Annotated in this window: 58 protein-coding genes (1 of these 58 cut by a window edge); 28 read left to right on the forward strand and 30 right to left on the reverse strand. The window is 69.9% G+C overall.

What is annotated here, in order from left to right:
- Nucleotides 1–849 (forward strand): IS3 family transposase (locus B0E53_RS03315; RefSeq protein ID WP_107074594.1); only part of this gene is annotated, 849 nt, incomplete at its 5' end.
- Nucleotides 850–921: 72 nt separating this feature from the next.
- Here the strand turns inward: B0E53_RS03315 and B0E53_RS03320 are convergent.
- Both B0E53_RS03320 and B0E53_RS03325 read right to left on the reverse strand, forming a co-directional pair.
- Nucleotides 922–1,887: a CU044_5270 family protein gene (locus tag B0E53_RS03320; protein ID WP_107074595.1), complete on the reverse strand. Its 966-nt coding sequence runs from the start codon at nt 1,885–1,887 to the stop codon at nt 922–924.
- Nucleotides 1,888–1,905: 18 nt separating this feature from the next.
- Nucleotides 1,906–2,475, reverse strand: a complete 570-nt coding sequence (locus B0E53_RS03325; RefSeq protein ID WP_107074596.1) for a sigma-70 family RNA polymerase sigma factor — start codon at nt 2,473–2,475, stop codon at nt 1,906–1,908.
- Nucleotides 2,476–2,632: 157 nt separating this feature from the next.
- On the opposite strand from B0E53_RS03325, the gene B0E53_RS03330 reads away from it, so the two are divergent.
- Nucleotides 2,633–2,848, forward strand: a complete 216-nt coding sequence (locus tag B0E53_RS03330; RefSeq protein WP_146167573.1) for a hypothetical protein — start codon at nt 2,633–2,635, stop codon at nt 2,846–2,848.
- A gap of 246 nt (nt 2,849–3,094) precedes the next feature.
- Here the strand turns inward: B0E53_RS03330 and B0E53_RS03335 are convergent, their stop codons facing one another.
- A complete protein-coding gene (locus B0E53_RS03335) occupies nt 3,095–4,024 on the reverse strand; it encodes an oxidoreductase (RefSeq protein ID WP_210405897.1) in 930 nt (309 codons plus the stop codon).
- A 125-nt stretch (nt 4,025–4,149) separates the two neighbouring features.
- Here B0E53_RS03335 and B0E53_RS03340 point away from each other — a divergent pair, with 125 nt between their 5' ends.
- Nucleotides 4,150–4,779 carry a TetR/AcrR family transcriptional regulator gene (locus B0E53_RS03340; protein ID WP_210405898.1) on the forward strand — a complete coding sequence of 210 codons (630 nt, stop codon included), beginning with the start codon at nt 4,150–4,152 and terminating at the stop codon, nt 4,777–4,779.
- A gap of 192 nt (nt 4,780–4,971) precedes the next feature.
- On the opposite strand, the gene B0E53_RS03345 is transcribed toward B0E53_RS03340, so the two are convergent.
- On the reverse strand, nt 4,972–5,871 hold the full coding sequence (locus B0E53_RS03345; protein WP_107074599.1) for a helix-turn-helix transcriptional regulator: 900 nt from the start codon (nt 5,869–5,871) through the stop codon (nt 4,972–4,974).
- A 136-nt stretch (nt 5,872–6,007) separates the two neighbouring features.
- On the opposite strand from B0E53_RS03345, the gene B0E53_RS03350 reads away from it, so the two are divergent.
- Together B0E53_RS03350 and B0E53_RS03355 are read left to right on the forward strand one after the other, a co-directional pair.
- Nucleotides 6,008–7,294 carry an MFS transporter gene (locus B0E53_RS03350; protein WP_107074600.1) on the forward strand — a complete coding sequence of 429 codons (1,287 nt, stop codon included), beginning with the start codon at nt 6,008–6,010 and terminating at the stop codon, nt 7,292–7,294.
- 35 nt (nt 7,295–7,329) lie between these two features.
- Nucleotides 7,330–8,373 (forward strand): zinc-dependent alcohol dehydrogenase family protein, encoded by a 1,044-nt coding sequence (locus B0E53_RS03355; RefSeq protein WP_107074601.1) that lies wholly within the window; start codon nt 7,330–7,332, stop codon nt 8,371–8,373.
- Nucleotides 8,374–8,655: 282 nt separating this feature from the next.
- Here the strand turns inward: B0E53_RS03355 and B0E53_RS03360 are convergent, their stop codons facing one another.
- From B0E53_RS03360 to B0E53_RS03380, 5 genes are all read right to left on the reverse strand, one after another.
- Complete coding sequence (locus B0E53_RS03360; RefSeq protein WP_107074602.1) at nt 8,656–9,108, reverse strand: hypothetical protein; 453 nt, start codon at nt 9,106–9,108, stop codon at nt 8,656–8,658.
- 2 nt (nt 9,109–9,110) lie between these two features.
- Complete coding sequence (locus B0E53_RS03365; protein ID WP_107074603.1) at nt 9,111–9,968, reverse strand: ABC transporter permease; 858 nt, start codon at nt 9,966–9,968, stop codon at nt 9,111–9,113.
- Nucleotides 9,965–10,921, reverse strand: coding sequence for an ATP-binding cassette domain-containing protein (locus B0E53_RS03370; protein ID WP_107074604.1), 957 nt, complete (start codon nt 10,919–10,921; stop codon nt 9,965–9,967). Before B0E53_RS03370 ends, B0E53_RS03365 begins: the two co-directional genes overlap by 4 nt.
- A gap of 62 nt (nt 10,922–10,983) precedes the next feature.
- Nucleotides 10,984–11,586 (reverse strand): DedA family protein, encoded by a 603-nt coding sequence (locus tag B0E53_RS03375; protein WP_210405899.1) that lies wholly within the window; start codon nt 11,584–11,586, stop codon nt 10,984–10,986.
- Between the two features lie 2 nt (nt 11,587–11,588).
- On the reverse strand, nt 11,589–12,197 hold the full coding sequence (locus B0E53_RS03380) for a phosphatase PAP2 family protein (protein ID WP_107074606.1): 609 nt from the start codon (nt 12,195–12,197) through the stop codon (nt 11,589–11,591).
- Between the two features lie 122 nt (nt 12,198–12,319).
- Between B0E53_RS03380 and B0E53_RS03385 the strand changes: the two genes are divergently transcribed.
- Both B0E53_RS03385 and B0E53_RS40015 read left to right on the forward strand, forming a co-directional pair.
- Nucleotides 12,320–12,997, forward strand: coding sequence for a response regulator transcription factor (locus B0E53_RS03385; RefSeq protein WP_107074607.1), 678 nt, complete (start codon nt 12,320–12,322; stop codon nt 12,995–12,997).
- 22 nt (nt 12,998–13,019) lie between these two features.
- Nucleotides 13,020–14,504 carry a HAMP domain-containing sensor histidine kinase gene (locus B0E53_RS40015; RefSeq protein WP_107074608.1) on the forward strand — a complete coding sequence of 495 codons (1,485 nt, stop codon included), beginning with the start codon at nt 13,020–13,022 and terminating at the stop codon, nt 14,502–14,504.
- 130 nt (nt 14,505–14,634) lie between these two features.
- Here the strand turns inward: B0E53_RS40015 and B0E53_RS03395 are convergent, their stop codons facing one another.
- The 3 genes from B0E53_RS03395 to B0E53_RS03405 form a co-directional block, all read right to left on the reverse strand.
- A complete protein-coding gene (locus tag B0E53_RS03395) occupies nt 14,635–17,310 on the reverse strand; it encodes an alkaline phosphatase family protein (protein WP_246835201.1) in 2,676 nt (891 codons plus the stop codon).
- A gap of 85 nt (nt 17,311–17,395) precedes the next feature.
- On the reverse strand, nt 17,396–18,751 hold the full coding sequence (locus B0E53_RS03400) for an ABC transporter permease (RefSeq protein ID WP_107074610.1): 1,356 nt from the start codon (nt 18,749–18,751) through the stop codon (nt 17,396–17,398).
- A complete protein-coding gene (locus B0E53_RS03405) occupies nt 18,748–19,689 on the reverse strand; it encodes an ABC transporter ATP-binding protein (RefSeq protein ID WP_107074611.1) in 942 nt (313 codons plus the stop codon). Before B0E53_RS03405 ends, B0E53_RS03400 begins: the two co-directional genes overlap by 4 nt.
- Nucleotides 19,690–20,279: 590 nt before the next feature.
- Between B0E53_RS03405 and B0E53_RS39025 the strand changes: the two genes are divergently transcribed.
- Nucleotides 20,280–20,408, forward strand: coding sequence for a hypothetical protein (locus B0E53_RS39025; protein WP_281492828.1), 129 nt, complete (start codon nt 20,280–20,282; stop codon nt 20,406–20,408).
- A gap of 309 nt (nt 20,409–20,717) precedes the next feature.
- On the opposite strand, the gene B0E53_RS03415 is transcribed toward B0E53_RS39025, so the two are convergent.
- Nucleotides 20,718–21,758: a cation diffusion facilitator family transporter gene (locus tag B0E53_RS03415; RefSeq protein ID WP_210405905.1), complete on the reverse strand. Its 1,041-nt coding sequence runs from the start codon at nt 21,756–21,758 to the stop codon at nt 20,718–20,720.
- A 67-nt stretch (nt 21,759–21,825) separates the two neighbouring features.
- On the opposite strand from B0E53_RS03415, the gene B0E53_RS03420 reads away from it, so the two are divergent.
- Nucleotides 21,826–22,185: a metalloregulator ArsR/SmtB family transcription factor gene (locus tag B0E53_RS03420; protein WP_107074643.1), complete on the forward strand. Its 360-nt coding sequence runs from the start codon at nt 21,826–21,828 to the stop codon at nt 22,183–22,185.
- Between the two features lie 42 nt (nt 22,186–22,227).
- On the opposite strand, the gene B0E53_RS03425 is transcribed toward B0E53_RS03420, so the two are convergent.
- The 5 genes from B0E53_RS03425 to B0E53_RS03445 form a co-directional block, all read right to left on the reverse strand.
- Complete coding sequence (locus B0E53_RS03425; RefSeq protein ID WP_168215202.1) at nt 22,228–22,428, reverse strand: DUF3105 domain-containing protein; 201 nt, start codon at nt 22,426–22,428, stop codon at nt 22,228–22,230.
- 307 nt (nt 22,429–22,735) lie between these two features.
- The gene (locus B0E53_RS03430; protein WP_107074613.1) at nt 22,736–23,770 is read right to left on the reverse strand and encodes an ABC transporter ATP-binding protein; all 1,035 of its coding nucleotides are present in this window, start codon (nt 23,768–23,770) and stop codon (nt 22,736–22,738) included.
- Nucleotides 23,767–25,257 (reverse strand): iron ABC transporter permease, encoded by a 1,491-nt coding sequence (locus B0E53_RS03435; protein ID WP_210405900.1) that lies wholly within the window; start codon nt 25,255–25,257, stop codon nt 23,767–23,769. The genes B0E53_RS03430 and B0E53_RS03435 overlap by 4 nt, the downstream gene beginning before the upstream one ends.
- A 94-nt stretch (nt 25,258–25,351) precedes the next feature.
- On the reverse strand, nt 25,352–26,377 hold the full coding sequence (locus tag B0E53_RS03440; RefSeq protein ID WP_107074615.1) for an iron ABC transporter substrate-binding protein: 1,026 nt from the start codon (nt 26,375–26,377) through the stop codon (nt 25,352–25,354).
- Nucleotides 26,356–28,854, reverse strand: a complete 2,499-nt coding sequence (locus B0E53_RS03445) for an AMP-binding protein (protein ID WP_107074616.1) — start codon at nt 28,852–28,854, stop codon at nt 26,356–26,358. The genes B0E53_RS03440 and B0E53_RS03445 overlap by 22 nt, the downstream gene beginning before the upstream one ends.
- 147 nt (nt 28,855–29,001) lie before the next feature.
- On the opposite strand from B0E53_RS03445, the gene B0E53_RS03450 reads away from it, so the two are divergent.
- Entirely contained in the window at nt 29,002–29,376 is a 375-nt protein-coding gene (locus B0E53_RS03450) for a hypothetical protein (RefSeq protein ID WP_146167574.1), read from the forward strand.
- A gap of 1,012 nt (nt 29,377–30,388) precedes the next feature.
- On the opposite strand, the gene B0E53_RS03465 is transcribed toward B0E53_RS03450, so the two are convergent.
- Nucleotides 30,389–32,005 (reverse strand): IS200/IS605 family element transposase accessory protein TnpB, encoded by a 1,617-nt coding sequence (locus B0E53_RS03465; RefSeq protein WP_107074619.1) that lies wholly within the window; start codon nt 32,003–32,005, stop codon nt 30,389–30,391.
- On the reverse strand, nt 31,998–32,573 hold the full coding sequence (locus B0E53_RS03470) for an IS607 family transposase (protein ID WP_107074644.1): 576 nt from the start codon (nt 32,571–32,573) through the stop codon (nt 31,998–32,000). The genes B0E53_RS03465 and B0E53_RS03470 overlap by 8 nt, the downstream gene beginning before the upstream one ends.
- Before the next feature lie 109 nt (nt 32,574–32,682).
- On the opposite strand from B0E53_RS03470, the gene B0E53_RS03475 reads away from it, so the two are divergent.
- The 7 genes from B0E53_RS03475 (at nt 32,683) to B0E53_RS03505 (ending at nt 39,019) form a co-directional block, all read left to right on the forward strand.
- Nucleotides 32,683–33,066, forward strand: coding sequence for a hypothetical protein (locus B0E53_RS03475; RefSeq protein ID WP_107074620.1), 384 nt, complete (start codon nt 32,683–32,685; stop codon nt 33,064–33,066).
- Nucleotides 33,067–33,234: 168 nt separating this feature from the next.
- Nucleotides 33,235–33,666, forward strand: a complete 432-nt coding sequence (locus tag B0E53_RS03480; RefSeq protein ID WP_107074645.1) for an ASCH domain-containing protein — start codon at nt 33,235–33,237, stop codon at nt 33,664–33,666.
- Nucleotides 33,667–34,013: 347 nt separating this feature from the next.
- Nucleotides 34,014–34,901: an ABC transporter substrate-binding protein gene (locus B0E53_RS03485; protein ID WP_210405901.1), complete on the forward strand. Its 888-nt coding sequence runs from the start codon at nt 34,014–34,016 to the stop codon at nt 34,899–34,901.
- The gene (locus B0E53_RS03490; protein WP_246835203.1) at nt 34,898–35,857 is read left to right on the forward strand and encodes an amino acid ABC transporter permease; all 960 of its coding nucleotides are present in this window, start codon (nt 34,898–34,900) and stop codon (nt 35,855–35,857) included. The genes B0E53_RS03485 and B0E53_RS03490 overlap by 4 nt, the downstream gene beginning before the upstream one ends.
- The gene (locus B0E53_RS03495; RefSeq protein ID WP_281492827.1) at nt 35,854–36,618 is read left to right on the forward strand and encodes an amino acid ABC transporter ATP-binding protein; all 765 of its coding nucleotides are present in this window, start codon (nt 35,854–35,856) and stop codon (nt 36,616–36,618) included. The genes B0E53_RS03490 and B0E53_RS03495 overlap by 4 nt, the downstream gene beginning before the upstream one ends.
- Nucleotides 36,618–38,240: a D-aminoacylase gene (locus tag B0E53_RS03500; RefSeq protein ID WP_107074622.1), complete on the forward strand. Its 1,623-nt coding sequence runs from the start codon at nt 36,618–36,620 to the stop codon at nt 38,238–38,240. Before B0E53_RS03495 ends, B0E53_RS03500 begins: the two co-directional genes overlap by 1 nt.
- Complete coding sequence (locus B0E53_RS03505; protein ID WP_107074623.1) at nt 38,237–39,019, forward strand: serine hydrolase; 783 nt, start codon at nt 38,237–38,239, stop codon at nt 39,017–39,019. The genes B0E53_RS03500 and B0E53_RS03505 overlap by 4 nt, the downstream gene beginning before the upstream one ends.
- Here B0E53_RS03505 and B0E53_RS03510 read toward each other — a convergent pair.
- Nucleotides 38,902–39,915 (reverse strand): LysR substrate-binding domain-containing protein, encoded by a 1,014-nt coding sequence (locus B0E53_RS03510; protein ID WP_107074624.1) that lies wholly within the window; start codon nt 39,913–39,915, stop codon nt 38,902–38,904. The genes B0E53_RS03505 and B0E53_RS03510 overlap by 118 nt on opposite strands.
- 175 nt (nt 39,916–40,090) lie before the next feature.
- Between B0E53_RS03510 and B0E53_RS03515 the strand changes: the two genes are divergently transcribed.
- Nucleotides 40,091–40,798: a DUF2306 domain-containing protein gene (locus tag B0E53_RS03515; protein ID WP_107074625.1), complete on the forward strand. Its 708-nt coding sequence runs from the start codon at nt 40,091–40,093 to the stop codon at nt 40,796–40,798.
- 506 nt (nt 40,799–41,304) lie between these two features.
- On the opposite strand, the gene B0E53_RS03525 is transcribed toward B0E53_RS03515, so the two are convergent.
- Nucleotides 41,305–42,201 (reverse strand): MBL fold metallo-hydrolase, encoded by an 897-nt coding sequence (locus B0E53_RS03525; protein ID WP_107074626.1) that lies wholly within the window; start codon nt 42,199–42,201, stop codon nt 41,305–41,307.
- 6 nt (nt 42,202–42,207) lie between these two features.
- Entirely contained in the window at nt 42,208–43,455 is a 1,248-nt protein-coding gene (locus B0E53_RS03530) for an MFS transporter (RefSeq protein ID WP_107074627.1), read from the reverse strand.
- A gap of 93 nt (nt 43,456–43,548) precedes the next feature.
- Here B0E53_RS03530 and B0E53_RS03535 point away from each other — a divergent pair, with 93 nt between their 5' ends.
- From B0E53_RS03535 to B0E53_RS03550, 4 genes are all read left to right on the forward strand, one after another.
- Nucleotides 43,549–43,764, forward strand: coding sequence for a hypothetical protein (locus tag B0E53_RS03535; protein WP_107074628.1), 216 nt, complete (start codon nt 43,549–43,551; stop codon nt 43,762–43,764).
- Nucleotides 43,751–45,073, forward strand: coding sequence for an amidase (locus tag B0E53_RS03540; RefSeq protein ID WP_107074629.1), 1,323 nt, complete (start codon nt 43,751–43,753; stop codon nt 45,071–45,073). The genes B0E53_RS03535 and B0E53_RS03540 overlap by 14 nt, the downstream gene beginning before the upstream one ends.
- Nucleotides 45,074–45,102: 29 nt before the next feature.
- Nucleotides 45,103–45,675 (forward strand): TetR/AcrR family transcriptional regulator, encoded by a 573-nt coding sequence (locus B0E53_RS03545; RefSeq protein ID WP_107074648.1) that lies wholly within the window; start codon nt 45,103–45,105, stop codon nt 45,673–45,675.
- Between the two features lie 268 nt (nt 45,676–45,943).
- Complete coding sequence (locus B0E53_RS03550) at nt 45,944–46,171, forward strand: hypothetical protein (RefSeq protein WP_210405902.1); 228 nt, start codon at nt 45,944–45,946, stop codon at nt 46,169–46,171.
- A 15-nt stretch (nt 46,172–46,186) separates the two neighbouring features.
- Here the strand turns inward: B0E53_RS03550 and B0E53_RS03555 are convergent, their stop codons facing one another.
- From B0E53_RS03555 to B0E53_RS03565, 3 genes are read right to left on the reverse strand one after another with little or no spacing between them, the layout of a single operon-like run.
- Nucleotides 46,187–46,789 (reverse strand): hypothetical protein, encoded by a 603-nt coding sequence (locus B0E53_RS03555; RefSeq protein WP_107074630.1) that lies wholly within the window; start codon nt 46,787–46,789, stop codon nt 46,187–46,189.
- On the reverse strand, nt 46,714–47,376 hold the full coding sequence (locus tag B0E53_RS03560) for a low temperature requirement protein A (protein ID WP_168215203.1): 663 nt from the start codon (nt 47,374–47,376) through the stop codon (nt 46,714–46,716). The genes B0E53_RS03555 and B0E53_RS03560 overlap by 76 nt, the downstream gene beginning before the upstream one ends.
- On the reverse strand, nt 47,262–47,915 hold the full coding sequence (locus B0E53_RS03565) for a low temperature requirement protein A (RefSeq protein ID WP_107074632.1): 654 nt from the start codon (nt 47,913–47,915) through the stop codon (nt 47,262–47,264). The genes B0E53_RS03560 and B0E53_RS03565 overlap by 115 nt, the downstream gene beginning before the upstream one ends.
- Before the next feature lie 486 nt (nt 47,916–48,401).
- Here B0E53_RS03565 and B0E53_RS03570 point away from each other — a divergent pair, with 486 nt between their 5' ends.
- A complete protein-coding gene (locus B0E53_RS03570) occupies nt 48,402–48,812 on the forward strand; it encodes a DUF2267 domain-containing protein (protein ID WP_168215204.1) in 411 nt (136 codons plus the stop codon).
- A 327-nt stretch (nt 48,813–49,139) separates the two neighbouring features.
- Here B0E53_RS03570 and B0E53_RS03575 read toward each other — a convergent pair whose 3' ends face one another.
- Entirely contained in the window at nt 49,140–50,195 is a 1,056-nt protein-coding gene (locus B0E53_RS03575; RefSeq protein WP_107074634.1) for a YafY family protein, read from the reverse strand.
- Nucleotides 50,196–50,257: 62 nt separating this feature from the next.
- Here B0E53_RS03575 and B0E53_RS03580 point away from each other — a divergent pair, with 62 nt between their 5' ends.
- The 5 genes from B0E53_RS03580 to B0E53_RS03600 all read left to right on the forward strand — a co-directional run bounded on the left by B0E53_RS03580 (nt 50,258) and on the right by B0E53_RS03600 (nt 54,391).
- Complete coding sequence (locus B0E53_RS03580; protein ID WP_107074635.1) at nt 50,258–51,244, forward strand: NADP-dependent oxidoreductase; 987 nt, start codon at nt 50,258–50,260, stop codon at nt 51,242–51,244.
- Entirely contained in the window at nt 51,241–52,353 is a 1,113-nt protein-coding gene (locus B0E53_RS03585; RefSeq protein ID WP_107074636.1) for a winged helix DNA-binding domain-containing protein, read from the forward strand. Before B0E53_RS03580 ends, B0E53_RS03585 begins: the two co-directional genes overlap by 4 nt.
- A 24-nt stretch (nt 52,354–52,377) precedes the next feature.
- Nucleotides 52,378–52,575, forward strand: a complete 198-nt coding sequence (locus B0E53_RS36880; RefSeq protein ID WP_146167576.1) for a hypothetical protein — start codon at nt 52,378–52,380, stop codon at nt 52,573–52,575.
- 566 nt (nt 52,576–53,141) lie between these two features.
- Nucleotides 53,142–53,348 carry a hypothetical protein gene (locus B0E53_RS03595; protein ID WP_107074638.1) on the forward strand — a complete coding sequence of 69 codons (207 nt, stop codon included), beginning with the start codon at nt 53,142–53,144 and terminating at the stop codon, nt 53,346–53,348.
- A 188-nt stretch (nt 53,349–53,536) separates the two neighbouring features.
- Nucleotides 53,537–54,391, forward strand: a complete 855-nt coding sequence (locus B0E53_RS03600) for a DUF4240 domain-containing protein (RefSeq protein ID WP_107074639.1) — start codon at nt 53,537–53,539, stop codon at nt 54,389–54,391.
- A 211-nt stretch (nt 54,392–54,602) separates the two neighbouring features.
- Here B0E53_RS03600 and B0E53_RS38455 read toward each other — a convergent pair whose 3' ends face one another.
- The 3 genes in view from B0E53_RS38455 to B0E53_RS03615 are tightly spaced (each overlapping or abutting the next) and all read right to left on the reverse strand, a layout consistent with a single transcriptional unit that may run on beyond the window.
- Nucleotides 54,603–55,076: a DUF4190 domain-containing protein gene (locus B0E53_RS38455; RefSeq protein WP_210405903.1), complete on the reverse strand. Its 474-nt coding sequence runs from the start codon at nt 55,074–55,076 to the stop codon at nt 54,603–54,605.
- Nucleotides 55,073–55,654 (reverse strand): hypothetical protein, encoded by a 582-nt coding sequence (locus B0E53_RS38460; protein ID WP_210405904.1) that lies wholly within the window; start codon nt 55,652–55,654, stop codon nt 55,073–55,075. Before B0E53_RS38460 ends, B0E53_RS38455 begins: the two co-directional genes overlap by 4 nt.
- Nucleotides 55,651–56,494: the end of an AAA family ATPase gene (locus B0E53_RS03615; RefSeq protein ID WP_107074640.1), read on the reverse strand. 1,646 nt of this gene lie beyond the right edge of the window; the window shows 844 of its 2,490 coding nt (coding positions 1,647–2,490); the start codon falls outside the window, past its right edge; it ends in the stop codon at nt 55,651–55,653. The genes B0E53_RS38460 and B0E53_RS03615 overlap by 4 nt, the downstream gene beginning before the upstream one ends.

The following is a 56,494-nucleotide window of genomic DNA, read 5'->3' on the forward strand; positions in this document are numbered from 1 at the left end:
ACGCCGGCACAGATCGCACTGTCGACCTACTACGCCGCCAAGACCCGCCCGGCCTCGGCCCGATCACGGCGTGACGAGGAGCTGACCGCGATGATCGAGCGGATCCACGCGGAGAACTACGGCGTCTACGGGGCCCGCAAGATCTGGCACGAGCTGCGCCGCCGTGGTGTGCGGGTGGCCCGGTGCACCGTCGAGCGGCTGATGCGTGAGTCCGGGCTGCGCGGGCTGCTACGCGACAAGTCACCCCGCACGACCCGGCCCGCAGCCGAGACCGGCCGCCCGGGTGACCTGGTCAAACGGGACTTCACCGCGGAACATCCGAACCAGCTGTGGGTCGCCGACCTGACCTACGTGCGCACCAGCGTGGGCTGGGTGTACGCCGCGTTCGTCCTCGACGTGTTCTCCCGCATGATCGTCGGCTGGCAGGTCGCCACCAGCCTCTACACGGATCTGGCTCTCGACGCGCTGAAGATGGCGATCTGGCGCCGCGAGAATCAGGGTGCTGACCTGCGTAAACTGGTCCACCACTCGGACAGGGGAGTCCAGTATCGAGCGATCCGCTACACCCAACGACTCGCCGAGGCCGGCGCCGTCGCCTCGGTCGGTTCCAAGGGCGACTCGTACGACAACGCGATGGCCGAGGCGTTCAACTCCCTGTACAAGGCCGAACTCGTCCGCAACACCGGCCCGTGGCGCGGCCTGGACGACGTGGAGATGGCCACCGTCGAGTACATCGACTGGTACAACAACCGACGCCTGCACGGCGAGCTCGGACACGTCCCGCCCGCCGAACACGAGGCACTACACGCGATGACCCACCCGGTCACCGCAACCCTGAAAACCAGCTAACCAACTCTCCATCAAACCCGGGGCTTGACATAGCGCGGGATCCGATCCCAGCTGGGGCGAGCCCGGCGCTGGTCAGGGCAGCTGGCCCGGCCGGTCGACGATGGCGACCCGGAGTAGCGCGGCAGCCGTGTACAACGACTCCTTGCCGTTGCGCACCACTGACCCGCGGGTGCCAAGGTAGACGTGGGTGTCTCGGTCGAAGATGAAGTCTTCGTTACCACCGATCACCCCGGGAATCCGAATCGCCACCCCGTGCCGGCCGGCGCTGTCCACCACGTCGCTTGATATGACGACGGCTCCGGGCTCCCGCGCCAGTAGTTCGAACAGCGTCGCCAGCGCTTGTGGCGGCACATAGCCATCGAGCATCGACCGCGCTGTGGTGTACGGCATGCTCTCGTCCCCGTAGACGGCCTGCTCATCGGCTCCCTCGGGAAGATGCAGGTCGACCGGGTGTTCCCTAAGGTATCGAAGCAGCTCGTCCGGATCGGTGGGCAGGTCGCCGTGGTACGCGGGCGATGGGAATTCGTCGAACTCCTTGCCGGGATTGGCCGGATCGCTCGGGCGGAGCACCTTCAATTCGCTCCAGCCGTTCGGATCGGTCGCTGGTCGGTGACGTGTCTGCGTGTGCGCGACTCCTCCGGCCGATTGCCAAATCTGCGTCCGTACCGTGGTGTACGGGCCGCTGTCCGGCCTCTCCCGCATCGTCGCCAGCAGTTCCGTGAACACGTACTGATCGGGTCGGGCGGTGAGCTGGGGCTGCTGCCGGGCGGCGTCGGCCGCCATCCGGAGGATCTCCGACGCGCTGGCCGTGGGCGGTGGCTGGTTGCCCACCCTCATCGTCTGGACCGCCAGAGCACCCACGGTCAGTGCGACTGCCAGCCCGAAGGCTCCGGCGAGGCGCCGACCCTGCAGGAACCGGTTACGGCGTGCGACCGGGCGGGCCGCCGAAACGATCTCGGCCCGCCGGACGACGTGTGCCGTCAAATCCCTGAGGAGCTGCTCTTCGAAACCGTGCGGCGACTGTTCGATCTTGTTCACAGCGTCATCTCCGTCTCATCAGGCGAGGGTGGCGGCCGGGTGGGCGAGCACGCCGCGGACGACGCGACGGGCACGATGCAGGCGGACCCGAGCGGCGACCGGGGACATCCCGAGCGCGGTCGCCGCCTCCGCGACTGTGAGGCCGTCCACGGCGACGAGTTCGACCAGTGTCCGAGTGCCCTCGGGTAGCTCGCTCAGCGCTCGATGGGTACGGCGCGCCGCCGACTCGGCGTCGATCCGCTCCTCGATGCGGGCGATGTCGTCGGCGCCCAGGTCCCGTCGTCCGGCCAGTCGGCCGGTCACCCGCAGCCGTCGGGCCGCCCGGCGCTGCTCGTCGCCGATGACGTTGCGGGCGACCCCGAACAGCCAGGCGATCTGGCTACCCCGGTCTGGCCGGTAGCCGGCCGCCGATTCGATCACCGCCAGGAACACGTCGGCGGTCAGGTCGGCGGCGAGGTGTGGGTCGTCGACCCGCCGCGCCACGAACCGGCCCACCGCCTCCACGTGCCGCCGGTAGAAGACCTCGAAGGCCACCGGATCGACTCCGATGCCGGAGATGTCACCCTCCGCTGGGCTGGGTTCATTCACAGGCCGTCCTCTCGCGTAGCCGTTACACCCCTTCTTCGTAAGGCGGAACGCGAGTGTTACCAAACCTGTCGCCGGTTGGTTGATGGCGGCGTGGGTGTTCCGGCGGGTACCGGAGGGCACTCCGACGCGGCGGGCCTTCACGGTGGTTGTAGCCGGCGTGGGACTGCTCGCCCTCTTCCCCGCTACTGCGCTGAGCGCCCTGGCGTTGGTCGCCAGCTACTTTGCTCCGTACCACCCGGCAGACCCGGCCTGGCTTGGGTACACGTTCATGCTCTTCCGGCCGCTGGCCTACCTCGGCGCGGCTGCCGTCGTCGGCGGGCTGATGATCACCGCGGTACCTGGCCCCAGACGTCGGCGGAGGTTGGCCGGCTGAACGAAGCTGCGGCCAGCCGCAGGCACACCCGCTCGCCAATGGAACGCACTCACATGCCACGATCCGCGTGCTACAGAGCGTCACGCTGAGCTGGCCCGGTTGTCGTCCGGACGTGCCGATGACAGTGCGTCCGGGCGGGGGCGCCTTGGGGAGGCTTCACGGGGAGAAGGCGACGAAGGAACCACGGACCGAGTTCATGCTCTGTCGACATTGCCGGGTGATACCGGGGTCGCGAGCGTGAAAAGGCTACGGCTGGCGTGTCGGTGTGGCGGATAGCTCGTAGGCGACCCCCGTGAGGAGTTCGGAGAGTTGCCACAGGCGATTGGCTGTGTCGGTGTCGTGGATGGCGCGCTCGCGGGTTCGGTGGGTCGGTTCACCGCGCAGTTGCAGCAGGCCGTCGGGGACGATGTAGCTGCCGCCGGGCAGGTCCGGCGTGGTTGCGGCGTACAGGGAGGTCTTCGCTCCTTCCGGGGTGGGCCGGAAGGCCACGCGCATGAGCAGGCGTGTGATGGTCGTGTAGAGCCGTCCTCTGCCGCTGTTGGCGCCGCCGGTGAGCACTTTGGTGCGGGTGAGTCCGGGCGCGACAGCCATGCTGCGCAGCTTCAGGCCGGCAGCGTCCGCTCGGCGCTGCAGTTCCATGGCGAAGTAGAGGTTGGCCCGCTTGGACTGTACGTAGGCGAAGGCCGTGCGGTAGGCGCGTTCGGCGTTGAGGTTGCCCAGGTCGAAACGAGCGAACCGCTGCCCTTCGCTGCTGACGGTGACCACCCGTGGATCGGGTGCGGCAAGCAAGTGCGGCAGCAGCAGGCCAGTCAGGGCGAAGGTTCCGAGGTGGTTGATGCCGAACTGCGACTCGAACCCGTCCGCGGTCCGGGAATAGGGAACCATCGCCACCCCGGCGTTGTTGATCAGCAGGTCGAGTCGACCGTGGTTCCACCCGGCCGCGAACGCTCGGATGGAGGAAAGGCAGCCCAGGTCTACTTGACGCAGTTCCAGGCGGGCGTCGGGCACCTCGCTCCGGATACGGGCAAGGGCGGCCCGGCCGCGTTCGGGGTCGCGGCAGGCGAGCACCACCTGTGCGCGACGGCGGGCCAGTTCGCGAGCGGTGACGTAGCCGATGCCGCTGTTGGCTCCGGTCACCATGGCGACGCGCCCGGACTGGTCGGGGATGGTACGCATCGTCCAAGTGGGAAGGTTCCGCATGTTGTGCCCACCTAACGGGAAACTGTCAGATCTATCGCAACCCTGAGTTGCGATAGACTTATCGTGTCACCCATGTCGGCTTATCGCAACTTGGAGTTGCAATGCAGTCTGCCCAGGCCGTCGCCCGACCGATCGGCCGTGGCGCCAAAGTGCGCGCCGCGGTTCATGCCGCCACGCTCGCCGAACTGCTTGACAAGGGCTACGCGGCGTTAACCGTCGAGAACGTCGCCCAGCGCGCCGGCGTGCACAAGACGACGGTGTACCGGCGCTGGACGGATCGTGAGAGCCTGCTCGTCGACGCCCTGGCGGAGCACCTGGCGACGGACATCCCCGTTCCCGACACCGGAGCGATCGAGACCGACCTGCGGGCGCTGGCGCGTTCGCTTGTCCAAACGTTCACCAGTCCGACCGGGCGGGCCATCCTCGCAGCCATGTTCACCGGGGCGGCCCATCTCCCGCAGATCGCCGCCGCAAGGCGTCACGTGTTCGACGATCGGCTCACGAGAGCTGAACCGGTAATAGCCCGCGCCATCGAGCGCGGCGAAGTGCCCCGGGACACCGACGTGGCCGAACTGCTCAAGACCCTTGCTGCGCCGATCTACCTGCGCCTGCTCATCACCGCCGAGCCAGTCGACGAGGCGACCGCTGACCAGGCGGTGCGGATCACGCTGGCCGCCGCGCGCGCCAGAGCACTGCGGCCGGTATACGCCAGCAAGCCGACTGCCGAGTAAGAGTTCTCGGAAACCGCCGGTCCAGCCTGAGGTGCGACCTGGAACGCGCCCGCTCACCGACGCGACGCCAGCATCGTCGCGTTTTTCTCCGGCGCCGTACCCGGGGGACATGCCGAGCACGCAAACGCGGTCCGCATGCGGCCAGCGGATGCAGCTTTCTCCATGGGTACTTGTAGTCGGTGTTCTCTGCGGTCAGTCAGAGCGTTGGGCGGCTTCTGCGATGGTGGTCGCGGACCAGGTGGCGAGGATTTTCAGCCGCTCTTCGTGGATGGTCCCAGGTTCGGCTGTGTACACGGTCAGTTCGTGGACGGCGCGCGATGGTGTCGGCAGTGCGAGGGGCTGGTAGGTCAGTTCGAGTGCGCCGACGACAGGGTGCTGCAGACGTTTGACCCCTTCGTGCCGGATGCGGATGTCGTGTGATGCCCACATCGTCCGGAACTCGGCGCTGAGGGTGGAGAGTTCGCCGACGAGTTCACGCAGCAGCCGGTCCTCGGGGTGTCGACCGGCCTCGGCGCGCAGCAGGGCGACGGTCGCGGCGGCGCCGGCTTCCCAGTCTGCGAAAAAGTCTTGTGATGCCGGGTCGAGGAAGTGGTAGCGGGCGAAGTTCGCTCCGCCGTTGGCCGTGGTGGTGTCGCTGTTGAACATGGGTTCGTGCAGTGCGCGGGCAAGCGCGTTGCTGGCGACCACGTCGAGGCGTCCGTTGCGCAGGAATGCTGCCGACATCGTGATGGAATCGATCAGCCACTGCAGGTGGGGTTCGACCTTCGCCTCGGTGCGTCGGGGATTTCGGCGGGCTTTCGGCCGGGCCGCGTGGGCGAGGTCGAACAGGTAGGTGCGTTCTTCGTCGTCGAGCTGCAGGGCTCGGGCGACGGCGTCGAGGACGTCTTCGGAGATTCCGCTGATGTGGCCCTTCTCCAGTCTTGTGTACCACTCGGTGCTGACGCCGGCGAGGACGGCGACCTCTTCCCGGCGCAGGCCGGGCACACGGCGCCGGCCACCGGCGGGCAGCCCTGCCCGCTCGGGGCTGATCTTGGCGCGGCGGCTGATCAGGAAGTCACGAATAGTGGTGCGGTTGTCGGCCGAGTCGGGCATGTTCCCACGGTAGGCCGGGCTAAGCCTGTCTGAGGGGGGAGAGGTTGTACCCCCTATAAACGCCACCTTTTTCATGCCCCGATGCGGCGGTCAAATGGATGCGAAGACGCTTCCGTAGCTGCACAGGAGTGCATATATGCAGGGCGAAACAACTCCCCTGAACGGCGATTCCCGGGCCGGCGCGAGCGCGGCCCGTTCCGCTGCGCTGCCCTTGTTGATCTACGTTCTCGCGCTGGGGGCGTTCCTGATGGGCACGACCGAGTTCATCGTGGCAGGTGTATTGCCGGATATCGCCGGTGACCTGCAGGTCAGTGTCGCCCATGCGGGTCTGCTGATCACGGTCTTCGCGATCGGGATGATCGTCGGTGCGCCGCTGATGGCGATGCTCACGCTACGGTTGCCGCAGCGCGTGGCCCTGATCCTCGCGCTAGCGGTGTTCGCGGTGGGCCACGTCGTTGTGGCAGTTGGTGACAGCTTTGCGGTCCTGCTGCTGGCGCGGTTGATCACCGCGTTCGCCGCCGGCGCGTTCTGGGCGCTGGCCGCGGTGGTCGCGACCCGCGTCGCCGGGCCGGCACGTGGAGCGCGGGCCATGGGTCTGGTGAACGCCGGTGGCATGCTCGCCACGGCGCTGGGTGTTCCGCTCGGCGCGTTCGCCGGGCAGCTCATCGGGTGGCGTGGAACCTTCTGGGCGCTCGCGGTGCTGGCGCTGGCTGCTACCGCCCTGATCTCCCGTCACGTCCCGCATGAGGAGGGACACACACGGTCGGTGTCGGTGCGTGCCGAAGTGGCCGGGCTGCGGTCCGGCCGGTTGTGGCTGGCCCTGGCCGGCTGCGCGGCGACCACCGGCGGCGTCCTGGCCGCCTACTCGTACATCTCGCCGCTGCTCACCGACCAGGCCGGTGTTCCGGCGAGGCTGGTGCCGCTGGCGCTGGTCGGGTTCGGCGTCGGTGCCCTGGTGGGCTCCCTGGTCGCTGGCCGTCTCGGCGACGCTCACCCGCACGTGGTCACGCTTGTGGCGCCCGTCGCCACCGCGATCCTGCTTGGGGTGATCTGCCTGGCATCGGGTATGCCGTGGCTGACCGCGGCTGTGGTCGTGCTGCTCGGGTTCTTCGGGCTGGGAGCGAACCCGGTACTGATCGCCCTCGCCGTGCGTTTCGCCGGTCGGGCGCCCACGCTCGGATCCGCGCTGACCGTGTCGGCGTTCAACGCCGGTACCGCCGTCGGCTCCTGGATCGCCGGTCTGGCGCTGACCTCCACGCTCGGGGCCGCCGGCCCCGCCGCCGTCGGCCTGGTCATCGTCGTCCTGGCGGTGGTTCCCGCGGTGGCGTTGGCGCACATCGCGCGCCGCCGCGCCGCGCGTTCGCCCGAATCGGGCGACGCAACGACGACCAACCCACTGGCCGGGGCCGGCGCCACCATCTGACAACCCCCACAAGAAATCGAAGGAAAAGGAAGATCATGCGCGCAACCCTCATGTACGGTCCCGGCGACGTCCGCGTCGAGAACGTCCCGGACTCCACGATCAAGCTGCCCACCGACGCGCTGGTGCGGATCACCGCGTCCTGCATCTGCGGCAGCGACCTGTGGCCGTACCAATCAATGTCCCACGAGAACGGCCCGGCCCGGGTGGGTCACGAACTGATCGGCATCGTCGAGGACACCGGCTCGGAGGTGACCACCCTCAAGCGCGGTGACCTGGTCGTCGCCCCGTTCGCGATCTCCGACGGCACCTGCCAGTTCTGCCGCGAGAACCTGCAGACCTCCTGCTCCCACCCCGAGGCCAACTTCTGGGACGGCATCCCGGACGAGGGCGGGCAGGCCGAAGCGATCCGCGTCCCCCTCGCCGATGGCACCCTCGTCAAGCTGCCCGTCGCCGCGGACTCCGCACTCATCCCGTCCCTGCTCACCCTCGCCGACGTTCTCGGCACCGGCTACCACGCCGCTCTCAAGGGCGGCGTGCGCAAGGGCAGCACCGTCACCGTCATCGGCGACGGCGCCGTCGGGCTCCTGGCCGTGCTGTCGGCCAAGCGCCTCGGGGCCGAGCAGATCATCCTCATGGGCCGCCACCAGGCCCGCACCGACCTGGGCATCGAGTTCGGCGCCACCGACGTGGTCACCGAACGCGGCGACGAGGGCATCGCCAAGGTCCGGGAACTGACCGGCGGCCACGGCACCCACGCGGTCCTCGAAGCCGTCGGCCACATGTCCGCCTACGAGCAGGCCGTCGGCGTCGTCCGCCCCGGCGGCGTGATCAGCCGGGTCGGCGTTCCCCAGTACGAGAACGCCCCCATCGGTTTCGGCAGCCTCTTCCGCCACAACATCATCCTCGCTGGCGGCCCCGCACCCGTGCGCGCATACATCGAGGAACTGATGCCCGACATCCTCGACGGCACCATCGAGCCCGGCAAGGTCTTCGATGCCACCACCGACCTCAACGGCGTGCCAGCCGGCTACCAGGACATGGACGACCGCAAGAGGCTCAAGGTCCTCATCAAGCCCTGACGCCGTGTGCGGCCCCGCCTTCGCTGCCGGCGCAACGACACGAGGGCGGGGCCTTCGTCGTTGCGGCAGCGCGCACAAGACACCCTGCTCGAAGGCGTCGCCGACAGAGGCCGCACGGGCGGGAGGTTCACGCAGGGGTGTGGGCCGGAAGGAGTGTTCGGCTCGCTTGTCCCACTCAGTCGGATCGGGAGGCAGCCGCCCTCTATCGGCCGCAGCGTCAGCGCATCCCGGCGGCCCGCTTGGCCTTCGAGCGGAAGGTTGTAGGCCAAGCGGGCCGTGGGTTCAGTTGTCGGGGTCGAAGGCGCCGTCCCATTCGAAGGCGGGGTTGGGTACGTCCTGGCCGTGGCTGTCGGTCAGGGTGGCCTGGCCGATGAGTTTCGAGGGTCCGCCGGCAATGTAGGTGGCATCAGCCCGGACCTGCACCTCGAACTTGCCGTCCTGTGGTTGCCCGTGGTCGTCGGTGAAGTGGATCATGCAGATCCAGTCGGGGCCGGGGCCCACATCGGCGACCTTGGGGCCGCCCCGGTCGCAGGCGGTGGAAGCGCCGATGCTCTGCACGGTGATGCCGTGTTCGCCGAGCAGGTCGGCCCGCTGGACGTAGAGGTTGGCGAAGGCGGGCCCGATGGCCCGTTCGAGGCGCGCCCGGGTGACGTCGGGCTGGCCGCATCCGGCCAATGCCCCTGAGGCGGCGACAGCGAGGACGACGGCCACCGGGATGGTGCGGGTGCGGGTCATGGTCAGCCTCCGGTGATGTCGCGGCGACGCAGGTTCAGGTAGGCGAGTGTCAGGCAAACGATGAGCCAGCCGGCGCTCACGATCACACCAGTGGTGATCGGTGCGTGGAACGGATGTGCGACGAGCAGGCCGTGCCAGGTTTCGAACGGCGTGGTGAGCAGCAGCGGGCGGCCCTTGTTCAGCCCGCCGAGGCTGCTGAGCAGTTGCATGATCATCCCGAGCACGACGGGCGTCGCGACGCCGATGGTGGGGTTGCGGGTGACGACGGACAACAGGATCGCCAGGGCGGTGAACCCGAGGACCGGTGCGACGGCGGTGGCCCAGCTCGCGATGACCAGCGGTAGGGCGTGGGCGGCGGGGATGAGTTGGCCGCTGAGCCCGGGCAGGGGTTGGGTGCCGACGACGAGCAGGCTGGTGGTGATGGTGCTGGCGGCGAGCAGGACCAGGACGAGGAGGTTGAAGCCGACAGCGGTGAGCGTCTTGGCCCAGAAGACCTGGGTGCGGCTGACCGAGCGGGTGAGGATGGTCTTCCACGTGCCCTGCTGGTCCTCGCTGGCGAAGATGTCGCCGGCGACGAGTGCGGCGAGCAGCGGTAGCACCCATTGGTGGGCGAAGGCGAGCACGAACAGCGGTACGGCGTAGCCGCTGGTGTGGATGTGCCGGCCGTAGATGGTGTCCTTGGGCGGCAGTTGCGTGTTGAAGATCAGCACGATCGCGACCGGGACGACGATTGCACCGATGAGCAGGGCGCGGCTGCGCACCTGGGCGGCGAGTTTGGCCGCTTCCCAGCGCAGCACCGCGGCGGTGCCGGGCCGGCGGCGTGTGGCCGGGATGACGGCGGGTACGGCGGTGGCGTTCATCGGCGGGCTCCGGTGGCGGCGTCGAAGCCGGCGGGTGGGCCGGCGGGGGCGGATTCGGTGAGCATGAAGAACAGCGCCTCCAGTGGCGTCTCGTCGCGGTTGAGGCCGCGCAGCGCGATGCTGGCGTCGACGATGTCGGCGATCAGGGCGTCGACATCCTTCTGCGGGCCGCGGACGTCCAGTCCGTCGTCGGTCGTGGTGACCTCGAGCCCGCGGGTACGGGCGAGGTCTGCGGCCTGGTCGTCATCCGTGGTGGTGATTCGGTGCGCCTGCTCGGGCGCCAGCTTTCGCAGGGCCGCAATCGAGCCGTGGTGCACCACCGCGCCGGACTTCATGATGGTCACGTTGTCGCAGATCTGCTCGACCTCGCCCATGTCATGGCTGGAGAGCAGGACTGTGAGGCCGGTGTCGGCGAGACGCCGGACCAGGGCACGCATGTCGCGGATGCCGGCCGGATCGAGGCCGTTTGCCGGCTCGTCCAACACCAGCAGTCGCGGATCGCGCAGCAGCGCGGAGGCCACTCCGAGGCGCTGTCGCATGCCGAATGAATAGCCGCGGACCTTGTCCTGCTGCCGGGCGGTCAGCCCGACGACGTCCAGCACCTCGTCGATGCGGCCGGCCGCGCCGCCACCGTCGAGGCCGGCGAGCAGACGCAGGTTCCGCCGACCGGACAGGGCCGGGTAGAACTTCGGGCTCTCGATGAATCCGGCGACCCCGGACAGGGAGCTGACGCCGTGGCGCTGCCAGGAGCGCCCGAACACCTCCAACGTGCCGCTGTCCGGACGGATCAACCCGAACAACATCCGCAGGAAGGTCGTCTTGCCGGCCCCGTTGGGGCCCAGGATGCCGTACACCTCGCCCTGCGCGACCTGCACCGTGATGTCATCGACAGCGGTCAGCGACCCGTAGGTCTTGGTGAGATGGGCGGCGTTGACCGCCAGCACATCGCTCATGGCCCGGACGCTAAAGATCGCACATGAAGCCAGCATGAAACCGGCCGGCGGGTCGGCGGCGGTTATCGGGGGCAGGCCAGTCGACGGGTCAGTCGCCATCCGGCGTAGGCAAGGACGGCGAGGGCCACGGAGGCGAGGACGTACCACTGAAAGCGGTGCAGATCCGCCACGACAGCGCGGATGTGGTCCCCGGCGAGGTAGCCGGCGGTCGCCCACACGCCGACCCAGGCGGCGGCGCCGAGGGCGTTGTAGACGACGAAGCGCCGCCACGGCATGCCGGTCGCGCCGGCGATGAGCCCGTTGAACTGCCGCAGACCCTCGACGAAACGGGCGACCGCCACCAGTTTCGGCCCGTGCCGGCTCATCACCGCCTCCAACCGGGCGAACCGCTCCGGTGTCAGGCGCACGTAGCGGCCGTGACGCAGGATGAGCCGCCGCCCGCCGGTGCGGCCGATCAGGTAGCCGATGCTGTCCCCGATCACCGCGGCCAGGAACGCCGTCACCGCGACCCCGACGATGGCGAGTTGCCCGTGCGCGGCGTAGCCGGCGCCGAGGATGATCGCCGTCTCGCCGGGCGCGGGAACGCCGAAGCTCTCCACCCCCACCAGCAGGGCGAGGCCCAGGTAGCCGTAGTGCGCCACCAGGCCGGTAAGGAAGTTGACCACGCTCACCGGCCTGCCACGGCCGCCTCATCGGCGGCTGCCCCGCCGCCCGCCCGCCACAGGGACCGCAGTCGGGTACCGTCCGACCAGTTCAGACCGGCGGCGATCGGCCGGCGGGCGACCAGGTAGCCCAGCAGCGTCACCGCGGCGCCGACCGCGAAGCCCGCCAGCACGTCGGCCGGATAGTGCGCCCCGATGTAGATCCGGGCGAAACCCATCACCGCGGCGGCGGCCACCGCCAGCAGGCCGAGCCGCCAGCTGACCAGCAGCAGGCCGGCCGCGACGGCGCCGGCCATGGTGGCGTGGTCCGACGGGAACGACGGGTCCGGACTGCGGTCGGCCAGCACCAGGATGCCGGACAGCGTCGTGTACGGGCGTGGCTCGTGCACGGCGGACACGATCGGCTGGTTCCCCGCCACCGCGAGCAGCATGCCCACCGGCGCCCACACCGCCGCCGGCATCCGGTCACCCGCGCGGCGGGCGATCCACCAGCCGGCCAGCAGAAGTACGGCGAACAGCACCACGCCGTACTTCGCATAACCCGCCATCGGGGCGTGCAGCCAGGGCGTCGCCCGGGCCAGATCGTTGATCTCCAAGAAGAGCCGGCTGTTCATCCTGTCCCTCCGCCGTGCGGATCGAGGCGCCGACAGTAGGCAGCCGGACATGAAGGCCAGATGAAGATCGTCGGCGGTGTGCTGCACTGGTGCGAGGGCGACGACGAGAGGAGGCGAGGGGCGTGCGGGTCCTGGTCGTGGAGGACGAGCGGCGGCTGGCCGGCATGCTCGCCCAGGGACTACGCGAAGCCGGACACACCGTCGACATCCGGTACACCGGCCCCGACGGGCTGCTCGCCGCCGCCACCGGCCCGTACGACGCGATCGTGCTCGACGTCATGCTGCCCGGCCTCGACGGCTCACAGGTCTGCCGAACCCTGCGGCAGCAGGGCAACCAGGTGCCCGTGCTGATGCTCACCGCCCGCGGCGAAATTCCCGACCGGGTCGCTGGCCTCGACTCCGGCGCCGACGACTACCTGACCAAGCCGTTCTCCTTCGACGAACTTCTCGCCCGGCTCCGCGCCCTGCACCGCCGCTCCGCCGCGCCACCCACCGCCGAGGTCCGCGCCGGCGACCTGATGGTCGACCCCGCCCGCAGGCGGGTGTTCCGCGGCGAGACGGAGATCGACCTGTCCGCGCGGGAGTTCGACATCCTCGCCCTGCTGCTGACCCGCGCGGGGGAGTGCCTGACCCGCTACCAGATCCTCGACGAGGTGTGGGACGGCGAGACCGACATCCGCTCCAACGTCATCGACGTCCACGTCGCCACCCTCCGCGCCAAGGTCGACAAACCGTTCGGCCGGCACGCCATCGAGACCCTGCGCGGCGTCGGCTACCGGCTCCGCCCCGACGGCGGCTGACATGTTCCGAGGTCGCCGATGGGTGGCGCGGTGGGGCCGGCAGCCGCTGCGCGTCCGGTTGGTTGCCGGCTTCGCCGCCGCGATGCTGGTGGTCCTCACCGGCGCGGGCGCGTTCGTCTACCTGCGCGTGCGGTACGCCCTCGACCTGCGCCTCGACCAGGACCTCGCCGCCCAGTCCGCGCAACTTACCGACGCCGCCCGCACCGGCACACCGCTGCCCACGGCCGCCCGCACGGTGCCGGGGGAGTACTGGCAACTCCTCGACGCCGGCAACCATGTCCTCGCTGCCAGCCCCGGCCTGCCCGCCGATTCCCTGCTCACCCCCGAACAGCTCAACCGGGCCCTGCGCCGGCCGGTACGGGCCGACCGGGGCACCCTGCTGCCGATCAGCCCTCGCCCGCTGCGCCTGTACGCCGTCCCCGTCCAGCCCGGCGCCGCGCCGGCGGCGGGGCAGCCCGCGGTCACCGTCGCCGCGGTCCGCCGCGACCAGCGCGACGAGGCCCTGCGCGAACTCATCGGGCAACTCGCCCTGGCCAACCTCGCCGCCCTCGCCATCGCATCCCTGGTCGGCTACCGACTGGCCCGTGCCGCCCTCGCCCCCGTCGAGCGCTACCGCAGCGAAGCCGCCCGCATCGCCACCGGCGCCACCGGCGTACGCCTCGCCGTCCCCGCCACCGACGACGAGATCGCCCGCCTCGGCCGCACCCTCAACGACATGCTCACCGCCCAGGACGCCGCGCTGGATCGGGAACGACAGTTCATCAGCGACGCCAGCCACGAACTGCGCACTCCGCTGACCCTGCTCGCCACCGAACTCGAACTCGCCCTCCGCCGCCCCCGCACCACCGCCGAGCTGGAACAGACCATCCGTAACGCCGCCGCCGACACGGCCGACCTCATCGCCCTCGCCGACGCCCTGCTCACCGTCGGCACCCAACCCGTCCAGGGCGACACCGCACCCACCGTCGACCTCCCCGCCCTGGTCACCGACCTGGTCCACCATTACCGAGCCACCACCGGCGCCGATTCCGACACGCTGCGTTGCCAGGCCGGACCGGGCCTGACCGTACGAGGGGACGCCTCCCGCCTCGGACGAGCCGTGACCAACCTGATCGACAACGCCCTCCGCTATGGCGCACCCCCGATCACCGTCGCCGTCGGTCACGTCGACGCCCTGGTGCGGATCACCGTCCACGACACCGGGCCCGGCATGAGTGCGGCGTTCCTGCCTCACGCCGTGGAACGGTTTCGCCGCGCCGACACTGCCCGCACCTCGCCCGGCACCGGCCTTGGCCTGTCCATCGTCGATGCCACCGTCCGCGCCCACCACGGCGAACTCCGCATCTGCTCGGCCGGCGCCCACCACCGCGTCAACCCCCTGTTCGACGTGCCGTGCGAACACAGTCCGCAAGGAACGACGCTGACCATGCTGCTGCCGAGCGAGCAGGTGGACGAACCTGGCGAGTCCACCGCGGGAGCGAACCTCGCACCCTGGCCGGACCAATGACGACACGGCGATGCGCGGACCACCCGCCTCCATGGTCAGCACGGAAGGAAGGCACGCCGTTCGTGCGGCCGAACAGGGCCCTTGGCCGGCGATGACGCCGGCCAAGGGCCCCTTTCGCAATCGGCCTACGTCAGTCGTCGGACTCCGCGGGCGGAAGGTAGGCACCGGGGACGTTCTCCGGAGCGAAGATCTTGTCCTCGCCGGGGTACGGCTTCTTCCAGTCGTGCGCCTGGTACCAGGTGAAGTGGTTCATCTGCGCGGGATTCGCGTAGTCGGCCTTGGCGTCCGGCCCGGTCAGCCGCTGGTGCGACTTCCACTCGTCCCACTTCGCCGCCAGCTGCTGCTTGTCCGCCGGCACCCTCGCCGTCGGTGCGGCCGCGGCGAGGGGGTTCTGCGGCGCCGGGGTGTCCAGGCCGCAGGCGGGTGGGGTGGCCAGCCCCGCGGTCAGCGAGGTCCGGTTGGGCACCGCGGTGAACGGCGTGAGGTCCGGCTTGTTGCTGAACGCCTGACGCATCGGGCTGGCCGCGCTGTCCTTCTGGTTCATCGGCTTGACCCCGAGGATCTGCTCGATGGTCCGGATCATCGTGATCTGGGTGTAGTAGTGGCTGTCCACCACGCCGTGCCGGGCCCAGGGGCTGATGATCTGGATCGGGGCGCGGTGGCCGTCGACGTGGTCGAGGCCGGCCTGGGAGTCGTCCTCGACCACGAAGATCGCCGACTCCTTCCAGTACGGGCTGTGCGAGATCTTGTCGACGATCTTGCCGACGGCGAGGTCGTTGTCCGCGACCTGAGCGGCCGCGTTCGGCGGGCCACCGGTGTGGTCGCTGGAGAGCCAGAACATGTTCAGGTTCGCCGGCCCGTTCTTCTCGAAGTCACGCTTCCAGATCTCGTACCGGTAGATGTCCGGCACACCAAGGTCGTACTTCGGGAAGCCGGACACCGACACGCTGTTCAGCGACGGGATCGGTGAGGACGAGACCATGCGGTAGGCGGTGTCCTGCCCGGTCGCCGCCATGTTCTTGGTGTCGCAGTACAGGTTCTGCCAGCTGGAGCCCGGTGGCTTGCTCAGGAACTGGTGGAACTCGCCGAAGTTCCGGACGGTCTTGCCCGCCGCCTGCGCACCGGTCCAGATGAAGCCGGTGGTCTGGTGGCCGAGAGCGTCGTCCTCGGTGTCGTAGCTGCGGATGTACTCACCGGCCGTCGACTCGGTGTACTCCGGGTTGTCGGCCTGCATCAGCCAGTTGTGACCCTCGGCCGAGTTCGTGCCGATGTCGTAGGTGTTGTCGTACAGGCCGAACTGCCGAGCCAACGCGTGCTGGTTCGGTGTCACGTTCTCACCGAACTGCGCCAGCGCCGGGTCGCCGTTGCCCTCTGGAATGTCACCGAAGACCTGGTCGTAGGTCCGGTTCTCCTTGACGATCAGGAAGACGTGCTTGATCGTCGAGGGGTCACCGAGCTTCAGCGGGACCGGCACCGGCTTCGCGTCGCCCTTGCCCTCGGTCAGAGTGACCGAGCCGCCGTGCCAGCCGTTCTGGCTGAACACCTTGCCGGTCGCGGACTTGATGACGTCATCGTCGGGCAAGGTGAACCGCTGCAGGCTCGACGTCGTGTCGTGGGTGCCGTGCCCGGCCGGGTTGTTGGGGCGGCGGGCATCGATACCACGGGTGTTGGAGACCAGCACGTCGTCGCCGACGGTGGTGATCTCCGCGGGGAAGTAGTCCGTCGGGAGCAGGCCGACGTAGCTGACCGGCTCCAGCGCGGTCGTGTACCGGTACACGGCGACCGCGTTGGCGCGGCCGAGCGTCACCAGCAGGTGGCCGTCGTCGGTGAGCGTCACGGCGTCGGGCTCGTAGCCCACCGTCGCTTCCGGCCACGGCTGGGTGGCGATTGTCTGCACCACCTTGTTGCTCGTCGTGTCGATGACCGACACGTCGTTGGTGGCGGTGTTGGTGACGAACAGCGCCCCGTTCTTGGCGTACAGGGCGGTCGGGTGCAGGCCGACGTCGATGCTGGAGGGAGCGGCGGCAGGGTTCGCCAGGTCGATCACGCTGACCGTGCCGGTGGTGGTGGCGGCGGTCACCTGGTCGGCCAGCACGGGCGTGTTGTACGAGTTGATCGTGGGCTCACCGGGCTTGGCGGGACGGCCGCCCTCGTTGCTGACGTACAGCTTGCTGCCCACCATGATCATGTCGCGCGGGGCGTTGCCCACGGCCCAGCTCTGCTGGACGACCCCGGTGGCCGCGTTGATGGCGACCACTCGGTTCTGGCCGTTGACGGCGGAGTACACGGTGGAGCCGTCGGGCGAGAACACCGCCTCGCTTGCCAGCGCGCGCTTGGGCCCGTCCTGCGGGATCCGGATGAACGCCGGGTTGGCGAGGGTGCCGTCCGGGTTCACGGTGAACGTACGGTAGCCGTCGGCCTGGCCCAGCCAGAGCCGTGAGCCGTCGGGGGAGTACGTGGGGCCTTCCTGGCCCACGTCGTTGCCGCTGATGCGCAGGTTGGCCGCCGCGTTGTTGCCGATGAGCTGCTGCACCCTGTAGTTCTTCAGGTCCACGATGGCCAGCGCCATGCCACCGTCGGTGATCGAGGCCGCCAGGTGCGTGCCGTCCGGGCTGACCGAGGACGACATGATCTTGCCGTTGTTGACGACGAGGCGCTCGCCGATCGGGTTGATGTACTGGTCGTCGGACACGACCAGGCCCTTGTCGGTCAGCTGGCCGACCTGGTCGGTGCCGAACTGGTGCGTCTGGGCGAAACCGATGCCGGTGCCGGTGGCGACGATGACAGCCGTGGTGCCTGCTGTCACGAGGGGTAGCCGGCGGCCGATGCGTCGACGGAGAAGGCCGGAGCCGTTCTCGACACGCCGACGGCGGCGTGTTACCTGCATGAAGTCATCCCTTCGTGGTGTGGAGCGGTTCGACGTTGCCGTCGAACTGCCAGAGCGGGTTCGGTGCGTCCCCGGTCGGGGTGCGCACCAGGAAGTAGCCGTTCACTTCCTTCGGTCCGTCGCCGTCGGCCACGAACCGCCCGTCGGGGGTGACGTCGAGCTGGTAGATGGCCGATCCCGCGGCCTCGACGTCGGGGAGATGCCAGGAGACGACGCAACGCCAGTCGTTGCCCGGCCCAACGGCCGCGAGCCTGCCGCCGCCCTTGTTGCACGTCGCCGTGGCTCTGAGCTGCGCTTCGGTGACGTCGGGACGGTGGAGCTGCTCGGTCTGCAGGCGGTACAGGTGGGCGAACGCCGTGGCGACCGAGCGCTGCACCTTGTCCTGCTCGATCCCGGAGCCCGCGGCCGGCGTCGCCACGGCGACGACACCGACCGTCACGGCGAGCAACCCGACCAGCGGCAGAGCGCCGACGGCGACTGCACGGCGCCCGGAGCCGTCGTAGGTCAGGTTGGTGAAGTCGCGCCGCAGGAACAGCCGGTACGCCAGCGCCGTCGCCGTCACCGCCCACAGCAGGCTGACCACGATGCCGATCAGGAGTGGGCCGAGCTGAGCCGGGCCGGTGAACAGACCGTTCCAGGAGATGAAGGCGTAGCCGGGCAGCGCGAGACGCACCGCTACGGGCAGCGGCAGCATCTGGGCGAGCTGCATGGCGAGCGCCACGAGCGCGGGCAGAAGCAGTCCCATCGGGGACCGCCCCAGGGCGACCGACCCGAGGAGTCCGATCGCGGCCAGCGCCAGGGTCGGAGCGAGGACGCAGACCCAGGCGAGCAGGACCTGCCCGGCGGCATCGCCGGGCGTCAGCAGGTGGCCGTCGAGGCCGACCAGCGGCTGGTTGCCGATCGCCACGAGCCCGCCAGCCGCGCTGGATCCGGCCAGCCCGGCCACCAGCAGCAGGATGACGGTGAGGCTGGACAACGCCTTCGCGGCGAAGATCCGTCGCGGCGACCGGACCGCCACGAGCAGGTGGCGCCAGGTGCCGAGCCGGTCCTCCGCGGCGAACACGTCGCCGGCGACCAGCGAGGTCAGCAGCGGAAGCGCCCAGGTGCCCGCGAAGCCGAGCGTCACCAGCGGTCCGGCCCACCCGGTGGCGTGCATCCAACGACCAAAGAGGGTATCGACGGGCAGCGAGCTCTGCTGGCTCACCGCGGCGACGAACAGCGCCGGCGCGATCCAGCAGGCGAGGACCAGCAGGCGGATCCGCCATTGCGAGACCAGCTTGACCAGCTCGAAGCGGTAGCCGCGCGCCACGGAGACGCGGCGGGCACCTGCGACGCGGGCGTCGGCGACGGTCGCGGTCATCGGCTGGCCTCCTGCTGTTCGGTGAGGGCGAGAAAGGCGGCCTCCAGCGGCGACACCACGGGCGCGAGTTCGCGCACCGCGATGCCCGCGTGTACGAGCCGCACCACCAGGTCGTCCAGGGCAGGCACCCGCGCGTGCACGACGAGCACCTCGGCGTCGGGCCGTGGTCCGTCCCCGTCGACGACGCGGATGCCCGCCGTGTCGACAGCCAGCCGGCGGGCCGCCTGCGGGTCGGAGGTGAGCAGCCGGTAGTCGAGTTCGCGGTTCTCGGCGGCCAGTTTGCTCAGCGGCCCGGAGAAGACGACCCGTCCGGTGGCGAGGATGGTGACCTCGGAGCAGAGCGCCTCGAGGTCGTCCATCCGGTGGCTCGAGAGCACCACGCTGGTTCCTTCGGCGGCGAGCCGGGTGAGGACGCCGTGTACGTGCTTCTTTCCGGCCGGGTCGAGGCCGTTGGCAGGTTCGTCGAGCACGAGCAGCCGGGGCTTGGTGAGCAGGGCGGCCGCGAGCCCGAGCCGCTGACGCATGCCGAGGGAGAAACCGCAGGCCCGGTCGTCGGCGACATCGGTGAGCCCGACCTGCTCGAGCAGGTCGTCGATCCCCGCCGCGCGCACGTCATGGCCGCGGAGAGCGGCCAGCGCGGCGAGGTTCTGCCGGGCGGTGAGCGAGGGATAGAGGCCCGGCCCGTCCACGAAGCCGGCGACACCCTCGGGGGCGGCGAGCGCCCGCCCGACCGGCGTACCCAGGATCTCGAGGCGGCCGCCGTCGGCGACGGCCAGGCCCAGCAGGAGGCCGAGCAACGTCGTCTTGCCGGCGCCGTTCGGCCCGACCAGGCCATGGATCTGTCCCTGCGCCACATCGAGATCGATGCCGTCCAGTGCGACGACATCGCCGTAACACTTGGTGATACTGCGAGCCCGGATGCCGAGGAGTCCGTCCATGAGCCCCTTCTTTCGTAGCCCCAAGCAACCTAGGGAGGGGACCCGACGCAGGCAGGGACAGTCTTTGAACGTTCGGGGAACGGGAGACGGCTGGCAACCGCGATGTCGAACCTCCGTCCTAAGAGCTCGCCGAGCTGATAGGCGCTACGTGCGGCAACGTATGGGCTGCCGGATGTCACGGTCGCCCGCCGAAGCAATCACCAAGACCGATGTTGAGCCGTCAACCGTCGGCCTGGGGCGTGGTCGAAGTGGCGGCGTCCACCCTCCGACGGTCCGTGGGAAGTGCCCCTATGGGTTTCGTCAAGGAACCGGGTCGGCGTCGGGGTTATGGGGAGGGCAGGACGGCATGGTGCTGATCTGCTGTGGGATGACGTCAGGTGGTTCTTCGATCCCGGGGTGATCGGGTCGTTGCCGGACGTCTGCGTGCCTGGCGCCTCGCTGGAGGACTGGCAGTCGGTCCTCGACCTCGTCGCCGCTTAGGGCTGGACGTTCCAGTACTCCGAAGGCGCGGCGGTGCTGCCGCTGCCCGCGGCGGCGGCCGTGTTGTCCCGCCCGGCTGGCACTCGTTCCCGGGCAGCCACTACATCGCGGTGGTCGGCTACAAGGACGACGGCCGGACCGTCCGGATCGCCGACTCGGCGAATGCGGCTACCGCTTCGTACTGGATGACCACCATCGACCTGGTGAACTCGATGGCCACCCGCGGCTACTCCGCCTGATCCCACCCTTCCCCGTCGGGCACCGGCTCCTTGAGCCGGTGCCCGACCCCAATTCCGACCGGCCCGGGTCAATGTCCAGCCGCCTTCGCACGCCGAGGAGAGTCGCCGCCGCGTGCAGGTCTACACCGTCAAGACCGACTCCCCACAGATGGAGGAGGCTGCCGTGAATACCTGCTGCACCCCGGCCGTCGAGAAGGAGCCAGCCACCACGGGAGCGGCGACAAACTGCTGCTGACCCACCGCATTCTGCGGTGCCTGCGACAATCGAGGCGGGCGCGCACTGCTTGGGGCCGGCGTGCCTGGGGGCAATCAGCGTGGCTGCTGGCGGCGCTGGTGCGACAGGTCGGTGTGGTGGTGTCCGCCGGGGTGGCTGTTGGGGTCGGTGTGAACCGTGGCGGTCATCAACCGAGGCACGGCGTGGGTAAGTTGATGCTCAGCATCGGCAGCGATCTCGTGCGCGGCGACGAGACTCAGGTTGGCGTCCACGACCAGATCGGCTTCGGCGTGCAGCCGGTGGCCGATCCAGCGGAGCCGCACCGCGGCCACGTCTTGGACGCCGTCAACGGCCCGCAGCGTGGTTTCGGCCTGGTCGACGATGGCGGGGTCGACGGCGTCCATGAGCCGACGGTAGACCTCGCGGGCGGCGTCTTTGAGTACGAAGGTGATGGCGACAGCGATGACCAGGCCGATGGCGGGATCGGCCCAGGACCATCCGAGGGCCGCACCGCCGGCGGCGGCGAGGACGGCGAGAGAGGTGTATCCGTCGGTGCGGGCGTGCAGGCCGTCGGCGATCAGGGCAGCGGAGCCGATGCGCCGGCCGACCCGAATGCGGTACTGGGCGACGAGCTCATTGCCGATGAACCCGACGATGCCGGCAGCGGCCACCCAGGGCACATGGGTTATCTCGGTCGGGTGCAGCAGCCGGGTGATGGCGGTCCAGGCGGCGGCGATGGCGGATGCGGCGATGACGACGACGATGATGATGCCGGCGAGGTCCTCGGCGCGGCCGTAGCCGTAGGTGTACGCGCGGGTAGCGGCCCGCCGGCCCAGGAGGAAGGCGATCCCCAGCGGCACGGCGGTCAGGGCGTCGGCGACGTTGTGCAGGGTATCGCCGAGCAGGGCGACTGATCCGGAGAGCATCACGATGACCGCCTGGGCGAGCGCGGTGGCGCCGAGCCCGACCAGCGAGATCCACAGGGCGCGTAGCCCGTCACGGGAGGACTCCAACGCGGGGTCGATCCTCGCACGGGAGTCGTGGGAGTGGGGGACGACGACGTGGGTCAGCGAGTGCCACAGAGCGGCGAGCCGCCCGTCGTGGTCGTGGTCATGATCGTGCGCGTGGTCGTTCACCCGTTCCCCCAGGTCTTCCGGTCGCACAGGCGATTCCTACCCCTGACGGCGGCGATAATATGTGCTCATGTACGCACGCGACAACGTTGCAGATGCCAGTGACCTGCAACAACGCCTCCCTGGCGGCCCGCAGGTCGACGCGGCGGCGGACATGTTGCGGATGCTGGCCGACCCCACCCGGCTGCGTCTCATGTCGCTGCTTGGTGAGGGGGAACATGACGTGACTGCGCTGGTCGCGGCGGTGGGCATGGCCCGACCGGCGGTATCCCAGCACCTTGCCAAGCTCCGGTTGACGGGCCTTGTCAGCGTGCATCGCGAGGGCCGCCGGGCGCTCTACCGGGCCAGGGGCGGGCATGTGCGCCGGCTGGTGACCGAAGTGCTGAACGCGGCGTCGCACCGGGTGACCGGTGCCCAGGAGCACGACTGAGCGGACGGCTACTCGACCGGCTTGGGGCCGGGGGGCGGCGAATCAATCGCGCCTGAACTGGCGGACTGCCTCGATGTCGACGGCTTCGCAGACGGCGGTGTTGTGGGTGTGCACGGCCTTGACCGCCTTGGTCTGACCGGGGACGGGGCCGCCGACGACCCGGCCGGCGGCGGGGTCGGTGACGAAGGCACGCACCTGGGCGAGCTGGTCGGCGACCAGGTCCGGCCGGTGGTTGACGATCACGTAACCGTCGCCGATGACGTGACCAAACGATGTGGCGGCGCGCCCTCAACCCCGGCTCGAAGACGTCCTCGGCCTGGTGGCCGCAGGCAGGGGGAACGTCTCCGTGCGGTCCCGCACCGCGCAGGCGGCCACCGCGGCTTCGACCTGCACCGGCCGTAGCGCTTCACCGGAGGCAGCCAGCACCGGTTGACGCGGCCACCCGCTGGCTGACGATGGGCGGGGACGAGTAGCCAGCGAGTGGCCCAGGCCGCGCATCCCTACGGACCGGCCCGTACGTCGGTGGACTCGGTCATCATCGTTGGACGCGTCAGCGTTGGGGGAATGAGCGGACGGGTGCCGGTACGGCGATGCCTACCTTGTCGCCCGGGTGAGGTACGCGATCGCTGGGGACGCGCGCCACTAGGCGGGTGGTCTGATCGACCAGATCGAGGCGGACCATCGCGTCGGCGCCGTGGTAGGTCACCGACGAGACTGATGCCGTCGTGTCGGACGGCTCGCGCAAGACGAGTTGCTCAGGTCGGACCATCACGAGTACGTCGCCGGTGGCCGGTTCGGCCAGGTCGAGTTGGCCCAGACAGCAGGAGACGGTCCGGCCGGCGGCCTGTCCGCTGAGGAGCATCGCGTCGCCCAGGAACCGGCCGACCTCGGGCGTGGCCGGTGCGCCGTACACGCCGGCCGGGCTGTCGATCTGAGCGAAACGACCGTCGAACATGACGGCCACCTGGTCGGCGAAAGACAGCGCCTCGGCTTGGTCATGTGTCACGAGCACCGTGGTTGCGCCCCGCGCGGCGAGAGCGGCACGTGTGGCCTCGCGGGTTGCGGCGCGTAGCGCGGTGTCGAGCGATGAGAACGGCTCGTCGAGCAGGACCACGGATGGTTCGCGGGCCAGGGCCCGGGCGAGTGCGACGCGCTGCTGTTGCCCACCGGACAGCTCATCCGGGCGGCGGCGGGCCAGGCTCGGTGACAGACCGACGAGCTCGAGCAACGGCCCGACTTGGGCCGCTCGGCGCCGTTCGGCCCGCGGCAGCCCGAAGGTGATGTTGCCAGTGACGTCGAGGTGCGGGAAGAGCGCGCCGTCCTGTCGGACGTAACCGATGCCGCGCCGCTCCGGAGCCACCAACGCCGGTCCGTCGGTGAGCACCCTGCCGCGTACCTCGATTCGCCCATGGTCGGGCCGGATAAACCCGGCGATCGCCCGCAACAGCGTGGTCTTGCCGCTGCCGGAGGGACCGAGCACCGCGGTAATGCCGCCTGCGGGCACCTGCAGATCGACGTGGTCCAGTACCGGCGGGCCGCCGTATCCGACGGTGAGCCCGGTGATGGAGATGCCGGCGCCGCTCATCGCTGGTCCAGGATCTGCCGGCGCAGCAGGATGGTGAGGGGGGCGGACAGGGCGATCATCGCCGCAGCGTAGGGGGCGCTCGCCACGTAGTCCAACTGGTCGCTGGCCGACCAGAACGCGGTGGCCAGCGTCTCGGTGCCGGTCGGGGCGAGCAGCAGGGTCGCGGTGAGTTCGGTCGACGTTGCGAGGAAGACCAGAACGAATCCGGTCAGCGCCGATGGCAACACCAGAGGGAGGACCACACGGATGAGGGTACGGAGACCGGACAGCCCTAGAGAACGCGACGCCTCGAGGAGTTCGGGCGGAGCCGCTGCCAAGCCGGACCGCCAGGCGACCACGGCGCGGGGCATGAAGAGCACCGTGTAGGCCAGCACCGCGAGTGCGGCGGTCTGGTAGACCGGACGGGCCCACTGCACCGCCAGCGTCACCAGCGCCAGCCCGATCACCACCCCGGGAAGCGCGCTCGCAACATAGGTCACCCGCTCCAGCGCGGTCGCCAGTCGAGACGGGTACCGATGCAGCAGCCACGCAGCGGGCAGCGCGGCGACCGACGCCGCCAGGCCCGCCAGCACCGCAAGGCCGACGGTCGAACCCGCCGCCGTGAGCAGCGGGCCAACGACCACCGCGCCGGAGGTCATCGCCCGCACCAGCCAACGCAGCACCAGCACCAGCGGAACCAGCAGCGCCAGGCCGACCAGCACGACGAGCGCAGCGGACGCCGGAATGGTCCACGCGCCGAGGCGGTACGCGACGGGACGCTGCCGGGCGCCGGCGCCCACCCGGGCGATCCGCGCACGGCCGCGCAGCGGCACCTCGAGGGCCAGCAGACCAATGCAGAGCACCACCAGCACCGCGGCCAGCAGACTACCGGCGGCGTTGCTGAACCCGACCGCGAACTGCTGCAGGATCGCCGTCGTGAAGGTGGGAAACCGCATCATCTGCAGAACGCCGAACTCGGCCAGCAGATGCAGGGCCACCAGCAACGCGCCGCCAGCGATGGCCGGACGCAACTGGGGCATCGCCACCCGCAGCACCGCTCCCAGACCGGATGAGCCGAGCGACCGTGCCGCGTCCAGGTGCCCCTGGTCGAGCGCCCGCAGCAAAGCCGCGGCCGGCAGGAAGACGAACGGATAGTAGGCCAGGGCGGTGATGAACACCGCGCCACCCAGGCCCTGGACCTCCGGAAGCACCGACGTCCAGGCGTAGCTGCTGACGAACGCCGGGATGGCGAGCGGTGCCAGGAGCAGCGTGCGCCACGTGCCGGCGCCCGGCAATGTCGTTCGCTCCACCAGCCAGGCCGTACCGCACCCCAGCAGCACGGTGATCGGAACGGTCAACAGCACCAGGAGCATCGTGTTGCCGAGCAGCTCGGCCGTCCGCGGCCGCAGCAGCAACCTCGACGCCTCGTCGCCAGCGGCAGAAGCCTGACCCATCACGACCAGGACCGGCAGCGCCATCACGGCCGCGACCAGGACCGCGGCCGCCACAACAATCCACGGCATCCGACTCAACCGACGGCCGCGTAAGACGGGCCGGGGCGTTACCGGTTCGTCGTACCCGGCGGCGGGCGACTCGCGAAGGTCAGAGGATGCCGGCATCGGTCATCAGCTCGTTCACCTTGTCAGAGTTGAGCGTGAAGGGATCCACCGGCGGCGCCTGCAGACTGTTCAACGGCGGCAGCGCGGGCGCCGAGGCGACACCGCTGCCCACGGCGTACTCCATCGACTGGGAGTCGACCAGCACCTGCTGCCCGGCCTTGCTGGTGATGAAGGTCAGGAACTTGTGGGCCTCGGTCGGCTTCTTCGTCCGGGCCAGCACGGCACCTCCGGACAGCGACACGAACGCGCCGGGGTCCTGGTTGCGGAAGTAGTGCAGGGCCGTGTTGGCGCTGCCTTCCTTGGTGCCGGCCTGGTCCCGGTACCAGTAGTAGTGGTAGATCACGCCGCAGTCGATCTCACCGGCGTTGACCGACTTCATCGTGGCGATGTTGTTCTGCAGCACCCGGGGGTTGGACTTCAGACCGTCCAGCCAGTCAGTGGTCTTCTGCTCGCCCTGTCCGGCGAGCATGCCCGCGACGATGGCCTGGAAGTCGGCACCGCCGGGGGCACACCCCCAGCGGTCCTTCCACTGCGGCCCGGCGAGATCCATCAGCGACTTCGGCAGGTCGGCCTTGTTGAGTTTGGCGGTGTTGTAGACCAGCACCGTGGAGCGGGCGGCGATCGAGGTCCAGGCCTTCGACGACGGAGTCAGATTGGCCGGCACCTGCCGCCGGGTCGCCTCGTTCAGTGGGGCGAGCAGCTTGTTCCGCTCGACCAGCGTCATCGCCGGACTGTTCTCGGTAAGGAACACATCGGCGGGCGACGCGAAGCCCTCGGCCACGATCTGATGCCCCATCGAGGCGTCGGAGCCCTTGCGCACCTGCACCTTGATTCCGGTCGCCGCGGTGAACGCCTCGGCCCACGCCTTGGTGAGGTTCTCGTGCTGCGCGGAGTAGACCTGCAGCGAACCGGGGTCGGCGTCGTACCCGTCCTCCGATTTCGACCCGCACCTCACCAGGCCCACTGCCCCGAGGGCCCCCAGGCCGGTCAGGAACGTGCGTCGACGCATGTCATGTCCTCTCTCACAAGTTGCTTCGCCGCCACACGACGACGGATGAGTGCGACCGCAGGTGGAGGCGACAGCCACCGGCGCAGGACGTAGTTGCTGACCGCACAGAACGCCAAGCCGGCGGCGATCGCGGCCGCGAACTTGATGATCGGAGCGTCAAAGAACGCGAACACCTGGAACTGCACGAGGTAGATGTGCAGCGAGGCGGCCGCCAGTGCGCCAAGCGGACGGACGAGCAGCCGCGGTACCGGCAGAGCGGGCACGAGCGCCAGCAAAGTCAGCCCAACCATGATCGTCAGGTTGCGTGCGGGCTCCCCGGCGAAGAAACCAAAGGCGGCACCTGCCGCGACCGCTGTCGTGACCAGTCGGCGCCTCCGGCTGTCGGCCGCCGCCATCGCGACTCCCGCCACGAACAGCCACGCCACCGTGCCCGGCAGGCCCCGCAGCGGACCGTCGTACAACGCGAGCACCAGATAGCGAGGCACCAGCAGCAGCCCCAAGGCGACCATCGCGGTGCGCCAGGCGTCGGAGGCGTATGCGGCCCGCATCCACGGAACAGCCAGCGCCGCGACTGTGGCAACCATGATGACCAAGTAGGCCTCGACGAACCAGAAGATGTTGCCGTCCTGTGGCCGGGCGAGCCAATGCACCAGCGCCACGTTCGACCAGTGCACCGTCCCGAACCCGAACAGCATCACCGCCGCGACGGTCACCGCCGGGACCACGACCCCGACCGCGATCCGGGCGCTCCGCCGCACGCGCTCCGCCGTCACCGGCGAGGCGAGTACGTACCTGGCGAACAGGAACCCGGCGACCGCGAGCAGGATGTGGGCTCCGCCGGCCAGCCGGAACAACCCGACATGACTGCCACAGATCGTCACCACGGCCACGCCGCGCAGGACGACGGTCGTCTCGACCCGCCGCAGCAGCGGACGCCGCCAGCGGGAACGTGGCAGCCGCTCGGCGAGCGCGACCAGGTCGCGCACCGGGCGGTGATGCCAGTCGGACGGGAGATCACCGAGCAACCGCGTCAGGCCGACGGAGGCCACGACGTGGCTGAAGGAGTCGCCGCCGAGTTCGACGAACGACCGATCGGGGTCGATGCCACCGCGGCCGACAAGCGGCTCCAGTACGGCGAACACCGCGGCGGCGGTCTCAGCCGTCTGGCCGGAGGTCTCCGTGACGTGCAGGTCGGCGCTGCGCCGGCGGTCGATTTTGCCGTTGGGCAGCAGCGGGAGGTCGTCCACCGCGCGGACCGAGATGACCGACCGGCTGAGACCGGAGACCTGGGCGACCTGGTCGCGAACCTCGTCCGGAGATTGCTCGCAGTGCCGGTAGGTGACCTGAAGTTGGTCGTCGCGGCCGGTGACGCAGGACTGCAGCCCCTGGCCGCGCAGGGAACGCTCGACCTGGCCGAGGTCGATCCGAATACTCATGATCTTGACGAAGTCGGACCGCCGTCCGACAATCCGGACCAGTCCGTCGGCGTCGATCCGCGCCAGGTCGCCGGTCCGGAGCTCAGTGTGCATCCGACCCAGGGCCAAGTCGTCGGGCTGCTCGGCGTACCCGAGCATGACGCCCGGACCCGTGAACACGAGCTCGCCGACCGGGCCATCGGGTGAACCCACCGCTTCGTCTGAACCCACCGCTTCGTCGATTCCAGCCGGGTCCAGCCGGAACGCCGATCCGGCGATCGGCCATCCCACCGCATCGGGGTATCGCTCCGACAGTTCAGGGGGCAGCACGGCCATCCGCGCGGTGGCCTCGGTCTGGCCGTACATCACCGTCATTCCCCAGCCGGCAGCGCGGCCCCGAGCGGCGAGCGCTCGCACCCGCTCGGGCGGCAGCGCGCCGCCGGCTTGGGCGAGCAACCGGAGCGAAGGCAGTTGATCCAGCACGCCCTGGACGTCGAGCAGATCCACCACGTGCGGAGTGGCGGCAACCACGGTGACGCGGTGGCGGCGTAGGTCATCGGCGAAGCTGGGGTCGGTCACCGACCCTGGCCGCAGGACCGTGGTGGCACCGGCTCGGAGTTGCGCATGCAGCACCGACAGCCCGAAGCAGTAGTGCAGCGGTAGCGAGGTGACCGCGCGGTCGGCCGGGGTGATCGACAGCGCGGCCGCGATCGCCTCGGCGTTGCTGATCACGTTGCCGTGGCTGAGCCGCACCAGCTTGGGTGAGCCGGTGCTGCCCGACGTGCTGAGCAGCAGCGCCAGATCCGGATGCAGGAGGTGCCGGGGTTCGTCGGTGTCACTGTTCGGCGTCGCGGTCGCGAACGTGCCGTCCGGATGGAGCCACACGTCCGGTTGGTAGACCGCGGTGATCGACCGATGCTCGGACGGGGTGATCAATGGCACGTGTCCGGCCGACATTACCGCCAGATAGCCCAGCACCAGGTCACGATGCGGGGCCAGCGGCACGTGCACGAGCCGCCGGCCAGCCTGTACTGACGGCAGGCTGGCCGCGAGCGCAGCCACCCGATCGGCCAGCTCTCCGTAACTGAGACGGCCGGTCGAGTCGATCAGGGCAGGGTGATCCGCGTCAGCCGTCTCAGATATCGGGACGGCAGCGCGCCCACCGGGGTTCCAGCAGAGGCACGGTAGGTGAGGCTAACCTAAGCAACCGTGGCTGTCCAACCTTCAACTACGAGCAAGATCACGGTGTTCACCGTCGGTCTGACGATGGCGCACACCGGATTACTGGGGCTGCTCGACCATCGCGAGCGGCAGCGCGCCGACCGGGCCGCAGCTGAGGTTGATCGCGCTCGATTCCTGCTCGGAGCGGCACTGCTGCGCATCGTCGCCGGCTCAATGCTGGACCTGCCAGCCGAGGCGGTGACGGTGGACCGCACGTGCCCACAGTGCGGCCGCTGGCACGGCCGGCCGACCCTGCCCGGCACCGGATTGGAACTGTCCGTCTCGCACAGCGGCGCGGTGGTGACCGTCGCCGCCCTGCCCGGGCGGCGGGCGGGTCGGGATCGACGTCGAGCGGACCGGTGATCGACCGACGCCGGAGGTAGTCGCCTGGACGGTCGCAGAAGCGACGTTCAAGGCCGGTGGCGGACCGGGCCTGACACTCCACCGACTGCCGCCCCCTGCGCCCCGGCACGTGCTGACCGTGGCCACCAACCGCGCTGCGGCCGCGGTCGAGGTGGTCGACGCGGCGATGCTGCTGCCGCCAACTACATCGTGACAACCCGCAAGCTGCTCAGGCGCGGCGTTGCACCTGTGCACAGAGCGCCGCGATCAGACCGTCGAGTGTCTCGTCGGGCGCCACGTACCACCGGTCTCGAGCTGTTTGAGCGCATCAAGGATGATTCGCGCGTCCGGGAAGGCCGAATTCGGGCCGTTGAGCAGGTGTCGCCGGTGGCGTAGGTGCAGGTCGAAGAACGCGATCGGTACGCCTGCTGGATCCGCACCGCCCGGGCCGGGTCGAGGGTGCCGATCCAGCCCTCATGCCGGCTCAGGGGCATCCCTGAGCCGGCATGTCGTCCGGTACCTGACCGGCATCGGCGCAGCGGTCATCGGCGAGCCCGGCGAGGTGTGCTCCTTCGGGCCGGACACGTTGGAGTGGGAGTCCCTCGGCGATGGTCACGGCGCCTGGCTGTCGTGGATCGCAGGGGTGGTACCGGCCAGTTCTACGAGTCGCTGCGCTGGCCGGGCTGGCAAGCGAGGCACGTCGGTTGCCCGTGTCGCACGGCATGTCGGTCTACCCGTTTCTGTGGTCGCGCGAAGCGCACCAGGACCTCGCTGGCACCACCCGGCTTCCGGCGCCCCGGAGCTGCTTGCTGCCGTGTCTGGAGGGTTGTTCGCCGTGGATGAGTTCTCAAGTGAAGCGCCGGCCCGCCTGATGGCGGGCCGGCGCTCATGTCGTGCTGGTTCAGCAGTTGGTGTAGCTGCCGGTGCTGCCCCAGGAGCACGAGTCGATCGCCGTGCCGGCGGAGTTACGCAGGTAGGCGGCATCGCCGGTGTTGTTCCAGATGTACGCGCCAGAACCGTTCCTGAACAGTGATCAGATGTGACCATGAAGATCAAACTGGCACTGCACCCATCCCGAACGGTCTTGGATGGGCTGGTCCCCCGCGTTCACTCCCACGGTCGGCGGCACAGATCGCGTCTGTGGTCCGGTCTGCGGAGGGCGGGTTCCCTCACGTCCCCGTCCGCCGGGTCGGGCCTGGGCGGTCCGATGCCCGCCAGCATCGCTCTGGTGCTGACGGGGCGGTGTCGTCCGTCGCCTGATCCGGTGTCCGAGGGCGCGTCGTGCGATCGCCACGCTGGCCGCCTGGTGGCGGGTGGTGGCGCGTTTGTTGGTGGTGAGGGCCTTTTGCCAGTACTCGGCCCCCCACAGGCTGGTGTAGGCCGGGTCCACGGCGATGATGCTGATGTCCGCCTCGGCGGTCATCGCCAGCAGACGGGCACGCAGCTTGCCGGTGGGCATGCCGTTGATGAGCTGCCGGAAGCGGCGCTTGCGGCCGTGCTTCTCCCGGGTCTTGGAATCGGTGAAGTCCAGGTCTTCGATGGCGATGGCCCGGCCGCCGGTGTCCTTGGCCCAGTGCAGCAGCTGGGTGATGGCGTGCCGGATCTGGGCGTCCCGCCGGTCGGCGGTCCCGCGCAACTGGTACTCGAAGGTGCGGGGCTGGCCGATCGGGTTGCCGTGGATGTCGAGTCGCCAGGCGGCGAGGTGGTCGGCGTTCATGTCCACGCCGATGATCTCGCCCGAGCGCAGGGTCTCCAGCGGCACGATGGGGAGATCCTTGCGCTGCCAGGACGCATCGAGGTACCAGCGGCTCCTGGTCACATCCAGGTGGATGCGGTAGGCGACCGCCCGGTTACCCTCGATCCGGTCGCGCCACTGCGCTCCCCGGTGCGGGAAGCCGACGCGGGCGGCCAGCGCGTACCGGCCGTGCTTGGCGTTTGCCAGGTGGGTCAGCGGCGCAGGCAGCTTGATCGACACTTTGCCCTCGGGCGTGACGCGGATCGTTTCGTTGCCGTACCGCTTCCCGGACTCGCCATCGGCCCTGAGGAACCAACGCTGCGCCTCCCAGCGTTCCCGCCACTGGTCCTCGGTCAGATTGGCAGCGGCGAGGTTGTGCCGAGTCTTGAGCAGCTTCTGGCCGCCGCGCACTACACAGACCTGACCGGCGTCGCGCTCGGCCAGTACCCGGTCGTGGTCGCGCTCCAGGTGTGCCAGGCGGCGGGACTTGTGGAACCACTCGCGCTCGCTCCGGTAGCCGCCGGGCTTGCCTTGGCTGCCTTTCTCGTCGATCGGCAGGGACAGGCGATGTCGTAGCATGCGGATACCAGCCCGCAGAGACTCGACGTGAGCCCATTGGGCGCGGCGGGACAGGCCCCACTGGTCGTGCGTGGCCTTGGTGATGCTCCCGGCCCAGCGGGACGACGATACGGCGGTGAGCTCCCGCTTACGGCGTGCCCAGGTGTCGGTGGAGTGCTCCAGGCCGTCCCGGCAACGCTGTGCCAGGTCGCGGGAGGCGAGCGATCCCAGGTGTTCACCGACCAGACGCAGGATCTTGTCGTCCTCCGGCGTGAGGCCCTTGAGCCGGTCCCGTATGCACACACCCGAGGCGGGGTCGGCGACGAACGGCCGGGCGATATCGCGCAGGTCAGCCACGCCCCGCGGCCTCCAACGCGGCCTTCGCCCGGTTCTTCGCAGACCGGTGGCCATACAGGCGGGCGCAGAACGAGGTCAGTATCTCCACCATGTCCCGCACCAGGTCGTCTTCGACTTCACCTTGGTCCAGGACGACGAGACGCCGGCCGTGGGCGGCGAGCGCGGCTTCGACCAGCTCCACATTCATCCGGCCCAGCCGGTCCTTGTGCTCCACCACCACGGTGGTCACCTGCGGGTCGGCCAGCAGCCGACGGGCCTTGGAACGGCCACCGTTCATCCCGGAGCCAATCTCCGACTCCACCCGGACGACACGGTGACCGGCCTGCGCTGCCCACCGGGCCAAGCGGGCGGCCTGCCGCTCCAGATCGTCCTTCTGCTCATGCGAGGAAACACGGGCATACAGCCCGACACCACCGACCGTTTTCGGCGCGGTGTTCGCCTCGATGTTCGCCAGGATCGTGCGGGGCCCCACCCGTTCCGCAGGAACCGGCAACGTGCCCTCACGGAACCAGCGGTATGCAGTACGCGGCGCGACACCCTGCGCCTTGGCCCATTCCGTCAGGTTCACAACGAGGACCATACAACACACAAAGCAGCTAAAGATCACTCATGGACACTCCACAGCAAGCAGTTGCCTACCCCTGCGTGACCCCAACGTCATGCCGAGCCGCTGCCTAGTGCAGGCCGCCGACACGCGCGCTCGCGCCAGACTCGACCATCTCGTCACCATCGTCGGCGTCAACCTCGTCGACTTCTTCGGTCCCACACCCCTTCCGGGCGCGGCCCTCCACCTGGCCTGTGCCTCCGTCACGTCCTGGTCACCGCCGCGCCGGTTCGACCTCATCACCTGCGTCCACGGACTGCACTACCTCGGCGACAAACTCGCGGTGCTGACCCGCGTCGCCGGCTGGCTCACCGACGACGGACGGTTCATCGCCGACCTCGACCTGGACGGCATCCGCCTCCCGGCCGGCAGGCCGGAAACCGGCGACCGCGTTCCGCGAGGCAGGCTTTACCGTCGACACCTGCCGTCGCGGGATCGCCCGGAACGGGCCCGGTGATGTGTCGCTGCCGTACAGATATCTCGGCGCCGACGACCGCACCGGACCCCACTACACCGGCCAGCCGGCGGTCAGCTCCTACTACAGCTACGGGTAGGACGCCGGAACTCGCCGTCGACGTCTGCGCCCGCCAAGTATCCCTTGATCAACGCCTTGTACGCTCGCTCGATGGGACATGGTGATCTCCCGGCCCTTGAACTCGCCTTTCCGGGGCCGGAACGTGACCGGGGTGTGGCGGCGATCCTGAGCGGTGAAAAGACCGCGCTCACGGGCCTCTTGGAGATCTACGAGCACGCCGGAGAGGCGGTGCCGGTAGCCGGTCAGCGGTTCTCGGTGCTTGATTCCGAAGGCCGTCCGGCCGTCACGATCGAACTCATCGACGTCCGCGTCGTTGCCATGAAGGAGATCGACGACGACTTCGCGCGAGCCGAGGGCCGCGGTTACTCCGACGTCGCACAGTGGCGGGCAGCTCACGAAAAGTTCTTCCAGAGTGATGGGGTGAGCGAGTTCCTGGGCCACACCCCGGTCATCGACGACGACACTCTCGTGGTTGCCGAACGCTTCCGAGTGGTCGCGTCCGACGACCCGATTCGGCCTTGACCTGCATCAGACCGGAGGAGTGTCCGGCAAGGCCCGAGCCCACGGATCAGGCCGTCCGCCTCGACGTCGCTTGAGTATCTTTCGGCTGCGGAATGCCGGTCCTTGGACGACTCCGCCCTCTGGGTCACCAGCCCGCCATCACGGATGGCGACCCGGCGGCATCCACCGAAAGCGGCCCGCGGCTGCGCCGTCCCGCCCGGATTTTGGCGGAACGCTGCCGGCTGCCATGCGCACGCTGCCGATTGAGCATCGAAGAATTAGGTGCTCACCCCGCACAGCATTCAGGCTGTTCATGCTGGCTGATCCCGGATAGGGTCCCCGCCATCGTCTCAGGCAGGAGGTTTCCGGTGGTCAGGAAGCGTGCGCTTCGCATTGTCGTCGGTCTCGCCGCACTCTCACTCGCCGTCGCCGGCTGCGGACGCTCGACCAGCGGCCAGACGCCGCAGGCCGGTGCCTCCGCCTCGGTCGCCGCCGACGCCAAGGCGGCCGACCTGGTCCCGGCCGCCCTCAAGGAGAAGGGCGTCCTGCGGGTCGCCACCGCCGAGGGCTACCCGCCGATGGAGATGTACAAGGACGGGACCCAGGACCTGACCGGCGTCGACCCGGAGTTGGCGGAAGCGATCGCCGGGCGGCTCGGCCTGAAGCTGGAGATGACCAACGCCAGCTTCCCCGGCCTGATCCCGGGTCTGCAGGCCGACCGGTGGGACCTGGCGATGTCCTCGATGAGCGACACCGAGGAGCGCCGCAAGGCCGTCGACTTCGTCGACTACTTCCAGGCCGGCGGCGCCATCATGGTGGCCAAGGGCAACCCGGCCGGGGTGAAGGACCTGGCGGATCTGTGCGGCCGCGCCGTGGTGCTCGCCAAGGGCAGCTCGAACCTCGCCATCGGCGAGAAGCAGAACACCTCGTGCGCCAAGAAGGTGACCATCTCGCAGAGCGAGGACGCCCCGACCGGCCTGCTGCAGATCGACGCCGGGCGCGCGGTGGCCACCATCGTCGACTACCCGGTGGCCAAGATGCTGGCCCAGCAGGCCGGCAAATACGAGGTGCTGGAGGCCCAGTACGAGGCCGGCCCGTGGGGCATCGCGATCGACAAGAAGGACAGCCAGCTGCGCGACGCCGTCCAGCGGGCCCTGCAGGAGCTGATCGACTCGGGCGATTACGCCAAGCTCCTGGAGAAGTGGGGCGTGCAGGGCAGCGGTGTGCAGGCCGCGACGGTCAACGACCAGAAGTGAGCACACCTGTGGATGCGACCGCCACGGGCCCGGCTTCGGCCGGGCCCGCCGGCCCGGCGACGCCGGAGGTGAACCGGGTCAGCCACCCGGTGCGGCCGGGGCGCTGGCTGGCTGCCGGGGTGACCGCCCTGATCCTGGCCTGGCTGGGGTGGACCATCGCGATCAACCCGAACCTGCACTGGGACATCGTCGTCAAGTACCAGTTCGACCGGGTGATCCTGGAAGGGCTCTGGGTCACCGTTCAGCTGACGGTCGCGTCCATGGCGATCGGTGTGGTGCTCGGCGTCGTCGTGGCGCTGATGCAGGTCTCCGACAGCCGGGTCCTGCGCGCCGGCGCCATGGCGTACGTGTGGTTCTTCCGAGGCACTCCGCTGCTGGTGCAGTTGATCTTCTGGTTCAACATCGCGCTGATCTTCCCCGAGGTCGGGCTTGGCGTGCCGTTCGGCGGCCCGAAGCTGATGACCTGGGAGACGAACACCCTGGTCACCGGATTCGTCGCGGCGCTGCTCGGGCTCAGCATCAACGAGGGCGCCTACATGAGCGAGATCGTCCGGGCCGGCCTGCGCGCGGTCGACCCCGGCCAACAGGAGGCCGCGGCGGCGTTGGGCATGTCCCGCAGGAAGATCATGACGCGGGTGGTGCTGCCCCAGGCGATGCGGATCATCGTCCCGCCGACCGGCAACCAGTTCATCTCCATGCTCAAGACCACTTCGCTCGTCTCGGTGATCGCCGGCGCCGACCTGCTCACCGTCGCCCAGCGGCTCTACCTGACCAACTTCGAGGTGATCGCCCTGCTGATCGTCGCGTCCCTGTGGTACCTGGTCCTGACCACCATCGCCAGCGTCGGCCAGTACTACCTGGAACGCCGGTTCAGCCGCGGCTTCGGCGCCACCGTGCCGGGAGGCCTGCGCGGGCGGATCGCCCGCAACCTGCGCTTCACCGGGAGCGCCCGATGACCCCGCCGATGGTGCAGTGCCGCGCCCTGCGTAAGAGCTTCGGCCGGTTGGAGGTGCTGCGCGGCATCGACCTGACCATCGAACGCGGCCGGGTGGTCTGCGTGGTGGGCCCGTCCGGCTCCGGCAAGTCCACCCTGCTGCGCTGCCTCAACCACCTGGAGGAGCCGCAGGCGGGCCGGGTCTACGTCGACGGCGAGCTGATCGGGTACTCCGAGCGCGGCGGCCGGCTGCGGCCCCTGCCGGACGCCCGGCTGCGCCGCCAGCGCGAGTCGATCGGCATGGTCTTCCAACGCTTCCACCTGTTCCCGCACCGCACCGCCCTGGAGAACGTGATGGAGGGCCTGGTCGCGGTGAAGGGCGTCCCGGCTGCCGCCGCGCGACGGCGCGCCGCCGACCTGCTCGACCGGGTGGGACTGGCCGACCGCGCCCACCACTACCCGGCGCAGCTGTCCGGCGGCCAGCAGCAGCGGGTGGCCATCGCCCGCTCGCTGGCCATGTCGCCGAAGCTGATGCTTTTCGACGAGCCGACCTCGGCGCTGGACCCGGAACTGGTCGGCGAGGTGCTGGAGGTGATGAAGGACCTCGCGGCGAGCGGAATGACCATGATCGTGGTCACCCACGAGATGGGCTTCGCCCGGGAGGTCGGCGACCACCTCGTCTTCATGGACGAGGGTCTGATCGTCGAGCAGGGCCCACCCCGGGAGGTGCTTGCCGCGGCGCGGCACGACCGTACCCGCGCCTTCCTGTCCAAGGTGCTCTGATGACGCGGCTGGACCTGCTGGTCACCGGCGGGGACGTGGTCGACGGCACCGGCTCGCCGTCCCGCCCCGCCGACGTGGGCGTCCGCGACGGGCGGCTCGTGCTGCTGCCACCGGGCAGCCGCACTCCCGCCGCCGAGGTCATCGACGCGACAGGCCTCACCGTCACGCCGGGCTTCATCGACGTGCACACCCACTCCGACCTGCTCGCCGGAGATGACGAGCAGCGGGAGGTGCTGCGCCGGGCGCCGCTGCTCCAAGGCGTCACCACGGAGATCTGCGGCAACTGCGGCATCAGCCCCTTCCCGGTCCCGCCCCAGCGCGCCGAACCGGTGCGGGAACTGATCGCCGCGACGTTCGGGCCACCCGCGTCGGCGTACGCGTCGTTCGCCGAGTTCGCCGACGCCCAGGGCGTGGCCCGCCGCAACCACCTCGCCGCCCTCGTCGGCCACGGCACGCTGCGCGCCGCGGTGGTCGGCTTCGCCCAGCGGCGGGCCACCCCCGCGGAGATCCAGGCGATGTGCCACCTGCTCGACGAGGCCCTAGCTGCGGGCGCGGCCGGCCTGTCGACCGGTCTGATCTACTCCCCGGGCGTCAACGCCGGCACCGACGAGGTCATCGCGCTGGCCCGGGTCGCGGCCGCACACGGCAAGCCGTACGTGACGCACCTGCGTGACGAGATGTCCCAGGTCGAATCCGCACTCGAGGAGGCCATCGAGATCGCCACCGCGGCCGGGTCGGCGCTGCAGGTCTCCCACCACAAGACCGCGGGCCGGCGCGCCTGGGGCGCCACCGTCCGAACCCTCGCCCGCCTCGAACAGGCACGCGCCGACGGGCTGGACGTCACCTGCGACGTCTACCCGTACACCGCGGGCAGCACGGCCCTGCACGCGATGTTGCCGCCGTGGCTGATCGCCGACGGCGTACCGGCGATGCTCACCGCCGCCGCCGAGCCGGCGGTCCGCGACCGGATCCGCCACGACCTCGTCGCCGGCGTGCCCGGCTGGGAGAACACCGTCGGCAACGGCGGCTGGGACCTCATCCGCGTCGCGTCCGCCCCGAACAACCCCGACGCGCAGGGCCACACCATCGCCGACCTCGCCGCCGCCCGCGGCGTCGACCCCGTCGACTACGCCTGCGACCTGCTCGCCGCCGAACACGGCGACGTCACCATCCTCAGCCACTCCATGCACGAGGACGACGTACGCCGCGTGCTGGCCAGCCCGCTGACCATGCTGTGCTCCGACGGCGTACCGAAGGGGGGCCGTCCCCACCCGCGGTGGGCCGGCAGCTTCACCCGGGTGCTCGGCCACTACGTTCGCGACATGGGACTGCTGGACCTGACGGGGGCCGTGCACAAGATGACCGGGATGCCCGCCCACCGCTTCGGCCTGCACGACCGCGGGCTGCTCGCCGACGGGTACGCCGCCGACCTGGTGGTCCTCGACCCGCAAAGAGTCGCCGACGGCGCCACGTACGACGAACCGCTGGCGCCGCCACAGGGGGTGCGGTGCGTGCTGGTCGGCGGCCGGATCGTCGTGGACGGCGGCGCGGTCACCGACGCGCGGCCGGGCCGGGTGCTGGCCGTACCGGATCGGCAGCGCGCCATGCCGGGCCGGCGATGAGCCCGGCGGTGCGGGTCGGGGCGATGGTGCGGCGCCTCGACGACGGCCGCACCCTCTCAATCGACCCCGACCTGGTTCTGCCGCTGGCCAGCGTCGGCAAGGTGCTGCTCCTCGGCGAGGTGGCCCGGCGGCTCGCCGACCGGACCCTTGAGGCGGACCAGCCGGTGGAACTGCTCGACGCCGACCGGGAGGTCGGCGGCACCGGCCTGCTCGGCCGGCTCTCACCCCGGCGGTGGACGGTCACCGACCTGGCCACCGCGGTCGCCACGGTCAGCGACAACGCCGCCACCAACGCCCTGCTGCGGCTGGTGACCCTGGACGCCGTGCGGGACCTGGCCCGCGGCGCCGGGCTGCGCGACACCACCGTGCACGACCGGATCCGCGCCGAACGCGGCTCCGGGGTTCCGGAAACCTTCGCCACCGGCACCGCCCGCGAACTCAGCGCCTTCCTCGCCGACGTGGCGCAGGGGACCTGGCAGAGCCCGCACGCGTGCCAGCTGCTGCGCGGCTGGCTCGCCGGGAACACCGACCGCACGATGGTCGCCGACTCGATCGGCCACGACCCCTGGTCGGACGACGGCGTCCGGGTGGAAAACAAGACCGGCACCGACACCGGGGTACGCGCCGACACTGGCATCGTGTCCGGCCGGCACACCGTCGTCTACGCCGTGATCGCCGCGTTCGCGCCAGGGGAGGAGCGGGCCGCCGTCGCCGAGCTACGCCGCTGGGGTACGGCGGTCGGCCGGCTCGCCGGACCCCACCGTTCCGACAACTCCTGACTGAGCGCCGCCGCCGCGTCGCGCAGCCGCTCAACGAAGCTTCCGACCACCGGGTTGGGGTTGCCGGCACGCAGCGCCACGCCGATCTCCCGGTACAGCTTGGCGTGGGCGAGCTGCCGCACCGCCACCCCGCCGGGGTTGCGCAGGCCGAGCGACGGCACCAGCGCCACTCCGACACCGGCCCGCACCAGGCCCAGCACCACCTCGTAATGGTCGCTGCGGCAGCGGATCCGCGGCGCGAACCCTTCCGCTCGCGCCGCCAGCTCCAGCACCGACACCTCGCCCTGCACGCCCAGGGTGGTGATCCACGGTTCGGCGGCAAGGTCGGCGAGCCGGAGCCGCCGCCGGCGGGCGAGCGGATGATCCGGCGGAAGCACCACCAGCTGGGGGTCCACCATCAGTGGCTCGACCTTCGCGTACGGCGATTCCTGGGCCGGGCTCAGCGGATGGTCGAAGACCACCACCAGGTCCAGCTCACCCTGGTGCAGGCGGGGGAGCAGTTCGTGCGGCTGCCCCAGGATCAGCGCCAGCTCGACCTGCGGATGGTCCCGGGTGAAGCTCGACAGCGCGCGCGGCAGCAGTTCGGTGCCGGCGGTGGCGAAGAACCCGATCCGCAGCAGTCCCTGGCGGCCCTCGCCGTGTGCGGACAGCTCGTCGCGGGCCGCCGACATCAGATCCGAGATCTGCTGCGCGTAGTCCGCCAGCCGCTGGCCCGCGACCGTCAGCCGCAGACTGCGCGGCCCCCGGTCCACCAGCGCCACCCCGGCCTCCTGCTCCAACGCGGCGAGCTGGTGGGAGACCGCGGACGGGCTCAGCGCAAGCCGCTCCGCGGCGGCGACGATGGTGCCGTGGCGGGCGATCTCCAGGATGACCTGCAGGCGTGCGGTGTTGAACATCGGCGGGTTGCCTCCCTGGTTCAGGACCCGGCGCCGCGTTCCCAGGAAGCGGTTGCCACACCGTAACGCCTCTTGACGGTGTACGCCGTACACCCTACTCTCAGCGGTAGGTGTACGCCGTACACCTCGTGTGGTTGGTTAGTGGCCGGCTGGCCAGTGGATGGAGGGATCTGTCATGACCCTGTCGGCCAAGCGAGAGTGGCTGGTACCCGTCGGCCTGATCCTGCTCAGTGCAGTACCCGTGATCGCCGGTGCCGCCCGCACCGCCGAGCTCACCGGCGGCGCGACGGTCACCCCGGACAATGCCCGGTTCTTAGCCTCGCCCGTGCCCGTGCTGGTGCACATCGTCGGCGCCAGCCTGTACTGCCTCCTGGGGGCCTTCCAGTTCGCCCCCAGCTTCCGCCGTCGCCGGCCCGGCTGGCACCGCATCGCCGGGCGGGTGCTGATCCCCTGCGGGCTCGCCGCCGCCCTGTCGGGTCTGTGGATGACGCTGTTCTACCCCCGCCCGCCGATCGACCACGTGCTGGTGACCCCGATGCGGCTCGTCTTCGGCGCGGCCATGTTCTGCTGCATCGTCCTCGGCTTCGCCGCCATCCGGCGTCGGGACATCGCCCGTCACCGCGCCTGGATGGCCCGCGGCTACGCCATTGGACTCGGCGCGGGCACCCAGGTCCTGACCCACCTGCCCTGGATGCTGCTGGCCGGCCAGCCGGACGGGGTCGGCCGGGCGCTGCTGATGCTCGCCGGCTGGGTGATCAACCTGGTCGTCGTCGAATGGGCGCTGCGCAGGCGGCCGGCCAAGCCGACCCGGAGCATCCAGCGCCCCGCCGACGCTCCCGCAGGCGTTCTTGCCAGCCAGTTGCGGGGACACGCGGTGTGCTGATCACTGCAGTTCGTCGAGCGGCACTTCGTGCGCGGCATCGACACGTCGGTCGATCTCAACGGGCCGCCCCACCAGCGCCCTGCCCGCCAGCGCACCGAAACCCGCAACACCCGGCCCCGGACGGCCACCCGGCTCCCGCAACCGCCGGCCCGCACCCCACCACGACGTCGGCAAAACCATCAAGCGTGACCTGACCATCGCAGCACGTGACCAACGCGAGGGTTAAAGGCCAAGCTTAGTCCGCGCGTGCCAACGGCATCCACCCGCTCGCTCCACGTCGGACCCGAGGGACATCGATCGCAATCCAGAAGGTCGCAAGGCTGCACGTCAGCTGCCGCGTGAATCGAGCCAGTTCCCGGGCAATCGGCCCGGCTGCACGCCGCCAGCCGTTCTGATGGAGTGCCACGACGCCGAGGCGACGGTGCGCGCCACCCTCGCCCTCGGCGTCGCCGCGTCGGTAGCCGCGAATGTCCTGCACGCACAGCCGAGCCCGATCAGCCGGTGGATCAACTCGATGCCGGGACTGCCGCATTCGCCTGATGCCCGAGGCGGTAGGCGTCGCCCTCAGGCAGCACGTGTCCGCCGGTCGGAGCGGGGAAGTGGCTGCCCAGTAGGAGGGTGCCGGTGCCGGCGAGCGAGGCGAGCAGCCGTCGGCGGGTGGCCTCGGCCTGGGTTGCGTCGATGTCGACGCAGGAGCTCAGCGAGGGATGGGCCAACTGGACGGGGTGGTGGACGGCGTCGCCCGAGATCAGTGCTGTCTCTCCCGCACTGCTGAGGTGGACGGAGATGTGGCCGGGGGTGTGGCCGGGGGTGGGTAGCAGCCGCAGCCCCGGGGCGATCTCGATCCCGTCGCCGGGGACCTCGACGGGCTCGAGCAGACCGGCCTGTTCCACCGGGAGCACCGAGTCCTCGAACATCTGCCGGCGCGGCGCGTCCATTGCGTACCCGGCCCAGAACTCGCGCTCCACGCGGGAGGTGATGTGGCGGGCGTTGGCGAAGGTGGGAACCCAGGTTCCGTTGACCTCGTGGGTGTTCCAGCCGACGTGGTCGGTGTGCAGGTGGGTCAGCACGACCAGGTCGACGGAGTCCGGTGTGAACCCGACGCTACGCAGGTTGTCCCGGTAGGTGGTGTCGAGGTTGTGCCAGGCCGGGTTGGCGCGGCTCTTGCCGTTGCCGATGCCGGTGTCGACGAGCACCCGCAGTCCTTCGGTCTCGACGGCGAAGCTGTGGCTGTGCAGGCGCAGTTCGGCGTCGGGGCTGGCGAAGTCGGGGCGTAGCCAGTCCTGCCGGGCGACCAGGTCGGGGGTCGCGTCCGGCAGCAGCCACTGCCCGGTCTGTGGGGCGAGCAGCAATTCGTCGATGCGGTGGATGGTGATGGAGCCTACGGTCCAGGTGGCGGTCATGGCGCTTCAGTGTCCTTCGGTGTTGTGGATCGAACGGGGAGCCAGGGCGAGCACCACCGAGGCGGCGAGTCCGAGCAGGACGGTGCCCACGGCGTAGACGTGCGTGGCGGTGGCGGGACCGGACGTGCGGGCGACGGCGCCCACCGCGACGGCGGGCAGGCTCATCGCCAGGTAGTTGACGATGGAGCACACGGCGACGACCGCGGCTCGGTGGCGCTCGCCGGCCGGTGCGGTGATGATGCGTACGCTGCCCTGGTTGACCATGCCGAACGCGGCGCCGGCCAGTACCGCCCCGCCGAGCAGCGCGGGCGGTCCGCCGCCGTGCAGAGCGGCCACGGTCAGTACCGCGGCGAGGGGTACGGCCAGGCTGCCGACCCGAACTGCCGCGCGGGGTGCCGCTCGGGTGAGCAGCACAGCCGGTACGGCGGTGACCGTCACAGCGAGGAAGATCAGGCCGCCTGCCGCGAGGGGCAGGTCCGGGGCGATGTGCAGCAGCAGGGACGGGCCGAGCGAGGAGTAGAAGCCGCCGAGCGCCCAGACCGCCACCATCGCCGCGGCCAGGATCCGCAGTTCGCGGCGAGCCGTCGCGGGCACCCGGAGCTGACGGCGCGGTGGCGGTGGGGCCGAGCTGATGTGCGTTGCGCCGGTCGTCGCATTCGCCGTGGCGGGGGTGGACGGCCGCATGGAGCCGGGCGGTCGAAGTCGCGGCTCTGGCCCTGTGAGGAGCATCGCTGCCCCGGCGATGAACAGGGCCGCCAGCGCGAGGTAGATCATCACGGCGTTCTCAGGGCGGAGGTAGACGAGCACGGTCGCGGCTACGACGCCGAGCGCCATCCCTGCGGGGGGTGCGACGCTGTTGGCCAGCGCACCGCGTCCCGGGCGACCGGGGGCTTCGAGGTCCAGCAGGGCGGCGCCGACCGCCCCGATGGCCACGCCGGTGGCGATTCCCTGCACGGCCCGCGCGGCGATCAGCAGGCCAGGCCCGGCGGCAACAGCCAGCAGCAGCATCGCGACCGCCTGGACGATCAGAGCGATCACGGTGACCGGTTTACGGCCGTAGCGGTCGGACAGGGTGCCGGCGAGCAGCAGCGCCAGGAGCAACCCCACGGGGTAGACGGCGAAGACGACGCTGATCGTGAGTTCCGAGAGTTTCCATTGCTGCTGGTAGAGCGGGTAGAGCGGGGTCGGCGCGCTGGAGGCGGCCAGCAGTGCGATGAGCACCGCCGCGTACCGGGGGAACAGTCCCGCTGGCATGACACCTCCACTTAAAGCTATCCGTTTGCGTTAGTGGACCGTAGCCCGTATGGTTCCCTAACGCAAACCGTTAGCTTTAAGTGGAGGATGCGCATGACCACCCCCCTCACGCCCCCGGAGGCGGCCGCTCTCGCCGCCCGTGCCGGGCTGCTGGTCGAGGAAGCCCGGCGCGCCGGGCTCGCGGCGGCAACCAACCACATCCACGACGCCGTCAACGTCCTGCGGGAGCTCGACTTCGGCGACACACCACCGGCCTTCGTGTACGAGGCCGGCACACGTCAACAGAAGGATGATCATGCAGCTGCCTGACCTGTCGCTTACCGAACTCGCCGCGGCGATCCAGGCTCGCGAACTCTCGCCCGTCGAGGTGGTCGACGCCGTGCTGGAGCGCGCCGAGCGCACGGAACCCCAGCTCAACGCGTACTCCGCGATCGACGCCGACGGAGCGCGCGAGGCGGCGCACGCCGCCGAACGCGCGCTGGCCGCCGGCCGGGACGCTGGCCCGCTCGCCGGCATCCCGGTCGGCATCAAGGACCTCATCGACATCGAGGGCAGACCCACCGGTGCGGGCTCCGGGGTGCGCGACGGCCACCGCGCCGAGAAGGACAGCGCGGTGGTGTCGAGCCTGCGCGACGCTGGGGCGATCATGCTCGGCAAGACCCACACCCACGAGTTCGCCTACGGTCTGATCACGCCGCAGACGCGCAACGCCGTCAACGGCGACAGGGTGGCCGGCGGATCCAGCGGAGGGTCCGCGGCAGCCGTGGCCGCGGGCAGCGCCACCTTCGCCCTCGGCACCGACACCGGCGGCTCGATCCGCGTCCCGGCCGCCCTCAACGGCGTGGTGGGCCTCAAGCCGACGTACGACCTCGTGCCCCGCCAGGGCGTCACGTCACTGTCGTGGTCCCTGGACCACGTCGGACCGATCACGCGTACGGTCGCCGACGCCGCTCTCGCCCTCTCCGCCCTCACCGGGCGCCGCGCCGCGCTGCACACCGATCTGCGCGGAATTCGCGTGGGCGTGCCGCGGAACTACTACTTCGACCGGCTCGACCCGCAGGTCGAGAGGGCGGTGCTCGCCGCCGTCGACAAGCTCGCCGCGCTGGGCGCCACCCTCGTCGACGTGGACATCCCGATGACGCGCTACCTCGTCCCCGCGCAGTCAGTGATCATGCTGGCCGAGGCGAGCGCCTACCACGAGCACACCCTGCGCGCCGCCGCCGACCTGTACGGCGAGGACGTCCGCGGCCTGCTCGAAGCCGGCGGGCTGCTGGGCGCCGGCGAATACCTGCGCGGCCAGCGTGCCCGCACCCTGGTCCGGGAGGCATGGTCAGGGCTGTTCACCGGGGTCGACGTCCTCGCCGCTCCGACCGTGCCGATCACCGCGGTTCCGATCGGGCAGGAGAGCATCGTCTGGCCGAACGGGGAGGTAGAGAGCGTGACGGACGCGTACGTGCGGCTCTGTGCTCCCGCGAACCTGACCGGTTTTCCGGCTCTGAGCGTTCCGGTTGGCTTCGACGAAGACGCCCTGCCGATTGGCCTGCAGCTGATCGGAGCACCCTTCACCGAGGACGTCCTGCTGCGCGTCGGTCTGGCCCACGAGGAGGCTACCGGTTAAAGCGAAACGTTTGCCTTAGGCTGGTGACCATGAGCCGCAAGCCCATGGCACGCCCCGGTGGCCGCAGCACCCGCGTCCAGAGGTCGGTACACGACGCGGTGCGCGCCCTGCTGGCCGAGACCGACCGCGACAACCTGACCGTCCCGATGATCGCCGCTCGGGCCGGTGTCACCCCCTCGACCATCTACCGGCGCTGGGGTGACCTGCAGGAACTGCTGTCGGACGTGGCCGTCGAACGGCTGCGGCCCGAGGCGGCGCCCGACGACCACGGCTCCTTCACGGAAGATCTCGCCGCCTGGGCCGAGTCCTTCCTCGACGAGATGTCCTCACCACCGGGGAAGGCCTACATCCGGGACGCACTGCTCGGCGATCCCGACGGCACCAACGCCGGGCAGTGCTCCGCCTACGCCGCAGAGCAGATCAACATCATCCTCGCCCGCGCCACCGAACGGCAGGAACCGACACCTCCCCTGGAGGCGGTCATGGACCAACTGGTCGCGCCCATCATGTACCGCATCCTGTTCCGCCCCGACGGCCTCGGCGAAGCACACCTGCGCACCCTGATCGACCGGGCGACCAACGCCGGCGGTCAAGAGGGGTGAAGTGAGGTTGGGGTACGGAAACGGCTCAGGTAGTCGCGGGCACGGGGGATCGGGTCCCGCCAGTACTGGTGTGGCAGGCGGGCGATGCGTTGATCCGATCGCTCAATTGCCGTCCGACGAAACGCACCCGCTGCCTGGGCCACCACCCCCGAGACGTTAGCTGATCGGCCGACCCGTCGCGCATGCCGAGACGTCCACTGGCAGTGGCAACCGCCGAAGCGCATCCGCCTACCGGATGTAGGGTCCGGAGGTGATGCGGCGATGGACCTTGACGATCCTGATGGCGGCATGTGGCGTGCTGGTGGCGGTGTCGCAACTGGCCGACGGCCTGCCGGTCGTAGGCGGCGCCGAACTGCTGATCTTCTTGGCGCTGGCGTTGCTGCTGTCGCCGCGGGCCTTCCCCCGCTCGCTGGACGCCGCCGAAGCGCAGCGGGCCAGCGCGGCGGACGGACGAGCGATCGTGCACTGGCGTCCCGGCTGTCGCTACTGTCTTTAGCTCAAGGCCGTGAAGTTAAGGATCGCCCTGGTCTGTCAATGCGGGTTGGCCTGCGATGATGTCGATGCTGAGGGTCGCGAGGTAACTTTTGCGGTCGACGCCGAGGCTTTTGTAGGCGTAGCGGGACAGGGGTCGTTTCACGGCGCGAGGGCTGACTCGTAGGCGTCGGGTGGGCATGAGGTTGTCGAGCAGGTGACGTCCGATGGTCCCGATGAGGTCGATGGTGGTCTCGGCGATGACGTTCGCGGCTTGGACGATCAGATCCTTGGCGGTCTGCACGGCGGTGGTGAAGCTGGCCCGGTCGGGGTCGACGCCGCCGGCGGCGTCCGTGGTGTCGGTGATCGCGATCCGCAGGACCTGATAGATCGTGAGCAGGGCGTAGATCTCCTGGGCGATGAGCGCCGGGATGGGTGAGCGCAGCACTCGACGGCCGAGCAGCGTCGATTTGATCTCCAGGTAGGCGGACTCGACCTCCCACCTCTCGTGATACAGCTTCACGATCTCGAACGCCGGGAACCGCCGGTGATCGAGCAGAGTGGTCGTCAGCCGGTAGACACCGGTCCGGGTCCCGGCGGTCGTGGAGACGGTGATCTCACACGCGATGATCCGGACCCGCACCCGCCGATGACCGAGGTGTACGAGCCGTCGTGGTGCCGGGCGAGTACCGGGGGCTTCCGGTTGCCGTTCAACCGGACCAGGAACTGCGCACCGGTCCCGGCCACCGCGCCCAGGAACGTGTTGCTGTCGAAGCCCCGGTCGAGCAACACGATCATCCGCGTGTGCAGGCTGCGCAGCAGCCGTCCCGCGTGGGTGGTCTCCCCGTCAGTTCGGGGACCGAACACCGCGTCACCAACGCGGACCCGGGCATGCCACAACAGCACCCCGGCCACCATCACCAGGTGGCTGTACGAGGTGGAGGTGCCGGGCCGGACCCGCTCCACCACCGTGACGGCCGGCGGTGCCAACAGCTGCTCCACCCGGTGGAAATAGAGCTGAAAGAGCACGACAGCGCTGGCGAACCCGACGAAACTCGTGGTCACCGGGCCGGCCTGGAAGCCGCTGCCGGCCAGCCCGATGCCGCCGCTCAGGATCAGCTCGCCGAGGGAGATGATGAAGATTTCTCGATGCCGCTCGGAGAGGTGGGTGCCGGTGAAGATCTGACTGGCCAGTTCGGTGCGACCAAGTTTCGGCGTCGGCCAGCCCAACCGGCCGACCCGAGGTCGACCGCCACCGCGACCGACCAGAGCAGCAGCCGGGCCGTTCCGTGCACGAACACCCCAGCGACCCATGGCAGCGCCGTGACGCCGAACCAGAAGAACACTCGGATGCTCCGGGCCTGGATCGGGCGATTCACTCGGGTACCGGGGATGAGGACGGCGTCCCGGACGAGATGGATGCCGAAGTACGCCGCGACGAGCAGCCAGCCGTAATCGTCGAAGGCGTACGGCACCGCGATCGCCATCAACAGGGTGCCGAACATGACCGCCAGGACGGTGGCCTGGATGACCGGCAGCCGCGGGTTGAACAGATCGGTGAGCCACGCGGTCAGTACCCAGACCCACCAGGCGGCCATCAAAAGGACGGCGGTCTGGGCGGCACCCCGGACGCTGAGGTCCCCGGCCAGCCCCGCCGAGAGCCTGGAGAGCATGAAGATGTAGACCAGGTCGAAGAAGAGCTCCAGGAACGTCGGATGGTCAGGCTCGCCGCGCCGGCGAAGGATCCGGGGGAGCGGGCTGGGCCTCACGCGTCTGCCTCCTTCGGCACGCCGCTCGGGGGCGGAGGCACGTTTCTTTCGCCAACCTACAAAAGCGGCGGTCGCCGGAGAGCGGAAACGGACGAGCAGGCGGAAGCAATACACCGGTCATCGGCCCGACACCCCGACCCGTCTGTCGGCGATGCAATCCCACAGATGGCCGCCACGAGATGGGTGGGCGATCAGGCCAACCAGGTCCGCGCGGTAGGTCCCGCGCGCGCCCTCTCGGCAGGCCCGGTCTGCAGCCGCGGGTGACCTCGTGGCCGCGCTGGCGCAGCCTCGCCACCACCTCGCCTGCTCGTCCCGTTCCATCGGAATGTCGAGGATGTCGCCGCAGGGCGCCTTGTGATTCGCCCGATGGGGATGAGGCCGCACCACCCTCCGTCCCGGCAGGCTGTCGAGGTACCAGTTCGCTTAACGAAGCGATGTGATGCGTTCCAGTCATTCGACAGGGATCTGGCCGGAGAGGGGAATCAGATGGAATACGAGGATTTCGTCAATGCAGTGGCCACGCGGGCAAAGGTGTCGACCGACCAGGCGGCGGCACTGACCGGCGTGACGTTGGAGACGTTGGCGGATCGGATCAGCGCCGGCCAGGCTGAGGACCTCGCCTATCAGCTTCCGGATCGACTTGCCGATCACCTGAGCAGACCGCTCGGAGGGGAAATGGCCACCTCGTTCGGGCTCGACGAGTTTGTGCGGCGGGTGGGGGATCGTCCGGGTGTCGATCGTGCGCTCGCCGGTGCCGGGGTCCGCGCGGTGCTCACCACCCTCCGCGAGGCCGTAACCCGAGACGAGTTCGAGAACGCCGTGACCCAACTTCCCAAGGAGTTCTCGCAGGTGATCGAACCGGTGGGGGCCGGTGGCGGGCGGCGCCGCGGCTCGTAGCACGCAGAGTTGAGGCAGGAGCAGTTGCCGGCGCCTCCTCAGTTGCGTCCCTAGCCGATGGTGCCGTTGGCGATCGTGTGGGGCGGGCGTCGGTGGACAGTCCGGCACCGGTAGCGAACAGGTTGCGGTCGAGCATGGCCGGGCCAGCGGGGCTGCGAACCGCAGTCGTGCCAGCGTCGGCGTTGTGGCTGGCGTTGGCCGAGCGGCGGTCCACGCGGCGACGGCGACCGGTGGTGGCGGCGCCGGTTTGGTAGGAGCCGGGCTGTGGGGCTGGGGGAATCGCCGGTCAGGTGACCGGCTCAGCGGCGTAGGCGAACGCGCCGGTTGTCAGTCCGATGTTGCGCCGCCCTTCTCAAGATCCTCTCGCTTTCTTCGCGGGTGGATTGCGTCGCCGGTTTGGTGCGGTGTCCGTTGGGGGTCGGTCCGGGCTGCCGATCCTTGTGCGGCTCGGAGGAATCGGGTTCCCCAGTCTTGGAGGTGGTCGGTGAATTCCGGGGGGCTGAGTACCTCGAATTCAGCGCCGATGTTGCCCAGTGCTTGGGTGGGCCAGTCCAGGCTGGCGGATACCATGGTGAGACGGCAGTGTTGGCTGTCGATGGGCTCGATCGTGCCCCATTGCCCGGCGACCCGGCCGACGTGTTCGGCGGATGCGTGGACCAGGGCCTGCACGGTGTGCGCTGAGGGGACGCCGGTGGAGGTGCGCACGAACTGGGCGGCGTCGCCGGCGGGAAGGGGGCGTGGACGGAACCTCGTTCCGGAGCTGCGCGGGTTGGTTAGTCGGTCGAGGCGGAAGCTGCGCCAGTCGTGGCGGGTCAGGTCGTAGGCGGCCAGGTACCAGCGGCCGCCGAGTGCGACGAGGCGGTGCGGTTCGACTTCTCGGTCGGTGTCGGGGCCGCCGCGTGCGGTGTAGTGGAATCGCAGCCGTTCCTCGTCCCGGCAGGCTTGGGCGATCACCGTAAGCACTTCGGCGGGCACGACCGGTCCCGCGGCCGTGGGCGAGATGGTCATTTCGCGTAACGCGTTGACCCGGGCACGCAGACGCGGCGGGAGGACCTGCACCACTTTGGTCAGCGCGCGCACCGCCGCGTCCTCGATGCCGGCGATTCCGCTCTGGGTGGCGTCGCCCATGCCGACCGCCAGCGCAACGCCTTCCTCGTCGTCGAGCAGCAGCGGCGGCAGGACTGCACCGGGTGCCAACTGGTAACCGCCGTCGGTACCTCGGGAGGCGTGCACCGGGTAGCCGAGTTCCCGCAGCCGGTCGACATCGCGGCGCAGGGTGCGTTCCGAGATCCCCAGGCGGCCGGCCAGATCGGTGCCGGACCAGTGGCGGTGAGTCTGCAGCAACGACAGCAGCCGGAGCGTTCGGGAACTGGTGTTGGCCATGTCGCGATCTTCGCACGGCTTCCGGTCAGAAAGTGACCGGAAGCCGGTCTAGGGTCACTTTCATGATCACTCGTGAGATTCAGCTGACCACCCAGATCGCCGGTGTACCCGGCCGGGACCATTTCACCGTTGTCGAGACCAAGATCGACGGCGAGGTCGTCGTCCGCACCGACTACCTGGGACTGGCCGCCACATACCTCGAGCTCATGCGCTCCGACTGCCACCTACCAATCCCGGCCTGGCAGCCGGGCCAGCGCATCGGCGTCATGGCCATCGGCACGGTGTTGCAGTCGGCCAGCCCGGATCTGCGGGAGGGTGACCTGGTCCAGTCGATGAGCGGCTGGAGTACGCATTCCGCCGGGCCGGCCGCCTCGTATGTCAAGCTGGACCGCGACGCGTACCCGGATCCGAGCTACCACCTCGGCCAGGGACCGACCGCGTACTACGGCATGGCAGACGTGGCCAAGGTCGGCCGTGGCGATGTCGTGTTCGTCTCCGGCGCGGCCGGCGGCGTCGGCTCCCTGGCCGCCCAGATCGCCCGCAATCTGGGCGCCTCGAAGGTCATCGGCAGCGCGGGCAGCCAAGCCAAGGCGGATTACCTGGTCCGCGACCTTGGTATCGACGCCGCATTCGACTACCACCAGGATCCGGTCGGAGCACTGAAGGAACTGGCACCCGAGGGAATCACGGTCTTCTTCGACACGGTCGGCGGCACGCTCTACGAGGCCGCGCTCGAGGTCGCCGCGCCGGGAGCGCGGTTCGCGTTGTGCGGATCGCTGTCCACTCAACTGGGTGCGGCGGCCGAGCGATTCCCCGAACCCGACCAGGCTGCCGCCGCAGCCAAGGGGATCGAGCTGCTGCCCTTCTCCTGCTACCACACGCCCGACCAGATCGACGCATGGCACACCCACTTCAGGGCCTGGCTCGACCAGAACAGGTTCGTCTTCCCGCAGACGGTCGTCGAGGCCGGCATCGACGCCGTGCCCGATGCCTTCCTGTCGCTGTTGCGAGGCGGCTACCACGGCAACGTTTCGGTGCGGCTGGCATGACGCCGCTGTCGCGTCGCGCCCTCAACCGGGCACTGCTGCAGCGCCAATTCCTCCTGGAACGCACCGACCAGGCGCCGCTCAACGTGATCCGGCGTCTGGTCGCCCTGCAAGCACAGGAACCGAACTGGCCCTACCTCGGGCTGTGGAGCCGGATCCACGGGTTCACCCTCGCCGACCTGACCACCCTGCTGGCCGACGGGCAGGTCGTGCGCTCGAGCCTCCTGCGCAGCACCCAGCACATCGCCGCAGCCGACGATTTCCGTCGGCTGCGGCCCCTGCTGCAACCCGTCCTCGACCGCACCGCGAGCTCGCCGTACTTCCGACGCAACAGCAGCCGGCTGCCTACCGAGACGCTGATGGCCAACGGACTTGCGCTGCTGGACGCCGGACCGCTCGCCCGCAAGAAACTCGCCCAACGCCTCGCCGCTCGCCACCCGGGCCGCGACGGCCGAATCCTCGCCGGCGAATTCGAACTACGCACCCCGCTCATCCACGATCCCGCCACCGCATCCTGGGGTAGCTGGGGCAACCGATCTTCCGTCACCGTCACCGCCCTTGCGGCCGACAGCATCGAACCCACGACGATCCGCGACCTGATCCGCCGCTACCTCGCCGCCTTCGGACCCGCCACGGTGGCCGACGTTCAGGCATGGAGCGGGCTAACCCGGCTCAACCAAGTCGTCGCGAACATGGGCATCGAACTACGCCACTACATCGGACCCGACGGCCAGACCCTGCTCGACCTGCCCGACGCGCATCTACCCGACCCGCACATCCCAGCGCCCGTGCGACTGCTGCCCGCGTACGACAACGCCCTGCTGGGCCATGCCGACCGCACCCGCATCATCAGCGACGAAGACCGCAAGCAGGTCATGCCCGGCCGGGCCCTGGTACACCCCACCATCCTCATCGATGGCTTCGTCCGTGGAACCTGGTCCTTCACCGGAGACGACATACGACTGGCCCCATTTCGGCCTCTTGCAACCGCCGAACAGCAAGCCGTCAACGACGAAGCGAACCGGATGCTGCACTTCCTCACGTATCGACGAGCATCACAGCCCGCGCCCGATCAGCGACAGGGCAGCCGAGATGCGCACTCGCCAGCGTGATCGACGGGTCGCGGACGAACAGCAGTGAACCGCCTTATCCACCAGTGGTGGCACATCAGCGATGCGCTGTGGGTGCCGCGGCGCGATGGTGAGCCGGTACGGTTGTTCGTCGCCCGGCCAGAAAGCACCGTGGGGCTGGCCCGTCACTTGGGGCTCTACCCCAGCGGCTGGCACCGGATGAACCCTGGCCGTACTCGCGCCGCAGCCGTTCTGATCGTCTGACGCGCGACGCCCACGGATGGCGCAGTAGGCACGTCGCGCCGAGAGGATGCGCTGCCGGGCGTGCGCCGTCCACCTGTCGCTGAACCATCCGCCGCTTTCCCCTTGAAGCGGGCAAGACGGTAGCGCCTCGTTGGCGGTGTGCGCCGTACACCCAACTCTCACCGTTGGGTGTACGTCGTACACCTTGGCGCGGTGGTGTAGTGGCCGGCTGGACGGATGGCCGGGGGATGAAGGGATGTGCCGTGGCGACCTCGGCCAAGCGAGAGTGGCTGGTACCCGCCGGCCTGATCATGCTCAGCGCCGTTCCCGTGATCGCCAGCGCCGCCCGGGCCGCCGAACTCACGGGCAGTGCGACGGTCACCCCGGACAGTGCCCGGTTCTTCGCAGCTTCTGGTCCCACCACAGGTTGTCCAGGCGCCGGGGCGGTGATGATTGGCTCGCGCCGTCGGCTCCTCCCTGTAGGTAGTCGCGAGGTACGCCCGCATGCAACCCGCGGACCTTCTGTTTGAGCTGTCGGCGCGTCGCCAGCTCGTGCGGGTGGTCCGTTGCTCGCGGTCGGTCGCCACGTGCAGAACGAACTGCGCTCGGAGCCGGACCGCGGGGTCGTCGGCGGAAGCCAGCATCTCCACCTCGTGGAGGAACAACGGGTCGTCGAGGTGGCGGACCAGGCAGGCGTACGCCCAGTCCTTGCGCCGGTATGGTCGCCTCAACGCCGCAAGGATCAGCTCAGCGATCTGAGGCTGGATGTCCTCCGGGACACCGCCGCGATCTAGCCGGCGAAGAACTGCCTCCTTAGTTTCCGAGCGGGACCACATCCACGACCCTGGCGCTCCCCACTCGTCGGGATATTCCGCCTCCCACCGCAGGTACAGCACCGTGCCGCTCCTGCCGATGGCAGGAGCGGCACGGCCCTTCTGGTGCCGACTAGGCTCCAAAGCGTCCAGGATGAGAAGGAGCTCGGGTGATCTCTGCGACGTTCTGGTCGTACATCGCCCTGCTCGATGGTGCCGCGACTCCTGAGGGATGCGGGCGTCTCGTCGAGTCGCTGGGTTCGGCCGGAGAGGCCGACGTGCGGCAGTTCGCCGACGATCTCGTGGAGGCGGTGCGCGCCCTCACGCCGGCGCGACACCAGTCGCAAGCGGTCTGGGACGTGTCAGAGCCGGCCGCCGCGCCGGCGCTTCCCATGTCCGACGATGTCTTCCTCTACACCAGGCTCGCCGCTGTCGCCGCCGGCCAGCGAACGTGGCAGGCGGTCCTGGCCGACCCCGACGCCATGTCGGGCCGCTGGCGGGTGGCGGAGGCCGAGGAACTGTTGGACGTGGTGCCGGCGGCGTACCGATACGCCACTGGACTGGACTGGGACGACGACCTCGTCTTCGACATGCCGCTCGCCAGCGACGGCGCTCGAGCCGAGGCCGGCGCCGCTGGCGGCGAGGACAAGTGGTGGACCTGGTACATGTGCGGACACATGTATGACGTAAAGGCCGAACGCGACGAATTCGACGACGCGTCCTATGCGCTGGAAGCGGCGATCGACGCCGATCCCGCCTGGCGGGCATGGTGGGACGCCTCCGGCGTGCCCGATCTGGAGACCTACCCGTTCTACACCTGGGACACCGTCCCGAAACCGCGCCTGAGCAAGGGTCGGAAGGTGGTCCGGATCCACTTCGGCTTCGACGCCGCTGTCCTGCACAGCACACCCGTTCAGGATCTGACACGCCTCGCGGCCGAGCATCAGCGGGCGATGCTCGGGTACGCGCAGTCGAGACTCGGACTGCCGGACATGCCGCCCCTACCCAGCCCGGAGGAAAGGTAGTGGCGGCGCGCCGCGCGACGCTTCCCCGGCCGGGCACGGGGTCGTCACTTCGCTCGCCCCATTGGACCGGGCTCAGACACCGCCGAGGTTCGAATCCCGCTGCCCGGCGAGCAGGCCCAGCCGTTGGGCCGCACCGCCTGACCGACCGGAATCAGGGCCGGTCACCGTCGGGGGCGATCTGTGACGACACGATTTCGGCGCCGGTCTACGACTACGCGCTGATGACCGAGCCACTGAGGCCCCCGCCCGGGGTGTTACGAGGCGCGCGGCAGCGCGAGCCAGTCCTGCCAGGTGATGTCGCGGCCCAGATAGCGGGCTGCTGGAAGGGCCAGTCGGCGGCGATCCACCGCGGCACCAGCGCGTCGAACGCGCGCTCCACCTCCCCGCCGGCGAGGTCGTCCACCACCCACCAGGAGACCTCGCCGTCGGAGCCGACGCGCTCGGGCGGGTCGATGTAGACGCAGCCGAGGATCCTGGTTTCCTCCTCGTCCAGCAGCGCGTAGTTGAACGATCGGTGCGCGGCGATCTCCTTCTCGTGCCCCGATCGCGTGCCGTCGCGAGTCTCCCGCAGCGCCAGGTGACCGAGGACGACGGCCAGGGCGCAGGGCAGATCGAACAGGCACCAGCCACCGAGCACGCCGAGAATCCCGAGCACCAGCGACGCCGTCGCCATGCCTGAGGTCAAGACGGGCTGCACGGTGAGCCGCTGCCCGCCCGCCGGGTACCCGCCGCCCCGTAGGGCATGGCCAGGACCGTCGCGTACGCGCCGGCGGCCGCGGACACCGGAGGATACGGCCCCAGGACGGCAGGCAGGGGCGGCTGCGGGCGGGTGGGGTCGAAGCCGGGCTGCGGGTAGGTCATCGGTGCGGGTTCCGTTCTTCCGTCGAGGTGGGTGAGCAGGGCGCTCACCTCGGTGTGCAGGCGACGCAGCTCGGCGGCCGTCGGCGCCAGCTCGTAGCAGTGGTGGTGGGCGGCGGCCGACAGCGCCGCCCAGGTGAAGGCGACCCGCCGGGCCACGGCGAGGCCCGGCCCGAACCGGCCGCGCAACATCAGCTGCTTCGCCCGGCCCTGCCGGCAGGCGGCCACCACCGGGCGGGTCCGCCGCCAGTAGGCGTCGATTCCGTCTTCGAGGGCGAGCCGGATCAGGCAGGCGCACGCCCGCGGCCACCAGCCGCCGCTGACTGCGGCCGCGCCGAGCGGTCCGGCACCGCGCAGCATCTGGTCGGCCGCCGCCAGGCAGCGCCGGGGCGTCGGCGCGGTCACGACCGGACTTCCGCACCGTCGCGGGGCGCGGGCACGGCGGCGACCTGGGGTCGCAGCGCTTCCGCGAGGTGGCGGGCGTCGGAGACCAGTTCGGGCAGGTCGAACAGGTACGCCCCGTGCACGCCCTCGCGGCACGCCTTGTACGCGCCCACCGCCCGCGACCCGTGCCGGCGACTCAGATAGCCGAGGACGTCACCGCCCCGGTCGGCGTCGTCGAACAGCGCCAACGCGACGGTGGTGGTCAGCCGGCGGGACGCGGCCACGACGGCCGCCTCGATGTCGTCGTGCGGCACACCCCGCGCGACGCGCCGGCGCCACACGATCCGGTGGCAGGCCGCCTCGATCGCCGTGCGGCACAGCTCCGCCACCACCGGCCCGCGCACCTCGGACGCGATCTCCTCGGAGCGGGCCAGTGCGTACGCGTCGTCCAGGTACCGGGTCACCGGGTCGGAGCCGGGCCGCAAGGTCACCACCGACCGCTCCGCGCGGGTCACCTCCACGATGCGGGACCGACCGAGGTCGAGGCGGGCAAGGGCGTCGGGCAGCCGGGTGTCGTGGGTGAAGACCACCACCTGCCGCTGCTCGGCCAGTTCGGCGAGCACCCGGGCCAGCCCGTCCACCTTGGCCGGGTCCATGCTCTGCACCGGGTCGTCGACCACGATGAACCGGAACGGGCTCTCCGGGGCGCAGCCGCGCGGCAGGAACGTCGCCAGCCCGAGGGCGTGCATCTCGCCCTGGCTCATCACCCCGAGGGCGGTGCCGTTGTCGACGCCGTCCACGCTGACCGGGATCACCACCCGCCGCCGGGTGTTCATGCCCGCCAGGGTCATCGCGCCCAGC

This window comes from Micromonospora sp. MH33 (assembly GCF_003013775.1).
GTDB lineage: Bacteria > Actinomycetota > Actinomycetes > Mycobacteriales > Micromonosporaceae > Micromonospora > Micromonospora fulviviridis.

Coding starts and splice junctions, on each gene's coding strand:
- B0E53_RS03335 (WP_210405897.1), bottom strand. CDS start 4,024: ATGCGTACCATCCCCGACCAGTCCGGGCGCGTCGCCATGGTGACCGGA.
- B0E53_RS03340 (WP_210405898.1), top strand. CDS start 4,150: ATGCAGTCTGCCCAGGCCGTCGCCCGACCGATCGGCCGTGGCGCCAAA.
- B0E53_RS03345 (WP_107074599.1), bottom strand. CDS start 5,871: ATGCCCGACTCGGCCGACAACCGCACCACTATTCGTGACTTCCTGATC.
- B0E53_RS03350 (WP_107074600.1), top strand. CDS start 6,008: ATGCAGGGCGAAACAACTCCCCTGAACGGCGATTCCCGGGCCGGCGCG.
- B0E53_RS03355 (WP_107074601.1), top strand. CDS start 7,330: ATGCGCGCAACCCTCATGTACGGTCCCGGCGACGTCCGCGTCGAGAAC.
- B0E53_RS03360 (WP_107074602.1), bottom strand. CDS start 9,108: ATGACCCGCACCCGCACCATCCCGGTGGCCGTCGTCCTCGCTGTCGCC.
- B0E53_RS03365 (WP_107074603.1), bottom strand. CDS start 9,968: ATGAACGCCACCGCCGTACCCGCCGTCATCCCGGCCACACGCCGCCGG.
- B0E53_RS03370 (WP_107074604.1), bottom strand. CDS start 10,921: ATGAGCGATGTGCTGGCGGTCAACGCCGCCCATCTCACCAAGACCTAC.
- B0E53_RS03380 (WP_107074606.1), bottom strand. CDS start 12,197: ATGAACAGCCGGCTCTTCTTGGAGATCAACGATCTGGCCCGGGCGACG.
- B0E53_RS03400 (WP_107074610.1), bottom strand. CDS start 18,751: ATGACCGCGACCGTCGCCGACGCCCGCGTCGCAGGTGCCCGCCGCGTC.
- B0E53_RS03405 (WP_107074611.1), bottom strand. CDS start 19,689: ATGGACGGACTCCTCGGCATCCGGGCTCGCAGTATCACCAAGTGTTAC.
- B0E53_RS03420 (WP_107074643.1), top strand. CDS start 21,826: ATGTACGCACGCGACAACGTTGCAGATGCCAGTGACCTGCAACAACGC.
- B0E53_RS03430 (WP_107074613.1), bottom strand. CDS start 23,770: ATGAGCGGCGCCGGCATCTCCATCACCGGGCTCACCGTCGGATACGGC.
- B0E53_RS03440 (WP_107074615.1), bottom strand. CDS start 26,377: ATGCGTCGACGCACGTTCCTGACCGGCCTGGGGGCCCTCGGGGCAGTG.
- B0E53_RS03480 (WP_107074645.1), top strand. CDS start 33,235: ATGGGACATGGTGATCTCCCGGCCCTTGAACTCGCCTTTCCGGGGCCG.
- B0E53_RS03495 (WP_281492827.1), top strand. CDS start 35,854: ATGACCCCGCCGATGGTGCAGTGCCGCGCCCTGCGTAAGAGCTTCGGC.
- B0E53_RS03500 (WP_107074622.1), top strand. CDS start 36,618: ATGACGCGGCTGGACCTGCTGGTCACCGGCGGGGACGTGGTCGACGGC.
- B0E53_RS03505 (WP_107074623.1), top strand. CDS start 38,237: ATGAGCCCGGCGGTGCGGGTCGGGGCGATGGTGCGGCGCCTCGACGAC.
- B0E53_RS03510 (WP_107074624.1), bottom strand. CDS start 39,915: ATGTTCAACACCGCACGCCTGCAGGTCATCCTGGAGATCGCCCGCCAC.
- B0E53_RS03515 (WP_107074625.1), top strand. CDS start 40,091: ATGACCCTGTCGGCCAAGCGAGAGTGGCTGGTACCCGTCGGCCTGATC.
- B0E53_RS03525 (WP_107074626.1), bottom strand. CDS start 42,201: ATGACCGCCACCTGGACCGTAGGCTCCATCACCATCCACCGCATCGAC.
- B0E53_RS03530 (WP_107074627.1), bottom strand. CDS start 43,455: ATGCCAGCGGGACTGTTCCCCCGGTACGCGGCGGTGCTCATCGCACTG.
- B0E53_RS03535 (WP_107074628.1), top strand. CDS start 43,549: ATGACCACCCCCCTCACGCCCCCGGAGGCGGCCGCTCTCGCCGCCCGT.
- B0E53_RS03540 (WP_107074629.1), top strand. CDS start 43,751: ATGCAGCTGCCTGACCTGTCGCTTACCGAACTCGCCGCGGCGATCCAG.
- B0E53_RS03545 (WP_107074648.1), top strand. CDS start 45,103: ATGAGCCGCAAGCCCATGGCACGCCCCGGTGGCCGCAGCACCCGCGTC.
- B0E53_RS03570 (WP_168215204.1), top strand. CDS start 48,402: ATGGAATACGAGGATTTCGTCAATGCAGTGGCCACGCGGGCAAAGGTG.
- B0E53_RS03575 (WP_107074634.1), bottom strand. CDS start 50,195: ATGGCCAACACCAGTTCCCGAACGCTCCGGCTGCTGTCGTTGCTGCAG.
- B0E53_RS03580 (WP_107074635.1), top strand. CDS start 50,258: ATGATCACTCGTGAGATTCAGCTGACCACCCAGATCGCCGGTGTACCC.
- B0E53_RS03585 (WP_107074636.1), top strand. CDS start 51,241: ATGACGCCGCTGTCGCGTCGCGCCCTCAACCGGGCACTGCTGCAGCGC.